The 55,006-nt window shown below is 69.3% G+C and carries 54 protein-coding genes (1 of these 54 cut by a window edge); 25 read left to right on the top strand and 29 right to left on the bottom strand.

Annotated elements, in window-relative coordinates; genetic code table 11:
- The 5 genes from VKQ35_RS04125 to VKQ35_RS04105 all read right to left on the bottom strand — a co-directional run.
- Positions 1-888, bottom strand: partial view of a hypothetical protein gene (locus tag VKQ35_RS04125; RefSeq protein ID WP_324358810.1) — the 5' portion only. Its footprint begins 822 nt before the window's first position; 888 of the gene's 1,710 nt are visible here — the first part of the coding sequence; the start codon lies at positions 886-888; its stop codon lies off the left edge, out of view.
- Entirely contained in the window at positions 885-2,369 is a 1,485-nt protein-coding gene (locus VKQ35_RS04120) for a S41 family peptidase (RefSeq protein ID WP_324358808.1), read from the bottom strand. Before VKQ35_RS04120 ends, VKQ35_RS04125 begins: the two co-directional genes overlap by 4 nt.
- Complete coding sequence (locus VKQ35_RS04115) at positions 2,366-3,337, bottom strand: ornithine cyclodeaminase family protein (protein WP_324358806.1); 972 nt, start codon at positions 3,335-3,337, stop codon at positions 2,366-2,368. Before VKQ35_RS04115 ends, VKQ35_RS04120 begins: the two co-directional genes overlap by 4 nt.
- Before the next feature lie 91 nt (positions 3,338-3,428).
- Positions 3,429-6,464 (bottom strand): TonB-dependent receptor domain-containing protein, encoded by a 3,036-nt coding sequence (locus tag VKQ35_RS04110; protein WP_324358804.1) that lies wholly within the window; start codon positions 6,462-6,464, stop codon positions 3,429-3,431.
- 229 nt (positions 6,465-6,693) lie between these two features.
- Positions 6,694-7,860, bottom strand: a complete 1,167-nt coding sequence (locus VKQ35_RS04105; RefSeq protein WP_324358802.1) for a pyridoxal phosphate-dependent aminotransferase — start codon at positions 7,858-7,860, stop codon at positions 6,694-6,696.
- Between the two features lie 161 nt (positions 7,861-8,021).
- Between VKQ35_RS04105 and VKQ35_RS04100 the strand changes: the two genes are divergently transcribed.
- On the top strand, positions 8,022-8,504 hold the full coding sequence (locus VKQ35_RS04100) for an Lrp/AsnC family transcriptional regulator (protein ID WP_324358800.1): 483 nt from the start codon (positions 8,022-8,024) through the stop codon (positions 8,502-8,504).
- Between the two features lie 136 nt (positions 8,505-8,640).
- On the top strand, positions 8,641-9,891 hold the full coding sequence (locus VKQ35_RS04095; RefSeq protein ID WP_324358798.1) for an aminotransferase class V-fold PLP-dependent enzyme: 1,251 nt from the start codon (positions 8,641-8,643) through the stop codon (positions 9,889-9,891).
- On the opposite strand, the gene VKQ35_RS04090 is transcribed toward VKQ35_RS04095, so the two are convergent.
- From VKQ35_RS04090 to VKQ35_RS04080, 3 genes are read right to left on the bottom strand one after another with little or no spacing between them, the layout of a single operon-like run.
- Positions 9,888-11,354 carry a S10 family peptidase gene (locus VKQ35_RS04090; protein ID WP_324358796.1) on the bottom strand — a complete coding sequence of 489 codons (1,467 nt, stop codon included), beginning with the start codon at positions 11,352-11,354 and terminating at the stop codon, positions 9,888-9,890. The genes VKQ35_RS04095 and VKQ35_RS04090 overlap by 4 nt on opposite strands.
- A gap of 4 nt (positions 11,355-11,358) precedes the next feature.
- Entirely contained in the window at positions 11,359-12,954 is a 1,596-nt protein-coding gene (locus VKQ35_RS04085; RefSeq protein ID WP_324358794.1) for a S10 family serine carboxypeptidase-like protein, read from the bottom strand.
- The gene (locus tag VKQ35_RS04080) at positions 12,951-14,441 is read right to left on the bottom strand and encodes a S10 family serine carboxypeptidase-like protein (protein WP_324358792.1); all 1,491 of its coding nucleotides are present in this window, start codon (positions 14,439-14,441) and stop codon (positions 12,951-12,953) included. The genes VKQ35_RS04085 and VKQ35_RS04080 overlap by 4 nt, the downstream gene beginning before the upstream one ends.
- Positions 14,442-14,702: 261 nt before the next feature.
- Between VKQ35_RS04080 and VKQ35_RS04075 the strand changes: the two genes are divergently transcribed.
- A complete protein-coding gene (locus VKQ35_RS04075) occupies positions 14,703-16,145 on the top strand; it encodes an MFS transporter (protein WP_324358790.1) in 1,443 nt (480 codons plus the stop codon).
- A gap of 47 nt (positions 16,146-16,192) precedes the next feature.
- Here the strand turns inward: VKQ35_RS04075 and VKQ35_RS04070 are convergent, their stop codons facing one another.
- From VKQ35_RS04070 to VKQ35_RS04060, 3 genes are all read right to left on the bottom strand, one after another.
- Entirely contained in the window at positions 16,193-16,588 is a 396-nt protein-coding gene (locus tag VKQ35_RS04070) for a hypothetical protein (protein WP_324358788.1), read from the bottom strand.
- Between the two features lie 62 nt (positions 16,589-16,650).
- Positions 16,651-17,115, bottom strand: a complete 465-nt coding sequence (locus VKQ35_RS04065) for a chemotaxis protein CheW (protein ID WP_324358786.1) — start codon at positions 17,113-17,115, stop codon at positions 16,651-16,653.
- Between the two features lie 2 nt (positions 17,116-17,117).
- Positions 17,118-19,052 carry a methyl-accepting chemotaxis protein gene (locus VKQ35_RS04060; protein ID WP_324358784.1) on the bottom strand — a complete coding sequence of 645 codons (1,935 nt, stop codon included), beginning with the start codon at positions 19,050-19,052 and terminating at the stop codon, positions 17,118-17,120.
- Between the two features lie 584 nt (positions 19,053-19,636).
- Between VKQ35_RS04060 and VKQ35_RS04055 the strand changes: the two genes are divergently transcribed.
- Together VKQ35_RS04055 and VKQ35_RS04050 are read left to right on the top strand one after the other, a co-directional pair.
- A complete protein-coding gene (locus VKQ35_RS04055) occupies positions 19,637-20,377 on the top strand; it encodes a response regulator transcription factor (protein ID WP_324358781.1) in 741 nt (246 codons plus the stop codon).
- A 1-nt stretch (position 20,378) separates the two neighbouring features.
- Positions 20,379-21,020, top strand: a complete 642-nt coding sequence (locus tag VKQ35_RS04050; RefSeq protein WP_324358779.1) for a response regulator transcription factor — start codon at positions 20,379-20,381, stop codon at positions 21,018-21,020.
- A 56-nt stretch (positions 21,021-21,076) separates the two neighbouring features.
- Here the strand turns inward: VKQ35_RS04050 and VKQ35_RS04045 are convergent, their stop codons facing one another.
- Together VKQ35_RS04045 and VKQ35_RS04040 are read right to left on the bottom strand one after the other, a co-directional pair.
- Complete coding sequence (locus tag VKQ35_RS04045) at positions 21,077-21,637, bottom strand: HNH endonuclease (RefSeq protein WP_324358777.1); 561 nt, start codon at positions 21,635-21,637, stop codon at positions 21,077-21,079.
- A gap of 584 nt (positions 21,638-22,221) precedes the next feature.
- The gene (locus VKQ35_RS04040) at positions 22,222-22,431 is read right to left on the bottom strand and encodes a hypothetical protein (RefSeq protein WP_324358775.1); all 210 of its coding nucleotides are present in this window, start codon (positions 22,429-22,431) and stop codon (positions 22,222-22,224) included.
- A 57-nt stretch (positions 22,432-22,488) separates the two neighbouring features.
- On the opposite strand from VKQ35_RS04040, the gene VKQ35_RS04035 reads away from it, so the two are divergent.
- Genes VKQ35_RS04035 through VKQ35_RS04025 form a run of 3 tightly spaced genes read left to right on the top strand, consistent with a single transcriptional unit; the run spans position 22,489 to position 24,887 of the window.
- Positions 22,489-23,118: a TetR/AcrR family transcriptional regulator gene (locus VKQ35_RS04035; protein ID WP_324358773.1), complete on the top strand. Its 630-nt coding sequence runs from the start codon at positions 22,489-22,491 to the stop codon at positions 23,116-23,118.
- Positions 23,119-23,130: 12 nt separating this feature from the next.
- On the top strand, positions 23,131-23,985 hold the full coding sequence (gene gluQRS, locus VKQ35_RS04030; protein ID WP_324358771.1) for a tRNA glutamyl-Q(34) synthetase GluQRS: 855 nt from the start codon (positions 23,131-23,133) through the stop codon (positions 23,983-23,985).
- Positions 23,982-24,887 (top strand): DMT family transporter, encoded by a 906-nt coding sequence (locus VKQ35_RS04025; protein WP_324358769.1) that lies wholly within the window; start codon positions 23,982-23,984, stop codon positions 24,885-24,887. Before gluQRS ends, VKQ35_RS04025 begins: the two co-directional genes overlap by 4 nt.
- Here VKQ35_RS04025 and VKQ35_RS04020 read toward each other — a convergent pair.
- The 6 genes from VKQ35_RS04020 to VKQ35_RS03995 form a co-directional block, all read right to left on the bottom strand.
- Positions 24,877-25,428: a YbhB/YbcL family Raf kinase inhibitor-like protein gene (locus VKQ35_RS04020; RefSeq protein WP_324358768.1), complete on the bottom strand. Its 552-nt coding sequence runs from the start codon at positions 25,426-25,428 to the stop codon at positions 24,877-24,879. The two genes, VKQ35_RS04025 and VKQ35_RS04020, sit on opposite strands and share 11 nt — an antisense overlap.
- Before the next feature lie 62 nt (positions 25,429-25,490).
- Positions 25,491-26,933 (bottom strand): protein adenylyltransferase SelO, encoded by a 1,443-nt coding sequence (locus VKQ35_RS04015; protein ID WP_324358767.1) that lies wholly within the window; start codon positions 26,931-26,933, stop codon positions 25,491-25,493.
- Positions 26,933-27,403 carry a helix-turn-helix domain-containing protein gene (locus VKQ35_RS04010; protein WP_324358766.1) on the bottom strand — a complete coding sequence of 157 codons (471 nt, stop codon included), beginning with the start codon at positions 27,401-27,403 and terminating at the stop codon, positions 26,933-26,935. Before VKQ35_RS04010 ends, VKQ35_RS04015 begins: the two co-directional genes overlap by 1 nt.
- 62 nt (positions 27,404-27,465) lie before the next feature.
- Complete coding sequence (locus VKQ35_RS04005; protein WP_324358765.1) at positions 27,466-27,966, bottom strand: hypothetical protein; 501 nt, start codon at positions 27,964-27,966, stop codon at positions 27,466-27,468.
- Entirely contained in the window at positions 27,959-28,759 is an 801-nt protein-coding gene (locus VKQ35_RS04000; RefSeq protein WP_324358764.1) for an SDR family NAD(P)-dependent oxidoreductase, read from the bottom strand. Before VKQ35_RS04000 ends, VKQ35_RS04005 begins: the two co-directional genes overlap by 8 nt.
- 2 nt (positions 28,760-28,761) lie before the next feature.
- Positions 28,762-29,325, bottom strand: coding sequence for a carboxymuconolactone decarboxylase family protein (locus tag VKQ35_RS03995; protein ID WP_324358763.1), 564 nt, complete (start codon positions 29,323-29,325; stop codon positions 28,762-28,764).
- Positions 29,326-29,389: 64 nt separating this feature from the next.
- Between VKQ35_RS03995 and nhaA the strand changes: the two genes are divergently transcribed.
- On the top strand, positions 29,390-30,598 hold the full coding sequence (gene nhaA / locus VKQ35_RS03990) for a Na+/H+ antiporter NhaA (protein WP_324358762.1): 1,209 nt from the start codon (positions 29,390-29,392) through the stop codon (positions 30,596-30,598).
- Here nhaA and VKQ35_RS03985 read toward each other — a convergent pair.
- Both VKQ35_RS03985 and VKQ35_RS03980 read right to left on the bottom strand, forming a co-directional pair.
- Positions 30,595-31,539 carry an alpha/beta hydrolase gene (locus VKQ35_RS03985; RefSeq protein WP_324358761.1) on the bottom strand — a complete coding sequence of 315 codons (945 nt, stop codon included), beginning with the start codon at positions 31,537-31,539 and terminating at the stop codon, positions 30,595-30,597. The genes nhaA and VKQ35_RS03985 overlap by 4 nt on opposite strands.
- Positions 31,540-31,710: 171 nt before the next feature.
- Entirely contained in the window at positions 31,711-33,150 is a 1,440-nt protein-coding gene (locus tag VKQ35_RS03980) for an aldehyde dehydrogenase family protein (RefSeq protein ID WP_324358760.1), read from the bottom strand.
- 328 nt (positions 33,151-33,478) lie between these two features.
- Between VKQ35_RS03980 and VKQ35_RS03975 the strand changes: the two genes are divergently transcribed.
- The 3 genes from VKQ35_RS03975 (at position 33,479) to VKQ35_RS03965 (ending at position 35,109) form a co-directional block, all read left to right on the top strand.
- Entirely contained in the window at positions 33,479-34,216 is a 738-nt protein-coding gene (locus VKQ35_RS03975; RefSeq protein ID WP_324358759.1) for an SDR family oxidoreductase, read from the top strand.
- Positions 34,216-34,581 (top strand): dihydroneopterin aldolase, encoded by a 366-nt coding sequence (folB, locus tag VKQ35_RS03970; RefSeq protein WP_324358758.1) that lies wholly within the window; start codon positions 34,216-34,218, stop codon positions 34,579-34,581. The genes VKQ35_RS03975 and folB overlap by 1 nt, the downstream gene beginning before the upstream one ends.
- 123 nt (positions 34,582-34,704) lie before the next feature.
- A complete protein-coding gene (locus VKQ35_RS03965) occupies positions 34,705-35,109 on the top strand; it encodes a hypothetical protein (RefSeq protein WP_324358757.1) in 405 nt (134 codons plus the stop codon).
- Positions 35,110-35,135: 26 nt separating this feature from the next.
- Here the strand turns inward: VKQ35_RS03965 and VKQ35_RS03960 are convergent, their stop codons facing one another.
- The gene (locus VKQ35_RS03960; protein WP_324358756.1) at positions 35,136-36,023 is read right to left on the bottom strand and encodes a branched-chain amino acid aminotransferase; all 888 of its coding nucleotides are present in this window, start codon (positions 36,021-36,023) and stop codon (positions 35,136-35,138) included.
- 92 nt (positions 36,024-36,115) lie between these two features.
- Here VKQ35_RS03960 and VKQ35_RS03955 point away from each other — a divergent pair, with 92 nt between their 5' ends.
- Genes VKQ35_RS03955 through VKQ35_RS03945 form a run of 3 tightly spaced genes read left to right on the top strand, consistent with a single transcriptional unit; the run spans position 36,116 to position 38,847 of the window.
- Positions 36,116-36,826: a response regulator transcription factor gene (locus VKQ35_RS03955; protein ID WP_324358755.1), complete on the top strand. Its 711-nt coding sequence runs from the start codon at positions 36,116-36,118 to the stop codon at positions 36,824-36,826.
- Positions 36,827-36,829: 3 nt separating this feature from the next.
- On the top strand, positions 36,830-38,170 hold the full coding sequence (locus tag VKQ35_RS03950; protein ID WP_324358754.1) for an ATP-binding protein: 1,341 nt from the start codon (positions 36,830-36,832) through the stop codon (positions 38,168-38,170).
- A 41-nt stretch (positions 38,171-38,211) separates the two neighbouring features.
- Entirely contained in the window at positions 38,212-38,847 is a 636-nt protein-coding gene (locus VKQ35_RS03945) for a class I SAM-dependent methyltransferase (protein ID WP_324358753.1), read from the top strand.
- On the opposite strand, the gene VKQ35_RS03940 is transcribed toward VKQ35_RS03945, so the two are convergent.
- The 4 genes from VKQ35_RS03940 to VKQ35_RS03925 form a co-directional block, all read right to left on the bottom strand.
- Positions 38,844-39,539 (bottom strand): hypothetical protein, encoded by a 696-nt coding sequence (locus VKQ35_RS03940; protein WP_324358752.1) that lies wholly within the window; start codon positions 39,537-39,539, stop codon positions 38,844-38,846. The genes VKQ35_RS03945 and VKQ35_RS03940 overlap by 4 nt on opposite strands.
- Complete coding sequence (gene proC, locus VKQ35_RS03935) at positions 39,539-40,333, bottom strand: pyrroline-5-carboxylate reductase (protein ID WP_324358916.1); 795 nt, start codon at positions 40,331-40,333, stop codon at positions 39,539-39,541. Before proC ends, VKQ35_RS03940 begins: the two co-directional genes overlap by 1 nt.
- 53 nt (positions 40,334-40,386) lie before the next feature.
- Positions 40,387-40,890: a YbjN domain-containing protein gene (locus VKQ35_RS03930; protein ID WP_324358751.1), complete on the bottom strand. Its 504-nt coding sequence runs from the start codon at positions 40,888-40,890 to the stop codon at positions 40,387-40,389.
- A 138-nt stretch (positions 40,891-41,028) separates the two neighbouring features.
- Positions 41,029-41,298, bottom strand: coding sequence for an accessory factor UbiK family protein (locus VKQ35_RS03925; protein ID WP_324358750.1), 270 nt, complete (start codon positions 41,296-41,298; stop codon positions 41,029-41,031).
- 122 nt (positions 41,299-41,420) lie between these two features.
- On the opposite strand from VKQ35_RS03925, the gene lgt reads away from it, so the two are divergent.
- The 8 genes from lgt to VKQ35_RS03885 all read left to right on the top strand — a co-directional run bounded on the left by lgt (position 41,421) and on the right by VKQ35_RS03885 (position 48,722).
- On the top strand, positions 41,421-42,290 hold the full coding sequence (gene lgt, locus VKQ35_RS03920; protein WP_324358914.1) for a prolipoprotein diacylglyceryl transferase: 870 nt from the start codon (positions 41,421-41,423) through the stop codon (positions 42,288-42,290).
- Positions 42,290-43,342 carry a class I SAM-dependent methyltransferase gene (locus VKQ35_RS03915; protein ID WP_324358749.1) on the top strand — a complete coding sequence of 351 codons (1,053 nt, stop codon included), beginning with the start codon at positions 42,290-42,292 and terminating at the stop codon, positions 43,340-43,342. The genes lgt and VKQ35_RS03915 overlap by 1 nt, the downstream gene beginning before the upstream one ends.
- A gap of 33 nt (positions 43,343-43,375) precedes the next feature.
- A complete protein-coding gene (pgeF, locus tag VKQ35_RS03910; protein ID WP_324358748.1) occupies positions 43,376-44,146 on the top strand; it encodes a peptidoglycan editing factor PgeF in 771 nt (256 codons plus the stop codon).
- Between the two features lie 221 nt (positions 44,147-44,367).
- Positions 44,368-45,303, top strand: coding sequence for a ribose-phosphate pyrophosphokinase (locus VKQ35_RS03905; RefSeq protein ID WP_324358747.1), 936 nt, complete (start codon positions 44,368-44,370; stop codon positions 45,301-45,303).
- Positions 45,304-45,419: 116 nt separating this feature from the next.
- Complete coding sequence (locus VKQ35_RS03900; protein ID WP_324358746.1) at positions 45,420-46,508, top strand: hypothetical protein; 1,089 nt, start codon at positions 45,420-45,422, stop codon at positions 46,506-46,508.
- A 148-nt stretch (positions 46,509-46,656) separates the two neighbouring features.
- Positions 46,657-47,316, top strand: coding sequence for a 50S ribosomal protein L25/general stress protein Ctc (locus VKQ35_RS03895; protein ID WP_324358745.1), 660 nt, complete (start codon positions 46,657-46,659; stop codon positions 47,314-47,316).
- 35 nt (positions 47,317-47,351) lie between these two features.
- Entirely contained in the window at positions 47,352-47,981 is a 630-nt protein-coding gene (gene pth, locus VKQ35_RS03890) for an aminoacyl-tRNA hydrolase (protein WP_324358744.1), read from the top strand.
- Positions 47,982-48,722 carry a tetratricopeptide repeat protein gene (locus tag VKQ35_RS03885; protein ID WP_324358743.1) on the top strand — a complete coding sequence of 247 codons (741 nt, stop codon included), beginning with the start codon at positions 47,982-47,984 and terminating at the stop codon, positions 48,720-48,722.
- Between the two features lie 420 nt (positions 48,723-49,142).
- Here the strand turns inward: VKQ35_RS03885 and VKQ35_RS03880 are convergent, their stop codons facing one another.
- The 3 genes from VKQ35_RS03880 to VKQ35_RS03870 all read right to left on the bottom strand — a co-directional run bounded on the left by VKQ35_RS03880 (position 49,143) and on the right by VKQ35_RS03870 (position 53,496).
- Positions 49,143-51,437, bottom strand: coding sequence for a xanthine dehydrogenase family protein molybdopterin-binding subunit (locus VKQ35_RS03880; RefSeq protein ID WP_324358742.1), 2,295 nt, complete (start codon positions 51,435-51,437; stop codon positions 49,143-49,145).
- Entirely contained in the window at positions 51,434-51,901 is a 468-nt protein-coding gene (locus VKQ35_RS03875; protein ID WP_324358741.1) for a (2Fe-2S)-binding protein, read from the bottom strand. The genes VKQ35_RS03880 and VKQ35_RS03875 overlap by 4 nt, the downstream gene beginning before the upstream one ends.
- A gap of 101 nt (positions 51,902-52,002) precedes the next feature.
- Positions 52,003-53,496, bottom strand: a complete 1,494-nt coding sequence (locus tag VKQ35_RS03870; protein WP_324358740.1) for an alpha/beta hydrolase domain-containing protein — start codon at positions 53,494-53,496, stop codon at positions 52,003-52,005.
- Between the two features lie 164 nt (positions 53,497-53,660).
- On the opposite strand from VKQ35_RS03870, the gene VKQ35_RS03865 reads away from it, so the two are divergent.
- Both VKQ35_RS03865 and VKQ35_RS03860 read left to right on the top strand, forming a co-directional pair.
- Positions 53,661-54,203, top strand: coding sequence for a YybH family protein (locus VKQ35_RS03865; RefSeq protein ID WP_324358739.1), 543 nt, complete (start codon positions 53,661-53,663; stop codon positions 54,201-54,203).
- A 317-nt stretch (positions 54,204-54,520) separates the two neighbouring features.
- The coding region (locus VKQ35_RS03860; protein WP_324358738.1) for a GTPase at positions 54,521-55,006 on the top strand (486 nt) is incomplete at its 3' end.

Genomic DNA, 55,006 nt, shown 5'->3' with positions numbered 1-55,006 from the left:
CGGGTCCCTGGCGCTCTCGCCCCAGGTCAGCAGGAAGGAGTTGGTCATCGCCGCGCCGCCGCCGGCGTTGATCGGATTGTAGCGCAGGATCACCCGATAGGGCGGCTCGGCCGGGTCCTGGAAGAAGCCGCTCATCCAGCCGTGCAGCCTGCCGGCCCAGACCATCAGCGGCCGGGGATCGAAGGGCGGCTCGCCCAGCCAGGCGGCGGAGAAGCCCGCGGGCTTCACCTGCGCGGGCTCCCGATGCATGGGCCCGGCCATGTAGAGCGCCGAGTGCAGCCGCGTCGCTGGTCCGGGCGGCAGGATGACCGCGCCGTCGCCATAGCTCGACATGGCGCCCGAGCCCTTGGGCAGGGCCGAAAGGTCCCAGCTGAGCACGATCGGATAGGCGCGCCGGCCCTCCGGCAGCAGGATGAAGGTGTTGCCGACGCCGCTGACCCCGCCGCCCTCGGTGCGCAGGCTGTAGGGCGGCCCGGACCCGCGCGGCGGCGGCGCATCGTCGACCGGGGCGCGGTAGTGGACGGTTAGATCGCCCTTCACCGCCCGGCCCGCCAGCCAGTGGCGCGAATAGGCGATGGCCACGGGGTCGTCCCTCACCGTCAGTGGGATCGGGCCGGCGGCGTCGCTGGCGGTCAGGCCGGCGAGCGTCGTGGCGATGGTGTCGGTGTTGGCGATGACCACCGGGAGCGTCAGCAGCGGCGCCCCGGCGGCGGCCTCGACGCCGGGGATCTTCAGCGTCACGTCCACGAAGCCGCGGCCGGCCTTCTCGTCCATGCGGCCGGGCGCGAGCCGCACCTCGAAGGCGCCCGGAGCCGGCTGAGGCGCCGGCGCGAAGGCGGTCAGGCTAAGCGCGGCGAGGGCCGCGGTGACGGACGCGAACCGTCTCATTTGGCCCTCGCCGGCAGCGTCTGGATCCAGGCCAGGACGGCGGCCGTGTCGGCGATGTCGCCGTCGTAGGCGATGTCCGGCTTCTGCGGGATGTTGTCGCCGCGCTCGCGGTCCTCGCGCACCAGACTGGGGACCGTGAGCTCGCCGTTGCCGCTGGGCAGGGGATAGGTGAGCGGCGTGCCGCTCCGGCTGTCGACCGCGGTCTCGCGCCCGACCTGCAGCACGCCCGGGAAGCGCTTCAGCTCGTCGACGAAGGCGATGCAGGCGCTGGCGCAGGCGTAGTCGGTGAGCACATAGACCCGCGCATGCACCGGACTGGGCGGCGCTGGCGCCAGCGCCGCGGCCGGCAGCGAGCCCATCTTCGCCGCATAGACCGTCGTGCCGTGCGCCGCCGGCCGCGCCTCGAAGCCGGTCAGGAGACCGTCCATGGCCCGGTCCGGTGGCGTGTTGAACGGGTCGGCGCGCTCGCGCGGCGGTGGCGCGGCCGCGCCGGGCTTGCCGGCCAGCTGGCCGCCGGGCTGGTCGACGAACACCGGCCGGATCTTCAGCCGCGCCGTGGCGTAATGGTCCGCGTAGGCCGGCCCATAGAAGGCCTCCAGGAAGCCGGTGAACCAGTTGTAGCTGCCGCCCGGATTGCCGCGCACGTCGAAGACCACGAAGGCCTTGTCGCGGAGGGTCGGCGCGGCGTCGATGATCGCGTGGAACTGCTGGGCCTCCTCCAGCGTGCCGGGGCCGAAGGTCGCCATGCGCACCCGGGCGCCGTTCTTGCCGAAGCTGCTGATCGCAGTCACCGGATCGCGCATCAGGTCGTGCGGCGCGTTCTTCACGGCGAGCTGGTCGGCGCCGATGGGCGTCCAGTTCAGCGCCACGTCCTTGCCGTCGATCCGGCAGGTCGCGGGCCGCGCATAGAGCGGGTTCCTGGCGTCCACGAAAAGGCTATGGGCGATGGCGTCGCGGGTGGTCTCCAGGCCCTTCTCGGCCCCGGCGGCGCGGCCGAGCTGCGGGGCCACCTGAGTGACCAGGTCTGCGATCGGCTTGCCGTCGCAGGCGGTGATGGCCGCGCCTGTTTTGACCGTCGGGGTCGCTGACTCCACCACCACATAGGCGCCGCTGCGATAGCGCACCAGGAACCTCGGCCAGGCGAGGCGCGCCGGTTCGACGTTCAGCCGCACGCCCAGGTGCGCGTCGCCGAAATTGCCCAGATAGCGCCGCATGACCGCCTGGTAGCCGGCGATGTCGCCGACCTTGTCCACGTCGGCGGCCGCCTGACTGTCGGCGTCGGCCAGCAGCTTATCCCAGGCCGGCCCGCCCGGCGTGCGCGCATAGATGTAGCGGCTCAGCAGCGTCTCATGCGCGAAGGCCAGATCCTGGCGCAGCATCTGGCGCCAGGGGTTCGGCGCGGCGTCCGCGGCGCGGGCGGCGGCGGGCGATCCCAGGGCGAAGACGGCGCTGAGCGCGAGGGCGGCGAGGCGCTGGGTCATAGGCGGGTCTCTTGCGATTGGCCGTACAGCCAGGCGGTCGCCGCCAGGTCCTGTACGGCGTGGCCCAGGGATTTGTAGACGGTGATCTGGTCGACTGACGTGCGACCCGGCGCCGTGCCCGCGTAGACCTCGCCGATCTCGGCGGCGATGACACTCTCGTCGGCCAGGCCCGCTGCCCTGGCCCGCAGATACTCGCCGCCGTGCGCCAGGACGTGCTCGCGGTGATCGGCGAAGAGACGGCCGCGGGTCACCACATCGGCGTCCGCCTCCGCCTGCCCCGGGCCGGACGAACCCACCAGGTTCACGTGCGTCCCCGGCGTGAGCCAGGCGCCCTTGAGGATCGGGTCTGTCGCGCCGGTGACCGTGCAGACGATGGCCGCGCCGGCGACCGCGCGCTCGGCGTCGGCCACGGCCTCGACCGGCAGTCCGGTCTCCAGCGACGCCAGCTCGGCGAAGGCTGCGGCCCGCATGGCGTCGCGGCCCCAGACCCGCACGGACCTGAGCGGCCGCACGCGGGCCAGCGCCGTGATATGGCCCAGGGCCTGACGTCCCAGCCCCAGCACGGCCAGGCTGTCGGCGTCTTCCCGGGCCAGCGTCTGCGTCGCCGCCGCGCTGGCGGCCGGTGTGCGGATCGCGGTCACCTCGCCGGCGTCCGCGACGCAGATGGGGGCGCCGCTGTCGCCGTCGAACAGCACGACCAGGCCCTCATGCGCCTTGCGCCCCGCGCCGTCGTGGAAAACGCTCACCAGCTTGGCGCCGAACGCCGCCCGGTCGCCCAACGCCGCCGGCATGATCGCGAAGGTGCGCCCCTCGCCCAGGCCGATAAAGCTGCGCAGGTTCTGCCGCACGCGGCCGTCGGAGAGCGCGATCATCGCCTCTCGCACCGCCTCGCGCGTCGCGTCCGGATCCAGCCGCCGGCGGACCTCGGCGGCGTCGAACACGATCAGGCGGCCCACCGCGCTCGGCATCCCGCGACTCCGAAAAAAGACGAGGACGGCGCCCGGTTGGGGTCGGCCGCCGCCCTCTTGCCGGACCGTTCCTCCGGCCCGGCGAGTAAGCCTAGTAGCGCGCCTTCAGGCCCACGAAGTAGGTCCGCCCGAGGATGTCGCCGTAGCTGAGCGTCGGGTAGGACGGCTGTTCGTCGGTCAGGTTGTTCACGCCCGCGCGGACCTGGAAGTTCCGGAAATCGTAGGTCGCCGACACCGAGTGGCGCAGGTTCGAGTCGATGAACGGGTGGGCGTTGTTGGCCGCCGTCGCGCCCTGCACCGCATAGGCCGGCGGCAGGTAGAAGGCTTCGTAGGTGAACCGCCACGGGCCGTGGATGTAGCGCGCGTCGAAGCGCACCTGCCAGCGCGGCTCGGCGACGGTTCCGACGATCTGGGTCGTGGCGCCCTGCACGGTCTGACGCAGGATCTCGTTGTGGGTCGCCTCGGCCCCCAGTTCCACATGGCCGTCGGTGTCGGAACTGATCAACCAGGCGGTCGGGAACCGGTAGTTGATGTCCATCGTCTCGCCTTGGTACTTCAGCGAGGCGGCGTTGAAGGTGGTGCTTTGCGCGGTGGCGATGTTGCCCACCGCGTCACGGGTGAAGAAGCCGCACGTCGAGCCGTTGGCGCCGACCGCATCGAAACAGGATTGGCTGAAGTTGGTCGGCGTAAAGCCGGTCAGCCCGTTCTGCAGGTCGATGTTGATGTAGTCCGCAGTGATGACCAGCTGTCCGGGGACGAAGGCCGGCTGGAAGACGAAGCCGTAGGTCGTGGTGTCGGAAATCTCGTTCTGCAGCTTGCCGTTGCCGCCCGAGGTGACCGACGCGGTGGAGAAGTTGAACGCGGTGTCCTGGAAGGTGGCCAGGCGCGTCGCGGCGCTGGAGCCGACGGGCGCGGCCCCGGCGCTGCCGGTGCCGAAGAGCGGGTTGGCGGTGAACAGCGCCAGGCAGTTCGCGGCCCGCACCGACGGGTTTGGACCGGCGTTGATGATGCGGCTGTCACAGGGGTCCTGGATGCCGCCGGCCAGCGTCGTCGTCGACGGCGCGAACAGCTGATAGAGGGTCGGCGCGCGGAAGTTGCGGCTGCGGGAGGCGCGCAGCGTGAAGCCTTCGACCACCTCCCAATGCAGGCCAAGGCCCCAGACGTCCTCTGTGCCGGCGATCGAGTTGTCGACGTAGCGGTACTGGCCGTTGACCTCGAGGTTCCGGAAGCCTGGGACATTCATGTCCTTGCCGATCACCGGGACCACCAGCTCGCCGGAGACTTCGTTGGTGTAGTAGCGTCCCGAGGTGGGGACGACCGGGCTGCCGGTGCCCGTCAGGCCCTGCAGCTCGGCCGCGTCCGGGCGAAACACCTGGGACTCTTCGCGGTGTTCGTAGGTGACGCTGAACTTGCTGTCGCCGCCCGGCAGCTTCACGACGTCGCCGTTGAGCACCGCCAGGAAGTCGTTGGTCTGGTTCTCGAAGCTGTAGCCCACGGGATCGGACACATAGCGGCCGGCGCCGACGCTCGCCGAATTGATCCCGAAGGGGTTCACCGGGGCGCAGTTCGGGTCGACCACGGTCACGGCATTGATCGAGCAGACGATCTGGCCCGCGGCGTTGGTGGTGGCGCTGATCGCGTTCTTGAACTTGGCGTTGTCGACCGCCCAGCCCTGCTGCTTCTGGTCGACCTGACCGTAGGTGTAGTTCAGGCTGTAGGTGAAATCGCGGTCGAGGCGGTTGAAGTCGCCATCCACCGCCAGCAGCACCCGATAGCTGTCGGTGGTCGTGAAGAAGTGGTTGGTCGGCAGGAGGTCGACGAAGTCCTTCGACAGGAACAGCGGCGCGCCGCCTCCGAAGCTCGGCTGGGCGGCGGCGATCGAGGCGACCTCGGCCGCAGAGAGGAACGGGTTCGCCTTGGTGAAGACGATGTAGCCGGAGCCGGAGGCAGGCGTGTTCAGGATCGTCTGGCTGAACCCCTGGCTGCCGGCCATGTCGTCGCCCTTGGTGCGGCCGTAGAGGATCGACCCGGACAGCTTCATGTGGTCGTCGACGTCGTAGTGGGCGAGCAGGTTGCCGTTGTAGCGCTCGACGCCGGTGTAGAGGGCGAAGAGCTGGTTCAGCGGGAAACCGTCGCCGCCCGTCGCGAACGGCGGCGTCAGCAGATTGCCGTGGTTGGCCGGGTTGAGTCCCGGGTTGAAGGCGACGATGGACGTGCCGTCCGGCGAGAATTGCTGGGGCGTGCCGGCGACCCGCAGGAAACAGTTGGCGCCGCCGCAGATCGGCACCGGCGCCGGGGTCGTGAAGATCACGCCGGCGGTATTGAACTCCCAGAACCGCGAATTGAGAATCTCCGTCGTGCCGCTGGTGCTGCGCGACAGGGAGGAGATCGGCCGCGAATTGGTGCCGAGCGGATCGGTCTTGGACCATTCCACGTCCAGCGCGATGTTGCCCTTGCCGTCCTGGAAGTTCGTGCCGCCGGTGGCGCGCAGGCTGTACTGCGGATAGTCGCCTCGCGAGGATTGCCCGGCCTGAGCGTCCATCTCCAGGCCCTGGAAGTTCTGCTTGAGGACGTAGTTGACCACGCCGGCGATGGCGTCGGAGCCATAGACCGCCGCGCCGCCCGCCTGGACCACCTCGACGCGGTCGATCAGGCCCACGGGGATCAGGTTGGTGTCGACACCCGAGCCCGCGCCCGCGGTGCTGGAGGTGATCGGGGTCGCGGAGCTGACGAACCGGCGGCCGTCGACCAGGGTGAGCGTGCGCCCGGCGCCCAGGTTGAACAGGTTGGGGAAGGTCTGCCCCGGGCCCGAGGCGGTGCCGCTGCCGTTGGCCTCCGGGATCGCGGTGGTGATCGAGGTCAGGTCGTTCAGCGCCTGGCCGGCGGTGACGAAACCGCGGTCGGTCAGGTCCTGCGCTGTCACGACCTCAACCGGCGCCGGCGTGTCGGTGGCGGCCTGCTTGATGCGCGAGCCGGTGACCACGACCTCCGACACGTCGTTGGGTTTCGCCGCCGCGGCGGACGAGGATTGGGCCGCCGCCGGCAGGGCCGCGATAGCGCCGCCGATCGCGGCGCCCGCGAAGATCGTCGAGGCGAGAAGCCGACGCCGATTGGAAACCGATTTCATCCTATCCCCCAGTTCTGCCCCCGGAGCCTTGCGACTCCTGTGACGCCGCGGCTCACGCAGAGCCTTCGCATCGTCGAAAACCCTAGTCGCAGCACGCCGGTTTTTCTTTTCGTTCTTCAAACTGTCATCGGACCGTCAAACATTCCCTATGCGCGCCTGACCCAAGCTCTGCATTGACCATGCGCCGACCCCCTGAACGACGTCTGAATCGCCGTGCGGCGGGCCATCTTCAGCACCGCCCCGGATAGGCTTTCAGCGCCGTGCGCAGCCGCGAAAAGCCGCGGTCCAGCGCGTCGACACGCCCGCTGCCGAAACCGATCCGAACATGTCCGGCCTGGCCGAAGAACTCGCCGGCCGGCAGCACCACCCCGTGCTCGCTCCACAGCCAGCCGGTGAGCGCGCGGGTGTCGTCCACGCCGACGATGCGCGGGAAATACATGCAGCCGAAGTTGGGAAGCTCGCCCTCGATCAGGCCATCGGCCCGCATCAGCGCGACATGCTCTTCCACCACCGGCCGCGCGCCGGCCAGGACGTTGCGCCAGTGGGCGTCGAACACCTCGCGCTGCTCCAGCACCAGGGCTGCGACCGCATGCGCCAGCTTGGAGACGCCAAGGTCGCCCTGCGGGCTCGCCGCGTGGATCGCGGCGACCATCTGCGGCGAAGCCACCGCCCAACCGCACTTCAGCGCGAACAGCCCCTGCACCTTGGTCAGGCTGCCGACACTGATGAACTGCGGGCCGAGCTGGGCGGCATAGACATCCTGGCCGGTGAAGTCGGCATAGACTTCGTCCATCAGGATCGGCACGCCGGCGCGCGCCGCCACCGCGCCCAGGGCCTGCAGCTCCGCCACATCCAGCACCGCGCCCGACGGATTGTGCACCTGGGTGAGCACGATCAGCCGCGTATTGGGCGTGATCAGCCGCGCCAGTTCGGCCGGGTCGACGCGGTAGTCCGGCGCCCGGCGCGGCAGGTCGGCGACCGTGGCCCCGGCGTCGCGCGCCAAGGCCGGCAACAGGTCGAAACGCGGATGCTCGATCAGCACCTCGTCGCCCGGCCCGACCAGCGCCTTGAGCACCAGCGCCAGCGCGGCGGTCGCCCCGGTCGTGCCGATCACCTGCTCCGGCGGAACCCCGTGCCGCGCCGCGACGTGGCCGACCACGAAGCGGTTGCCCTCTGCGAAGACGCTTTCATAGCGGTCTGTGATGCCGCCGGCGAAGGCGTCGCGGACCACCCCGATCAGCAGTTCGGTGGGCTCGCGCATCGTGGATTCGAATAGGGCGGCGGCCTCAGGCCAGTCGCTGGCCGCCTTCATGGCGGTCCGCACCCAGCGCGAATAGCTGTCGCCAGCCTCGCCCCTGGCCGGGTGGCCACCCGCCGCCGCGTGCGGAAAATTCAAGCGCCGCCCCCACAGAACCAAAACCATCCCGTCCCTGCGCAGGCGCCGGGATCCTGAAAGCAATCCTATCCGCGGACCATGGTTTTTCTTGCCTTTGTGCTGCTTGTCGACCTCCGATGGCGCATCCGCTATGCAGCATCCACGTCGCATGGACATAAGATATGCCAGTCACGCTCGACGCCATCGACATCAAGATCCTCGACCTCATGCAGCGCGACGCCTCGCTGTCGACGGCCGAGCTGGCCGAGCGCGTGGGCCTGTCGCAATCGCCCTGCTGGCGGCGCATTCAGCGGCTGCGCGAGGAAGGCTACATCAAGGCGGTGGTGGCCATCGTCGACCCGCAGATGCTGGGTTTCCGCATGCAGATCTTCGCTCAGGTGAAGATGACCACGCTCAGCGAGGAAGAGCGCGCGGCCTTCCATAAGGCGATCAACAACATCCCCGAGATCCTCGAATGCTGGACCGTGTTCGGGGAGATGGACGCCATGCTGAAGGTCTTGGCGCCGGACGTGACCTGGTATCAGGACTTCATCTTCAATGTGATCCTGAAGCTGCCCGGCGTGATCGACGTGCGCTCCATCGTGACGCTCGCCGAATCCAAGAGCACCACAGCGATCCCGTTGCGCGCACGCCAATTCCGCTGACGCCGCGCATAGGCGATGCACAGCGAAGCCCGTCCGCCGCATAGGCGTGCCCGCGCGCCGCGTGCGCCTCGGCAACTAAGCAAGGATAATTCGGCGGCGCAGGCCTAGCATCGCGCGTCGACAGATGGGGACGTCCATGAGCTTCACCCGCCGCGCGCTGGTCACGGCCGCCGCCGCCGCGCCGGCCATCGCCGCCGCCGCCCAGGCCACGGCCCAGGCGTCCGCCCCCACGCTGCCGGCGAAGTCGCTGTTCGCGAAGATGCCCTACGCCTATCTGGACTCCGGCTCGACGCACCCGATGCCGCTCGGCGCGCAGAAGGCGCTCACCGACTACCTCGCCTACAAGACCCGCGCGGCCGATGCCCCGCATGTCGACCCGGACGCCGCCGAACGGCGGGTCATGGAGCGTTTCGGCCGCCTCGTCGGCGCCGATCCCAGCGAGCTTTGCTTCATCCAGTCGACCACCATGGGCGAGAACCTGGTGCTGAAGGCCATGGGCTACCCGCAGACGGGCGGACGCATCGTCACCGACGCCGCCCACTTCTTCGGCTCCTTCTACACCTATGGCGAACTCGCCAAGCTCGGCGTCGACGTGGCCACCATCCCCTTCGCCAAGGACGGCGCCATCGACTATGGCGCCTTCGCCGCCGCGGTGAATTCCAAGACCAAGCTGGTGGCGGTCAGCGCCGTCTCCACCGCCAACGGCTTCCAGCATGACCTGAAGAAGGTGTGCGACATCGCCCACGCACACGGCGCCATGGTCTATGTCGACATGGTCCACGCCTGCGGCTCGACGCCCATCGACCTGCGGGCCGCCGGCGTCGATTTCGCGGCGTCGTCTTCCTACAAGTGGCTGATGGGCGATTTCGGCCTGGGCTTCCTCTATGTGCGCAAAGAGGTGCAGGACAAGTTCCCCAGGCCCTGGTGGGGCTATCACCAGGTGGGCGGCCGCTTCATCACCCACGTCTATCCCTATGACGATCCGGCGCCGACCGACGCCACCTACGGCTACGATCCGGGCGCCACCGGGCGCTTCGGCATGGGCACCACCTCGTGGACCGGCGCGATCCAGCTCGACTATTCGCTGGGCCTGATCGAGGCCCTGACGGTCCCGGCGATCCAGGCCTACCGCCAGCCGATGATGGACGCCGTCCAGACCGAGCTGCGCCGCCGCGGCTACGAGCCCATGACGCCCCAGCACACGCGCACCCCGCTGGTCGCCTTCGCGCTGAAGGACGCGCGCAGGAAGCTGCCGCCCCTGCTCGACAAGGCCAATGTGAAGATCACCGTCTCGCAGCACCGCTTCCGAGCCTCGATGTCGGTGTTCAACGACATGAACGACGTCGACCGCCTGCTCGCCGCCCTGCCCGCCAGCCCGCCGGCCTAGCGCCGTCCCGCCAGCACGAAGTCCCGCACCGCCGCGTTGAACCGCCTCAGGTTGGCCTCGCCGGTATAGACCCCGTGCGGGCCCGGGAAATAGTTGGCGGTGAGTTGGGCGGTCGGCACGCCCACCTGATCGAGCGTGTAGTGCGCGCCATAGGCCGGCGTCGTCAGGTCGTAGTAGCCGCCCGCCCAGAACAGCCGCATCTTCGGGTCCGCCCGCATGGCCGCGGCCAGATCCTCGAAGTCGTTGGTCCGCCGCTCATAGTTCCACTGGCTGTTCACCGTGAAATTGACGCCGATGTAGGTGTCGCTGCTCGGGAACTTCAGGTCGTTGGTGAGATAGGCGCCAACCGCCGGGCTCGGCACCGGGCCGATCTTGTCCGGCGTCAGCGGCGCCGCGCCGGGCGGGCCCTTGGGCTGCACGCCCAGCGCCGGGTCGTCGATGCCGCCGTCGGCGTTGGGCAGCAGCGGCCCGGTCACCGTCACGTCCAGCAGGCCGGTCCGAAGGCTTTTGTCCTTCAGCAGGTTGAACATGTACTCGTTCTTGGAGATCCGCAGGTCGTCCTTCTCGATCAGCGCCACGGGCAGGCCGATCAGCGACGACATCCTCACTGCGATCCTGTGCTTCTCTGCCGCCGGCAGGCTGCCGCCCTTGATCAGCGCCGTGACATAGTCGGTGCGGGCGAACTCCAGCGCCTCGTTGAACAGCTGCTCGACGGTGCGGCCCTTGCGGTCGATCTTCTGGTGATACCAGGCGCCCGCCGCCATGGTCGGCAGCGCCGCCACATAGGGCATCTCGCGGCCGCCGACATTGGCCGCCAGCGCCACCAGCATCACCCCGTCAAAGGGCAGATCCTTGCCGTTCTTGACGATGGCGGCGGCGCGGTTGGTGCCGTAGCTCTCGCCCAGCATGTAGCGCGGCGAGGCCTCGCGGTGATGCTCCTTCAGCCAGTCGGCGATGACGCCCTTCACCTCCAGGGCGTCGCCGGTGACACTGTAGTAGGGCCGCCCGTCGTGGCCCGGCAGGGGCCGCGAAAAGCCGGTGCCGACCGGATCGATGAACACCAGGTCGACGGCGTCCAGCGGGCTCGACGCGTTTTCGTGAAAGGCCTCGGCGGAGCGGTTGTTGAGGCCCGCGTCGCCCCGGATCATCGGGCCCAGCGCCTGGGTGTGGGTCGGCGAGGACGAGGCGCCCGGCCCGCCATTAAAGGCGAACAGCACCGGCCGCTTGGCGGGATCGGCGACCCCGTCGCGGACGTAGGCGATGGTGATCACCGAGGCTGTCGCCGCCCCGCTCGTGTCGTGCAGGAAGTGCTCCGCGACGGTGGCGGTGTAGTTCACCGTCTGGCCGTTGAAGTGGCCGACATGCTGGGTGACGGCGACGCGCGGCGTCGGGTCGGCGGCGAGGGCCTGTGTCGCGGCGACAGCGGCCAAGACGGCGGCGGCGAGGATCGGGCGAAGCTTCATCGGATCACCGGGCGGCTGTGGCGTCGTGCACGAACTGGGCGAAGTCGTGGGAGAGCTGCAGGCGGGTCGCGTCGTCGGTGTAGACCATGTGGCCGGCGGCGTAGCAGCGGTTGCGGATACGGGGCTTAAGGCTCGCGTCGGACCGCGCCACGGCCTCGTCCAGGCCCGCGCAGTCGCCGTCGTAGAGTCCGCGCACATTGAAGACCAGCAGGTGCGGCTGGGCGTCCATCGCCTGGCGCAGCGGCGGCGCCTGTGGCGGCCCCGGCGGGCCCTCGGCCTTGGACGCCCGATAGCGGTTCCACATCAGCGTCATCCAGTCGTCGCCCAGCCCGCCGCCGTTGATGACCAGCGGCGTCGGGTGGAAGGCCTCGCCGAACGGGCCGCGGTAGAGCAGGTCCGAGCGGTAGCCGAGCGTGTCGCGGATGTAGCGGATCATCGGGACCGAGGTCCCTTCCATGATGTCCAGCATCGGCGCGAGGCTCGGGTCGTGGGTCGGCAGCCAGGGCTGGGCGCCGGCCCGCTTGGGCAGCACCATGCGCGCGTCGTAGCGTCCAAGTTCCTCGCCCCGGTCGTCCAGCAGGTGGTCGGTGAACACCCCCTTGTCGATCAGCAGGGTCTTGGCCTCGACGTACTTGGGATCGAGGCCGGTGTAGCGCTTCAGACCCGCGAGCACCGCCGTGCGGGTCTCGGCGCTGACGGCGTCGGGGTTTTCCAGGGCCGGCGCATAGGTCTTGCGCGCCCAGCCCACCGCCTCGTCGATCGCGCCCTGCTGGCTCTTGTCCTGCAGGTCGGCGGGCAGCCGTTTGTGATACCAGGCCGTCGCCGTGAACATCGACAGCTCCAGCGCCTGATTGAGCGCTCGCGGCACGCTCTGGCCGACGTCGTAGAAGCCGGAGATCAGCATCACGCCCGCCACCGGCGTGCGCCGCCGCGCCAGGTCGCCCGCGACCTCCATGGCCCGCGTGGTGCCGTAGCTCTCGCCGGCCAGGATCAGCGGCTGGTCGAAGGCGTCGTAGCGGGTGCGGTAGAGCCGGATCGCCTCGGCCGCCGCCTCCCCGTCGCCGTGCTGGCTGTAGAGGACATCGCGGTACGCCTCGCTGGTCGCGCGGCTGTAGCCGGTGCCGGGCGGGTCGACGAAGACCAGGTCCGAATAGGCGAGCCAGGTGTCCGGCCGGTCGACGATCTGGGTCGGCGGACCCTTCCATTGCGGATAGGTCGGCGGCGTCTTGAAGCCCTTCGGCCCAAAGCCCACCAGATGCACCTGCGACGAGCTCGAGCCCGGCCCGCCGTTCCAGACGAAGGTCAGCGGCCTGGGCGGCGCGCCCGGCGCGCGCTCGGCCACATAGGCCATGATGAAGATCCGGCCCATCAGGGCGCCGGTGTCGTTGTCGTAGAGCGGCAGGAGGCCGGTGCGGACGGCGTAGCGCAGCGGCTTGCCGGCGATCGTCACCTGCCCGTGGGTGACCACCATCTGGTCCGGCGGCGTGACAAAGGCGCTGACCGCAGGCGGAGCCGAACCCGCATGCGGCGCCGGCGCGGCGGCGAGGCTGAGGCAGCCCAGCGCGGCGACGGCGGCGGCTCGAAGGCGGCGGCCGGTCATGGCTTCGGCGCGCTCGAGGCCTTGATGAAGTCCGTCAGGTCCTTCGACAGCTGCAGGCGAGTGGTCTGCACCTTGTACATCATGTGCCCGCCCTCGTAGCAGTGGTCGGCGAAGCGGGCCGACAGCGCCGGCTCCAGCTTGCCGGTCATCTTCTCGTTGCCCTCGCACATGTTCAGGCTGTCGTAGCGGCCGGCGGCGACGAAGACCTTGATGTTGGGGTCAGCGCGCATGGCGTTCTGCAGCCAGGGCTGCGAGGCGGGCGGCCCGCCCCCGGCGTTCATGTGCGCCATCATCTCCGGCGTGATGGTGGTGTGGTTGTAGTCCCAGCGGCTGCCGGTCGAGCGCGCCGCGGGGCCCGGCATGGGCATATAGCCCTGCTCGATGTCGACGTAGTTCAGGTCGGTCCGGTAGCCGAGCTCGCCGCGCAGATAGTCGGCGATCGCCGCCTTGTAGCCGGGCGCCTCGCGCTCCGGCCCGAAGATGCGCATGTCGTAGGTGTTCAGCGTCTTGGCCTTGTCGCCGCCGAAGAAGCCCTGGAGGTAGGCGCGGTTGCTCATCACCAGGGTCTTGCGGTCGATGGAGGACGCCGGAACGCCGGTGAAGCGCGCCAGGTCGTTGGCGACCTTGTCCTTCTCGGCGTCGGAGAGCTGATTCACATGGCCCAGCGCCGGCATGTAGGTGTTGGCCACCCACTCATCGACCGCCTTCAGCGTGGCGGCGCGGTCGGCCATCAGATCGGGCGGCAGGCGCTTGTAGTAGAAGGCCGAGGCCGTGCGCGCCGGGATATAATAGGCGTCCTGGAACTCGAACGGCATCAGCGAACCAGGCACGCCGCCGGAGAGCAGGATCGCGCCGGCGACCTTGATGCCGCGCTTTTCGAGAAGCTCGGTCGCGCCGTTCACCCGCCAGGTGCCGTAGCTCTCGCCGAACAGGAACAGCGGCTGCTTCTCGGCGGCGAACTTCACCCGCCAGGCGCGGATGAACTCGGCGGTCTGGGCGAAGTCGCCCAGCGTCGAGAGGAACTCCTTGTCGAACTCCGGCTTCTCCGGCCGGCTGAAGCCGGTCTCGATCGGGTCCATGAACACCAGGTCCGACGTGTAGAGCAGGCTCTCGGCGTTATCGACGAACTTGGCCCCCTCGATCCGGCGCGGACCCAGGAGTTCGGTCTGCACCAACACGGCTGGGCCCGTCGGCCCGCCGTTCCAGGCGAAGGTCAGCGGCCTGGGCGGCGCGCCCGGCTTCTGTTTCACGACATAGGCGGTGAAGAAGACGTGGCCCCGCACCTCGCCGGTCTCGGCGTTGCGGATCGGGATGCGCCCGGCGCGCGCCTCGTAAGACAGGACCCCGCGCGGCGTGGTGATCTTGTGCTGGGTGATCACCACCGGCTCGTCGCCGGCGACCAGCGGCGGCAGGACCGCGGCCCGGGCCGCGCTCGCCACAGCGGCCGCCGCCAACACACCCATCGCCGTCGCCGCCCAGCGCGCCATGCCATCGTCCCCCGAAGTCTTCACGCCAGGCACAATAGCCCGCCCTCGGAGCATTTTCTTCGCGAACATTCGAAGTCCCTGCCCGGGCGCGCATAGTTCATGCAGCCGAGCGTGGCGACGAGCAGCGCCTAAGCCTCAAGCCCGATGGCCGACCATCACGGCCAGCTCATCGCCCGGACGGCCGCGAAGCTCTTCGGTTGAACTGGGCCTCAGAAGGCCGATATCTCTGTAGATGCGACGGCGGTCAGCCACGGAGTAAGGATGTCTTCCGGACCGCCAAGCTGTGAGGCCGGCTTCGCGGCTGTCGAAGCATCGGGCGATCATCCCCGGCATCCGCGGCTGGTGCTGATCGCCTGCATCCTGGCCTCCAGCCTGGGCTTTGTGGATGGCTCGGTGGTCAACGTCGGGCTGCCGGCGATCGGGCGGGGCCTGGGCGGCGACGCGGCTGGGCTGCAATGGGTGATCAACGCCTATCTGCTGCCCCTGAGCGCCCTCCTGCTGCTCGGCGGCGGATTGGGCGACCGCTTCGGATCGCGCCGGATTCTGGTGATCGGCGTCGCCCTGTTCGCCCTGGGTTCCGCCGGCTGCGCGGCCGCGCCGGGACTCGCCTGGCTGCTGGCGGGACGCGCGGTCCAGGGCGTCGGGGCGGCGCTTTTCCTCCCCAACAGCCTGGCGATCCTCGGTTCGACTTTCGAAGGCGCGGCGCGCGGCCGCGCGATCGGTGTCTGGGCGGCGGTGTCGGCGATCTCCGCCGCCGTCGGCCCCGTGCTCGGCGGAGCGCTCATCGACCTCTGGTCATGGCGCGCGATCTTCCTGATCAACCTGCCGCTCGCCGCGGGGGCCATCGCGCTCACCCTCGCCGTGGTCGCCGCCCCGCCACGCCGCGCGGAGACAGGCCGCCTGGACCTGTTGGGCGCGATTCTCGCCACCGCCGCCCTGGGCCTGAGCGTCTGGGGCCTTACCGTCGGGGCCGAGCCCAGGGGATGGACGTCGGCCAGCATCGGCGCCGTCGCCGCCGCGGCGCTGATCGCCGCCGCCTTCGTCTGGGTCGAGGGGCGTCAGGGCGATCGGGCGTTGACCCCGCTGGCGCTGTTCGCCTCGCGGCAGTTGGTCGGCCTGAACCTGATGACCTTGCTGCTCTACGGCGCGCTCAGCGGCTTCCTGTTGCTGGTGCCCTATGTGCTGATCGTCGGCGCCGGGTACCGGGCCACCGCCGCTGGCGCGGCCCTGCTGCCCTTTCCGCTGGTGATGACGGTCGGCGGGCCGGTCATGGGAACGCTCGCAGGCCGCTTCGGGGCGCGGCTGCTGCTGACCGTCGGCTCGGCGATCGTCGGCGTGGGGCTCCTGCTGGCGCTGCGGATCGAGGGGGACGCCAGCTACTGGTCGGCGGTGCTGCCGAGCGTCCTGCTGGTGGCGGCGGGCATGACGGGCGCGGCGGCGCCGCTGACCACCGCCGTGCTTTCGGCGGTCGATCGGCGGCACACGGGATCGGCCTCGGGACTGAACAGCGCGGTGTCGCGCACCGGCGGCCTGGTGGCGACCGCCTTGCTGGGCGCGGTGCTGGCCAGCCGGGGCGCCGCCCTGATCGCCCACCTGCATCAGGCAGCGCTGGTCGGGGCCGGCCTGGCGATGATGGCGGCGCTTTGCGCCTGGTGGGGACTCGCGGGCGATGCGCGCCGCGCTCAAGCGCCCGCGGGCAGGTAACGGCGCGCGAGCAGATCCATTCCCCTAGTGAACCCCGCCGGGCGGCCTCAAACGGGTTTCGCCGAGGGTCGCCGGGCGTTAGGGCCATTGAAATCGCCCTCGACGACGATTCCGCGTTCGCTCGGAAGAGCATCAGCCTTGCGGATCATCAGGCGCTCGACGTCCTGCGCCATACGATTGCGCAGGCCGGTCTCAGTCCGCAGTCTTTCGCGGACTTCCGTGACGATCGAATGCACCGCGGCAGAGCCCCGCCGATCTTCGGTCGCGATCGCGTGCAACGCCTCCTCCAGCGCCCGGTCGATGGCGTGATGCATTTGCGGCCCGGTCGCGCTCACCCCTTGCAACAGGGCGTTGCTGAGGGCCACGACGCTGCCCAGGTCGATTTCGAGGGCCGCAAGCCGAAGTTGCAGGTTGGTGTCGTTGGCGCGGTTCGGAGCGTTCATGAACAGATCTCACGAGACAAGAATGGAGGGAAAGCTTTTGGGGGAACCCTTCGGGGAGGCGGTCACGCCGCCTCCAGATCGGACTGCGGCACGATGTGGTCGAGGCCAAGGAGGCTGATCATGCGCCCCTCGCCGGGCAATAAGCCGCGGACGAAGGACTTGGCGGCGTCTGACGCGACATCCGGCGTCGGCTGGATCGCGTCGTCGGTCACCGTGAGGATATCCGACACGCCGTCGACCAGCAGGCCGATCACCCGGCCGCCGAGTTCCACCACGATGATCACGTGCTTGGCCGTCGGATCGGTCGTGTCGAAACCGAGCCGAAAGGCCAGGTCGACGATCGGCAGAACCGCGCCGCGCAGGTTGATCACGCCGCAGACGAAGTTCGGCGAGCCGGGCAGCGCCGTGGCGGGCGTCCAGCCGCGGATTTCACGCACCGCCATGATGTCGACGCAGAAGTCCTGGGCGGCCAGCCGGAAGGAGATCAGTTCGCGCGGCGAACCCTGATGGAGGGCAGGCGGACCCATCCTCAGAACTCCGACCATTCGTCTTCCGCGATCGCCGCCCCGCCGACGCTGGCGGCGACCTTGCGGGCTATGGCCCGCGCCGGCGACGGCGCGGCCCGGTCGCGCGCCTCGGCCGGCCGCGGGGCGGATCGCGCCGGCGCCTTGGCGGCAGCCACCTTGAACCGCGAAATCAACCCGGAGAGCTCGCTGGTCTCGCTTTTGAGCGCGTGCGTGGCGGCCGTCTGTTCCTCGACCATGGCGGCGTTCTGCTGCACCACCTGGTCCATCTGGTTGACCGCGGTGTTGACCTGCTGAAGCCCGGTCGACTGCTCCTGGGCGGAGGCCGCGATGTCCAGGACCAGGGTGTCGATCTTGGCCACCTGGGTGACGATCGATTGCAAGGCCCGGCCGGTGTCGCCGACCAGGGCGACGCCCTGGACCACCTGATGCGAGGAGGCCGAGATCAGAGTCTTGATCTCCTTGGCCGCCTCCGCCGAGCGCTGCGCCAAGGCCCGCACTTCGGAGGCGACGACCGCGAAGCCCTTACCGGCGTCGCCGGCGCGGGCGGCCTCGACGCCGGCGTTCAGCGCCAGCAGGTTGGTCTGGAAGGCGATCTCGTCGATCACCCCGATGATCTGGCTGATCTGGCCGGAGGACTGCTCGATTTCGCCCATGGCCTGAACCGCCTCGGCCACCACCGCGCCGGAGTGCTCCGCCTCGGCCTTGGCCGCGGTGACCACTTCGCTCGCATCCCTGGCGCCCGAGGCGGTCTTGCGCACCGTCGCGGTGATCTCATCGAGCGCCGCGGCCGTTTCCTCAAGGCTGGCCGCCTGTTGTTCGGTCCGCCGCGACAGATCGTCGGAGGCCTGGGAAATCTCTTCCGCGCCCGACCGGATTCCGTCGGTGTTGGCCGAGACGACCCGCATCGTCTCCTCGAGCTTGTCCATGGCGCTGTTGAAGTCGGAGCGGAGCTGTTCGTACTCCGCCGCGAAGGCGGCGTTCAGCCGGTACACAAGGTCGCCTTCGGACAGCCTGGCCAGCCCGGTCGCGAGGGATTCGACGACGGTCGCCTGCTGCTTGGCCGCGGCTTCGCGCTCCGCCTCGTTGCGGGCGCGCTCCTCCTCGGTCCGGCGGCGCTGATCTGCGGCCTCGGCTTCCAGCCGCTGCTTTTCGATCGCCGCGTCTTTGAACACCTGCACGGTCTTGGCCATCGAGCCGACCTCGTCGCGCCGGTCCTCGCCGGCGACCGCAACCGTCAGATCGCCTTTGGCCAGGCTCTCCATGGTCTCGTTGAGGCCCTTCAAGGGGCGGGCGACCCAGGTGCGGATGGCGAAAAAGGCGAAGCCGACGACCAGGACGAGGCCGCCCAGGATCACGCCGAAGGTCAACATGATCGTGCGGTTGGTGGTGGCGGTCAGGTCGTCGCTGGCCTTGTTCGCGGCCTTGGTCATGGCGTCGATCTTGGCCGCGAAGGCCGGTTCGAGCGGCCCGAACTTGGGCGCGCACTGCTGTGCATAGACCGGCAGGGTCTTGATCACGTCGGCGGGGGCCGTGGCCGCCTTGCCCAGGCGCATCGACTCCGCGCAGTCGTTGTCGATGACCGAAAGGCTCTGGGCCTTCAATGCCTGGATGTCAGGGGCGTCGGACGGGGAGGCCTTTGCGGCCTGATCCATGAAGTCGACCAGGCTCTTGCGAGATTCGGCGATCGCGGCTTCCGCCTTGCGGTCGGTCTCGTCGCTGGTGGCGATCATCAGATCGCCGATGCTCGCGCGAGCCGATTGTGCGGCGCGACTGCCGCGCGCCAGGAGCGGGGTCGCTGCGTCGGCGTCGATTATGGCGCTGTAGCCGGCGTCGATCTTCTTGAGCTGACTCGTCGCGTAGAACGCCACGCCAAGGACAAAGAGTCCGAAGAGGGCGAGCACCGCGAGGAATTTTCCAATGATCGGGATGTTTTTCACGTCTAACTCCGCGTTCCTGACGAACTTGCGGCAGACCTTCCCGCCCCAAGTTGATAAAACGATGATGATCATTCAAATGTCTTCGCCAATCTATTGATCGCCCCATTAATGCTAAGTAACTGAAGGGCCATGAATTTGTCCAAATGAGACTAATTGGAACTATATACTTTGATCAGATGGGCTTAATACTTCTGAATCGGCCGTTGGGCCGTTGGGCCACTTGACCCTAGCCAATTGGCCAGGGCGGCCGAGACCGGACGCGGCGCGGCGGTGTGGTCAGAGCTGGGCCGCGGACGTCACGATCCCGTCACGCAACGACGGCTGTCGAGGCTCCGCGTATTCAGTCGTTGAATTCACGCGTGCAGAACATGCACTGGCCCTAAAGATTATCGCGGCCCATAGAGGATTGGATGCTCAGTCGAAAAGAGAAGAAAGGGCTTCCAAATTTGTAATATTGCTTCCAGCCGACTGCCAGTATCGGGCGTCACAACGTTGCTCGGTCCCCAAATCGCGAGTCCGTTCGCTGAACTTGTTAGATTAGCGGCTAGGAATTCGGCGCGCCCATCGGAGGTCGTGGGCTAAGGATGCGGGCGCTCCTCGCCGCGCAGCATGCTCTGGCGCGGGCGGCGCTGGCAGATCTGCTGCGAAACATGTTCCCAGGCGCCGAGCTCTGGGTGATGGAATCCCAGGAGGCCGCGGCTGCGGCCGTCCGCCGGCGCGCCGTCGATCTGATCGTCACCGACTGGGTCTGCCATTCGGCGGCCCCGCAATACGATCTGGCTTGCCTGGTCGATGGGGCCGCGCCCGGCCGCGTCATCGTCTTCGGCGAATGCGGCCTGGCGGCGAGCGTGCGGCAGGCGATCGCGGCGGGCGCCCATGGCTATATTCCGGCGTCCAGCGGTCTCGAAGTGATCGCTGCCGCGATCAGCCTGGTCGCCGCAGGCGGAGCCTATTTTCCATCGGAGTTCGCCCCCGAGGCCCTTGCGGGCGGCGCAGGCGGTCGGGACATGGCCTCCCCATCCGACACGGGAGAGCGCTTCACGCCGCTGACGGCGCGCGAGCGGGAGGTCCTGACCGCCCTGGTCGACGGACTACGCAACAAGGCTATAGCCCAGCGCCTGGGGATCAGTCCGCGCACTGTCGAGGTGCATCGGGCGCACCTCATGCGCAAGACCGGGGTCGGGACCCTCTCGGGGCTCATCCGCCTGGCGCTGGCTTCGAACGTGGCCGAAATGGGAGGGCCGACCCCATTGGAAGGGGGGGAAGGCGCCAATTCCGTAAGGTTGTCGCCGCGCCGTTTCTCAACTTCGGGCGCAGCGCACTAGGATGCAGTTGCTACTCGTCAGCGAGCACCCCCTGGTTCGGACCGCGCTGGAAAACGTGCTGCGGAACACCTTTCCGACCGCCGAGCTGTCGGTGGCGGAATCCCATCAGGACGCCTCCGCCGCGGTGCGCCGCCAGCCCGTCGACCTGATCGTCGCCGATCTCGTCTACCATCGGCCCGCGGCGCAACAGGCGCTGTCGGACATGGTGGGCAGCGCCGCGCCGGGGCGGGTCGTCGTCTTCGGCGCATGCGGTCCTGGAGTCGGGGTCAGGCAAGCGATCGCCGCGGGCGTCCACGGCTATATCCCGGCCACCACCCGTCCTGAGTTGATCGCCGCAGCGATCGGCCTTGTCGCAGCGGGCGGCGCCTACTTCCCGCAGGCCCCGCTCAATGGCCGGTCGCCCATGTCCAACGGCCGCGAATTGGCCGCGCAACTCTCAAGGCGCCAGACCGACGTGTTTCAGGCTCTGAGAGAGGGGAAGAGCAACAAGCTGATCGCCCGCGAACTGGCGATCTCGGTCGCCACCGTCAAACAACACGTCCAGGCGATCCTCAAGCTCACCGGCGCCCGCAACCGCACGGAGGCCGCAGCCCTGCTTTCCCGGCAACCCGCCGCGTCAGGTCCGAACCAAGAGCCCGGCTGACGGTCATGGCCCCATCGTCACCGCGACGATGTGCGCCGAAGCACACACGGGCGCCGCTAAGCCTCCAGCTCGATGTCCCAGTAAAGGTAGTCGAGCCAGCTTTCGTGCAGGTGGTGCGGCGGGAAGCGGCGGCCATGCTGCTGCAGCTCGAAGGCCGAGGGCCGGTGCGGCGTGTGCAGCGGGTGCATGTGCGCCTCGCGCGGCGTGCGCCCGCCCTTGGTCAGGTTGCAGCGCGCACACGCGGTGACGATGTTCTCCCATGTGGTGCGCCCGCCGCGCGAGCGCGGGATCACGTGGTCGAAGGTCAGGTCCTCGCCCGCGCGGCAGTACTGGCAGGTGAAGGCGTCGCGCAGGAACAGGTTGAACCGGGTGAAGGCCGGCGGCCGGTCCTGAGTCACATACTGCTTCAGCGAGACGACGCTGGGCAGCTTCATCTCGAAGGATGGCGAATGCACCACCTGGTCGTAGGTGGAGACTACGTCGACGCGGTCGAGGAAGACGGCCTTGATGACGTCCTGCCAGGGCCAGAGCGAGAGTGGATAGTAGCTGAGCGGCCTGAAATCGGCGTTCAGGACGAGCGCGGGCCAACCGGACGGCGGGCGGCTAAGCACCTGCATGGGCGGCCTCCCGATCCAGGAGACGTGGGGTGCGCTGAGCGCCTATTTCGAACGCTGATGAACTGAAGACTTAAGCCCCTGTTCGCGACGCGTGGATGCGGCGAGCGGCCCTTCAGCTAAGTCGGGCGGTCCCCGCTGATGGGACCCTTATAGGAAAGATTCGGAGACATCTCCATGACGCAGAATTGGCCCGGAGATTAGAGGCGCCGGGCCTCGCCACACGTCTGAGCGCGGGCGAGGCTTATCGGCAAGGCATCCTTTGGCTTAGGCGCCGACGGCGGCGGTGGCGCCGGCGAGGCTGAGGCCGAGGACAACGATCGCGAAGGAGGCGACGACGTCGAGGATGCGGTTCATTTGGATCGACATGACTTAGTTCCTTTTTTTAGCGGCTCCCGGTTTCCCGATCGCCCCCAGTCCCATTTGGACACTGCTTAGATAGCACTAATCTAAGCGTTGCCTAGATGTCGAATTGTGCAGTGCAGCTATGCAAAAATGCATGCATCCGATCGGCGCCGCGGCGGCGACGAAAAAGGGCTCCCGTGCGCGGGAGCCCTTTCCGGCCGGCATTGACGGCTGGGGGAGGATCAGATGCCGGCGACGGTGGCCATCGACGATCCCACCACCAGCACGAGGGCCGGGAGGATCAACGCCGGGGCGATCTTGTCGAAGAAGCGGGCGAGAGACATGGGACACACACCTTTTAAGTTGGAGCCGCCGCCCATCCCCGAATTCATCGGTTGAAACAGATGGGCGTACAGCGCATTGGTTATCTGAGCAGCGTCAAGATAGCGCATATCTGAGCGGTGTCAAGATATCTTTACGGCGCCCAGATCGCGTATTACAGTCAGGTAATGAGAGACTCTCAAGCCGCCGAAGCCCGCCCCTATCACCACGGCGATCTGAGCCGCGCCCTGGTCGACGCCGCGCGGCGTCTCCTGGAAGCTGAAGGGCCGAGCGCGCTCTCGCTCCGCGCCGTGGCCCGCGAGGCCGGCGTCAGTCCGGCCGCCCCCTATCACCACTTCAAGGACAAGGGCGAACTGCTGGAGGCAGTGGCCCACGAGGGCTGGGACCTGCTGGACGCGGCGCTGGCCAAGGCCAAGGCGGCGGCGAGCGCGCCCCGCGAAGCCATGAGCAACCTGGGCGTCGCCTATGTCTGTTTCGCCCGCGAGAACCCGGCGCTCTATCGGGTGATGTACGACACCGCCCGCGACCGGGCCGACCTCCCCGACAAGATGCAGGAGGGCGACGACAGCGCCTACTGCAAGGTCCGCGACACCATGATCGAGGGCGGCGCCGACCCCAACGACACCCACGAGATCGAGCTGGCCACCACGGCGGCCTGGTGCTCGGCCCACGGCCTGGCCGAGATGGCCGGCTTCAAGCAGTTCGAGCACATCAAGGCGGCCTGCGGCGGCGAAGTCCCGTTCCTGCGCGCAATCTTCGCCCACATGGGCCTGTTTCACCCGGGCGGCGCGGACTAAACGCTAGGGGCCGTGTCCCCACCCGATTTCGTCACCCGCTTCGCACCCTCGCCCACCGGCTACCTGCACCGGGGGCATGCCTTTTCCGCCCTCACCGCCTTCCACGCCGCCCGCGACGCCGGCGGCCGCTTCTGCCTGCGCATCGAAGACATCGACGCCACCCGCTGCCGCCCGGAATATGAGACGGCGATCTACGAGGACCTGGCCTGGCTCGGCCTTGCCTGGGAGCAGCCGGTCCGCCGCCAGTCGCAGCACATGGCCGACTATGGCGCGGCGCTGCGTGACCTTTCCGAACGCGGCCTGATCTATCGCTGCTTCCGCACCCGCCGCGAGGTCGCCGAAGCCATCGAGCGCGCGCCGCATGGCGCGATGGAAGCCTTCCGCGGCGCGCCCCTGCCGCCCGACGAAGAGGCCCGCCGCGTCGAGGCCGGCGAGGCCTATGCCTGGCGCCTGTCGCTGGACGCCGCCGACCGGGCCCTGGGTGGATTCGCCCACCTGACCTTCGACGAGCGCGGCGAGGGTCCAGGCGGCGAGCGCGGGACGATCCAGGCCCGCCCCGAGCTGGGCGGCGACGTGGTGCTGGCGCGCAAGGATGTCGGGGTCGCCTATCATCTGGCAGTGGTGGTGGACGACGCCCTGCAGGGGGTCACCGAAGTGATCCGCGGCCGCGACCTCTTCGAGGCGACCCACGTCCAGCGCCTGCTGCAGGCCCTGCTGGCGCTCCCGACCCCCGGCTATCGCCACCACCGCCTGCTCGCCGGCCCCGACGGCAAGCGCTACGCCAAGCGCGACCGCGCCCAGACGCTGCGCGAACTGCGGGCATCCGGTATGACGGCGGACGAGCTTCGCGGGGACCTGGGCTTTTGACCGACACGGCGATCCATAGCGACAGCGCCCACCGCTGGCAGGCGGTGGGCGCGCTGGTCTTCGGGGCCTGCGTCATCGGCTTTTCCGGCATCCTGGTCCGGCTGACCGGCACGGGGCCCGCCGCCGCCGGCCTCTGGCGCCTGGTCTTCGCGCTCCCGCTGCTGGCGGTGATGACGCGGCGCGCCAGCGGGCCGCTCGGCCGGCCCTCGCCCATCGCGCTCACCTGCGGCCTGTTCTTCGCGCTCGACCTGGGCTTTTGGCACTACGGGCTGAAGTACACCTCCGTCGGCGCCTCGACGGTGCTCTCGAACCTCGCGCCGGTAGTGGTCACCGCCTTCGCCTGGATCTTCCTGAAGCAGCGGCCGCGCGCCCTCTTCCTGCTGGCCATGACGGTGGCGGTGGCTGGCGCCTGGATGATGGGGATCGGCCGCGGCGCCGGCGCACCCGTGCTCAACGCCCCGCTCGGCAACCTGCTCTCGCTCGCCACCGCCTTCTGGTACGCCCTCTATTTCCTGGCCATCGCGCAGGGCCGCAGGACCGAGGCGGCGAGCCGGCTGATGTTCTGGTCGGGTGTGGTGGGCGCGCCGCTGCTGCTGGTCTCAGCCCTGTTGCTGGGCGAGCAGATCCTGCCGACGACGCTGGCCGGCCTCGCCGCCTGCGTGGGCCTGGGCCTGGTGCACACCGCCGGCCAGGGCTCCATCGCCTGGGCGATGGGACGCTTGCCGACCTCGCTCGCCTCGGTCGTGGTGCTGGTGCAGCCGGTGGTGGCGACCTACGCCGGCTTCCTGCTGTTCGGCGAGGCGCTGGGGCCGTTGCAGACCCTGGGCGCGGCGGTGGCGCTGAGCGGCGTGGTCCTGGCCCAGTGGGCCTCGCGCCCGAAACCCGCCAGCGTCAGCCCTTAGGCGCCTGGAAGGTCCCCACCAGCTCGCCCTTGGCCACCACGTGGCCCCTGGCCGCCGCCAGCCATTGGTCGCGCGTCGCCCCGGCCGGCAGGTCGATCATCCGATCCAGCGCGAAGACCTGGAAATGATAGTGGTGCGGCGGATCGCCGGCGGGCGGATGCGGGCCCGTGTAGCCCCTGCCCTTGTGGCTGTTGGCGCCCTGGACCCCGGTGTTCGAGCCCTCCGGCAGCAGGGTGACATCGGGCGGAATGTTCCAGACCACCCAGTGCGACACGGGCTGGGCCGCAGGCGCGTCCGGATCGTCCACCAGCACGGCGTAGGACTTGGCCTTGGTCGAAAGGCTCCAGGAGAGCTGCGGCGAGATGCTCTGGCCAAAGGCGCTGTACTGCGCCGGGATCGGCTGGACGGCCTTGAAGGCCGAGGAGGTCACGGTGAGGCGGGCGTCTGTCTGGGTTTCCGGCCGCTCGAACGACACCATGCCGGACGCCAGGGCCGGCGTGGCGACGAACACGGCGGCGGCCGCGATCCGGGCGATGTTCATAGGCTTGGGTCCGCAAGCTGACGATGAGCCTCAGAACTCGGAGCGCGCGCTCAAGGTTGCGCTCAGGTCCCCTGCGCGGGCAGGCCCCAGGCGCGCCGCGCGGCCTCGATGCCGGCCAGCTTGGCGTGGAAAGCCGACCAGTCATCGTCCGCCGCGATTGGCGCCCACAGCGCCTCGATCTGGTCGTAGAGCAGCTCCTCCGGCTCCGGCTGGGCGAAATAGGGGTGGCTCAGGCGCTCGGGGCGCTCGGGCTTGAACCCGGCCAGCATCCGCCGGAACTCGGCGAAGCCCTGTTGCGCATAGAGGTCGCCGCGCGGACCGCTCAGAGCGCGATCCCCGCCGCCGCAGAACCAGTCGAAGAAGAACGGCTCCCAGCGCAGCCGCTCACCGCCCTCGGCGAAGGCCCGGAACGCCGCCTGGACGAGCGCGGCGTCGGCCTCCGTTCCCAGCGCCTGCATCCCCAGACGGTCCAGCATCGCGGTCGTCAGCTCCGCGCGGTAGGCGGCGGAAAAGCCGTTCAGAGCGTCCACCAGCGCGTCGCTCTCCGCGACCAGGCTGAGCGCGCCGGCCAGCTGCTGCAGGTTCCAGAACACCGCCTCGGGCTGGCGGCCGAAGGCGTAGAGCCCGGCATGGTCGAAATAGGCGGCGGTGAAGTTGGGGTCGTTGTGCGGCAGGAACCGATAGGGCCCGTAGTCGAAGCTCTCGCCGGTCAGGTTCATGTTGTCGGTGTTGAGCACCCCGTGCACGAAGCCGGCCGCCATCCAGCGCGCGGTCAGCCGCGCCGCGCGGCCCACCATCGCCTGCAGGAGTGCGACCGGCCGGTCGTTCGCGCCGGCCAATTCCGGATAGTAGGTCTCGACCACGTGGTCGGTGAGCTGGGTCAGCCGGTCGGGGCGCTCGAAGAAGGCGTGGCGCTGGAAGCTGCCGAAGCGGATGTGGCTCCACGAGAGCCGCACCAGCACCGCCGAGCGGGTGGGGCTGGGCTCATCGCCGCGCTTCAGGTCCTCGCCGGTCTCGATCAGCGAGAACGACCGCGAGGTCGGAACCCCCAGCGCCTCCAGCATCGCCGTCGCCAGCACTTCGCGCACCCCGCCCTTCAGCGTCAGCCGGCCATCGGCGGTCCGCGACCACGGCGTCTTGCCCGAGCCCTTGGTCCCGAGATCGAGCAGCCGATCGGTCGTCTTTCCAGGTAAGGGGGCCTCGCGCATCTGGGCGAAGGTGAAGCCGCGCCCGTCGCCGAGCTCGGGGTTGTAGGTGCGGAACTGGTGGCCGTGATAGCGCTGCGCCAGCGGCGGATCGATGTTGCCGGGCAGCGGCTCGAAACGCCCGAAATGGGCGATCCATTCGTCGTCGGTGAGCGTGTCGAGGCCGACGCTCGCCGCGGCCCGGTCGTTGCGGAACCGCAGGATGGTCTTGGGGAAGACCTCGGCCTGGACGGCGTCGGCGAACTCTGGGCCCAGCGCGGGATATTGCGGATCGGGCCGATAGGCGCTCGAGACAGGCACTAGCCGATCCGCCGGGCGCCGGGACCGAGCGCGATCCGCACGTCCTCCATGCTGAGCGCGGCGGCCTTCGGGTCGGCGGTCAGCACCACCTGCGCCGGCCGCCCGCTCTTCGGCTCCGTCACCCGGATCGCCGGTCCGCCGGCGCTGGGCGCCCAGCGCTCCCGCCATTGGCCGAGCGCCAGCAGCGCCGGGACCACGTCCCAGCCCATGTCGGTCAGATGGTATTCCGCCCGCGGCCGCTGGCCGGGCTCGGCATAGGCACGGCGTTCCAACAGGCCCGCGGCGGTCAGCTTCTTCAGCCGGTCGCTCAGCACGCCGCGCCCGCAGCCCAGCGCGCGGGCGAAATCGTCGAACCGGCGCAGGCCGTAGATGGCTTCGCGCAGAATCTTCAGCGTCCAACCGTCGCCCACCGCCTCGATGGCGCCCAGGATCGCGCAGCCGTCGAGGTCATATTGGAAGCGGGGATGCATTTCGGGCCCTTCAGCGCATGTCTAGATTTGTTTCTAGAACTCAGCTGTCGGGCGCGAAAGCGCTAGAACGGCGCAGCGGCGGCAATGAGAGCTACCGGCAACGCAACAAGGCTTATCTTCAGGCAGGCTCGAGCCAGATCGCGGTTGGAGCGCTGCAAAGTCAGCTGCGGGAACTTGTCGCTGCCACGTTCGGACACCTCCCGTAGCAGCGGCACCAAGCCGACGGCAGAGTTCACCAAAATCCCAGCAACGCAAAAGAGCGGCACAGCTAGCGCCAAGGCCGCGAATGAGAAGTAGGCCGTGACGTTGTGCTGATAGAAGTCCTGGAAGCTCTTCGCCGGGTGGGCTGCCGTATGGACGAACCACAGGCCGTAGCGCCAAGTCCAACACCACATCGCCAGCCAAAGGCCGATCACCAGCATCATCTCGATCGGCTTCCACCAAGAGCGATTGGCCTCGGCACGTGCGCGCCAACCTGGCCGCAGCACATCCATCCCAGCTTCGACGAACGCGCCACCCGGCTGGTCAAATTCGATCTTCTTCGGCCTTCGGCGCCTATCCAATGCGGACTCCCATCGCCCCATCCACCGGCAGAATCGCACCGGAGATGAAGCGCGCGTCGTCCGAGGCCAGGAACAGGGCGGCGTGGGCGGTGTCCCAGCCGTCGCCCATCTTGCCCTTCAGCGGCACCCGCGCGTCGCGCTCGGCGCGCACCTCGGCGGTGGATCGGCCGGTGGCGGACGCGATGCCGCCCACCGCCATGGGGGTGTCCATGTAGCCCATCTCGATGGCGTTGCAGCGCACGCCGTAGCGGGCGTTGGACTGCGCCACCGAGGTGGTCAGCCGGTTCACCCCGGCCTTGGAGACCTCGTAGGCGAGTTGGATGCCCCCGGCGCGCGCGGCGAGGGAGGAGATGTTGACGATCGAGCCGCCCTCCTGCTCGCGCATCACCGGCAGCGCCGCCTTGATGGTCAGCCACATGCCCTTGAGGTTGACGCTCAGGATGCGGTCGAAGGCCGCCTCTTCCAGCCGGTGCGCCGGGGCGTCGCCGCCGCCGATGCCGACGTTGTTGATCAGGATGTCGAGCCGGCCGAACCGGGCCTTGGCCTCTTCGACGATCTTCGCGCAATCGGCGGCCTTGACGATGTCGGCGGCGAGCGACGAGGCCGTCCCGCCTTCTTCGGCGATCAGCACCGCGGTCTCCTCGGCGCGCTCGGCCACCCGGTCGACGCAGAGCACGCTCGCCCCTTCGCGGGCGAACAGCAGCGCCATGGCGCGTCCGTTGCCGATGGTCTCGCCCGGCGTCTGGCCGGCGCCGACGACGACCGCGATCTTGCCCTCCAGGCGACCGGCCATGGTCAGAAGCCTTTCAGGTCGGGATCGAGGGTCTGGCCCTCGTCGAGCTGCACGCCGAAGGTGTTCAGGATCATCGAGACCTGGGTGTACTGGCCGGTGGTGAAGACCACGTCCATGCGCTGCTTGTCGCTGAAGTGCTTGCCTAGTTCGGCCCAGGTCGCGTCACCGACGAACTGGTCGGCGTGCAGCTCGTCGGTGGCCTTGATCAGCGCCGCGTCCGCGGCGCTCCAGCCGGCGCCCGCGCCTTGTTTGATCCGTTCGATCTCGTCCGCCGTCAGGCCCTCGCGCAGGCCGATCCGGTGGTGCTGGGTCCACTCGTAGCCGGACTTGCACAGGTAGCCGGTGCGCAGGATCACGATCTCCCGCTCGCGGGCCGGCAGGTCGTTGCGCCTGGACAGCACATAGCCGCCCCAGGCGTTGAACCGGGTCAGGGCCTTGGGCGCGCGCGCCAAGGTGCGGAAGATATTGAGCACCGGGCCGGGCCGGAAATCCTTCAGCGCCTCTTCCTGTTCGGGCGAGAGTTCGGCGTCGCTCAGCGGCGAAAACCGGGGCTTCGTCAGTCGCATCTCGTCCCTCCGTCACCGCTTTTGGGCGCCCGTGTCCGGATACCTTAGCGGTGGGCGCGAGGCCATGCTAACCGAAGCCATGGCCAAGCGTATGACGCTGGATTTCCTGAAGACGGAGAGCGCCTCGGGCGCGATCCTGGCGGCGGCCGCGCTGGCCGCCATCGCGCTCGCCAACTCGCCCTGGGCGCACCTCTATTTCGGCTTTATCGCCGAGCCCTTCACCGTCCAGCTGGGCGCCTTCACCGAGACCCTGCCGGTGGTCGACTGGGTGAAGGACGGGCTGATGGCCGTGTTCTTCTTCGTGGTCGGCCTGGAGATCAAATACGAGATCGTCCGCGGCGAGCTCGCCAATCCGCGCCGCCTGGCCCTGCCGATCATCGCCGCGCTCGGCGGCATGCTGGGCCCGGCGCTGGTCTATCTCGCGATCAACATGACCGGCTTTTCGGGCGTGCGGCCGGAGGGCTGGCCCGTGCCGGTCGCCACCGACATCGCCTTCGCCATCGCTGCCCTGGCCGTCGCGGGGCCGAAGCTGCCGCCGAACCTGCGGGTCTTCCTGCTGACCCTGGCCATCGTCGACGACCTGGGGGCGGTCGGCCTGATCGGGGCGCTGTTCACCCATCACTTCCGCATCTTCGAGCTGGCCGGCGCGCTCGTCGGCCTGGCCGGCATGGGCCTCTTGGGCAGCTGGCGGCGTGCGCCCTATCTGCTCTACGCCCTGGGCTTCGTGATCGTCTGGGGCTTCATGCTGAAGTCGGGGATTTCCACCTCGCTCGCGGGCGTCGCCGCGGCCGCGACCATCCCGCTGGAGCCGCGCAAGCCCGGCCGGCCCGGCGTGCTGGAGGACTTCATGGAGGGCCTGCACCCCTATGTCGCCTTCCTGATCCTGCCGCTCTTCGCCTTCGTCGCCGCCGGGTTCTCGATCCGCGGCATCGGCCTGCCGGAGATCTTCGGGCCCGTCGCGCTGGGCGTCGCCGCCGGCCTGTTCTTCGGCAAGCAGATCGGGGTGTTCGGCGCCTCGGCCCTGGTCATCGGCCTCAAGCTCGCCAGGCGCCCGACCGGCGCCAAGTGGATCGAGCTCTATGGCCTCTCGATGCTGTGCGGCATCGGCTTCACCATGAGCCTGTTCATCGGCCAGCTGGCCTTCCCGCTCGGCGACGCCGCCGCCCAGGCCGAGGTGCGGATCGGGGTGGTCGTGGGCTCGCTCGCCTCGACGCTGGCCGGCATGGCCGTGCTCGCCTGGGCCCAGCGGAAACGCGTCAGCGACGAGGACTAGCCGATCGCCGCCTTCAGCGCCGCGGCGGTCTCCTTGGCCGCTTCCACGACCGCCGGCGAGACGTCGGCCATGATGTAGAAGTCGTGCGGCAGGCTGGGATATTCCACGTGCCGCGCCGCGACCCCGGCGGCCTTCAACCGCTCGGCATAGGCCGCGCCTTCGTCCTTGAGGCAATCGTGGCCGGCGGTGACGACGAGCGCCGGCGCCGCGCCCTCCAGGTCCTCCGCGTCGCCCGGCGCCATCCGGTGCATCTGCGGGTGTCCGACCGCCGCCACCAGCTTCTCGAACCAGCGCATGGCCTCGAAGCTGAGGATCGGCCCGTCGAGCGTCTTGCGGGACTCCGTCTTCCAGTCCGGCGTCGTGGCGGGATAAAGCAGCAGCTGGAACGCCAGTTGACGCGCGGCGTCGTCCTTCAGGTCCAGCGCCACCGACGCCGCGAGATTGCCGCCCGCCGAGTCTCCGCCGACCGCGATGCGCTTCGCGTCCACCCCGATCTCGCCGGCATGATCGAAGGCCCAGGTCACCGCGGCCAAGGCATCGTCATGCCCCTTCGGGAACGGGTTTTCCGGCGCCAGCCGATAGTGCGTCGCCATCACCCGGCAGCCGGCCCAGGCCGCCATCCGCCGGCAGTGGCCGTCGTGGGTGTCGAGGTCGCCGATCACCCATCCGCCGCCGTGGTAGTAGACTAGGAGACCGCTGGGCGTCGCCACGCCGGCCGGCGCGTAGAGGCGCACAGGAATGTCGCCGTGGGGCCCAGGAATCGCGAAATCCCGCGTCTCCACGTCCTTGGGCGCGTTCTGGTCCTGGCTCTGCCGCTGCATGACATAGCCCGCGCGGACCATGTCCGGCGGCAGCTGGTCCAGCGGCGGCAAGGGCTGTTCAGCCGCCTGCTTGGCCTGGGCCTCGACGAGAGCCTGGAATGCGGGGTCGAGCGCGGACATGGGACACCTTTCATCCCTCCTCTCTAGGGGAGGGTGGACGAGGCGAAGCCTCGGACGGGTGAGGGTTTACGAGCCAAATCTCCGACTTCGGAGCTTGAACGCGACTCCCCCACCCTGGCCGCTGCGCGGCCATCCCTCCCCTGAAGAGGAGGGATGAGCGCTGAGCGATCCTTACTCCGCGGCCTGCTTCGGCTGGTAGCCGAGGATGGCCTTCACCTCGAGGAACTCGTGGAAGGCGAAGTCGCCCCACTCGCGCCCGTTGCCGCTCATCTTGTACCCGCCGAACGGCGCCATCAGGTCGCCGCCGCCGCCGTTGATCGAGACCTGGCCGGCGCGCAGCTTGCGGGCTACGCCGCGGGCCTTCTCGATGTCGCCCGCCTGGACGTAGGCGGCCAGGCCGTACTCGGTGTCGTTGCCGATATCGACCGCCTGATCGAGGCTGTCGTAGCCCAGGATCGAGAGCACCGGGCCGAAGATCTCCTCGCGCGCGATGGTCATGTCGTTGGTCACGTTGGCGAAGACCGTGGGCTTCACATAGTAGCCCTTGTCCAGGCCCTCGGGCCGGCCCGTGCCGCCGATCACCAGGGTCGCGCCCTCGTCGATGCCGGACTGGATCAGCTTCTGGATCTTCTCGAACTGGGTCTTGTTGACCACGGGCCCCAACTGGCTGTTCCCGTTCGGGTCGCCGACCGTCACGCCGGCGGCCGCCTCGCGGGCCACCGTGATCGCCTCGTCCATGCGGGTCTTCGGCACCAGCATGCGCGAGGGCGCGTTACAGGACTGCCCGGAGTTCGGCATCATCGAGGCGACGCCGCGGCCGACGCCCTTCGCGAACGCGTCGTCGTCCAGCACGATGTTCGGGCTCTTGCCGCCCAGTTCCTGCGCCACGCGCTTGACGGTCGGGGCCGCGGCCTTGGCGACCTCGATGCCGGCCCGGGTCGAGCCGGTGAAGGAGACCATGTCCACGTCAGGGTGGCTGGACATCGCCGCGCCGACCGTCGGCCCGTCGCCGTGCACCAGGTTGAACACGCCGGCCGGCACGCCCGCCGCATGCATGATCTCGGCGAAGATCTGGCCGGAGAACGGCGCCACTTCCGAGGGCTTCAGCACCATGGTGCAGCCCGTCGCGATGGCCGGGGCGACCTTGCAGACGATCTGGTTCAGCGGCCAGTTCCAGGGCGTGATGAACGAGCAGACGCCGATCGGCTCCTTGACGATCATCGTCGGGCCGCGGTCGTCCTCGAACTTGAAGGTCTTGAGGATCTCGATGGCGGTCGAGAGGTGCCCCATGCCGATCGGCACCTGGGCCCGCTGCGCCAGCGAGGACGGCGCGCCCATCTCCTCGGTGACCGCGGTCGCCAGGTCGCCAAAGCGGTTCTGGTATTCGGCCAGGATGCGGCCCAGCACTTCCAGGCGCTCTTCGCGGCTGGTCTGCGACCACGAGGCGAAGGCCTTGCGGGCGGCCTTGACGGCCTTGTCCACGTCGGCGGCCGAGCCCAGCGCGATCTTGCCGGCGACCTCTTCGGTGGCCGGGTTCTCGACGTCGAGCGTCTTCAGTTCGACGGGCTCGACCCACTTACCGTCGATGTAGAATTTGAGGTACTCGCGCATGACGTCCTCCCGGGATCGTTCGGTTCTGGCGGATGGCCGGCCGGGAGGTCCCCGTCTGGCTTCGCCGCCCATTTTAGTGATCGGCGGTAAGTGGGGAAGACAGATTCCCTAAAAGCCCCAGAATGACCTTAGTCGATGACCCAATCGGCGCTCGACCGGCCATCCGAAGAGCGCGCCGGCGCAGGCCCGAGCTTGCGGCGCAGCCTCGCCGCCGATAAAGCCCGGGAAGACCTTTCATACGGAGCCAAACCATGGCCCTCGTCGCCATCGCCGTCGTCGTCGTTCTGTTCGGGGCGCTGAACTTCCTGGACTTCAAGCGGTTCGACTAATGGGGGAACGCGGCGCGGCCCTGATCACCGGCGGCGCGCGCCGCATCGGCCGCGCCCTGGCCGCCGCCGCCGCGGACGCGGGCTTCGACGTCGCCATCCACGTCCGGGCCATGGACGACGAGGCTGAGGCCACCGCCGCCGAGGTGCGGGCGCGGGGCCGCAAGTCGACCATCCTCGCCTGCGACCTTCGCAAGGAGTCGGCCACCGTCGCCCTGGTCGGCGAGGCTGAGGCGGAGCTCGGACCGGTCACCCTGCTGGTCAACTGCGCCAGTGTCTTCGACGAGGACACCTTCGCCGACATGAACCGGGCCTCCTGGGACGCCCACATGGAGACCAACCTGCGCGCGCCCCTGGTGCTGGCCCAGGTGTTCGCGCGCCGCCTGCCCGCCGACCGCGAGGGCCTGATCGTCAACATCCTCGACCAGCGGGTGCTGAACCTGGGCCCCGAGTTCTTCTCCTATTCGCTCTCCAAGGCCGCGCTGTGGGACGCGACCCGGATGCTGGCCCAGGCGCTCAGCCCGCGCATCCGCGTCAACGGCATCGGCCCGGGCCCCAGCCTGCCGTCGGTGCACCAGGACCAGGCGGCCTTCGACGCCGAGGTCGCCGCCACCTTGCTCAAGCGGCCCTCCAGCCCGGCGGAGATCGCGCATGCCCTGCGCTACCTGATCGACGCCACCGCCGTGACCGGCCAGATGATCGCCGTCGACGCCGGCCAGCACCTGGCCAGGCGACCCTGATGACCACCCGCAGCGTCATGACCCGCGTCTTCGTCACCGGCCTGAAGGTCCAGGCGGAGATCGGCGTCTACAAGCACGAGATCGGCCGCAAGCAGCCGCTGGTGGTCGATGTGGAGCTGGACGTGCCCACCGCCCGCGCCGACCGGCTCTCCGAAACCCTCAACTACGAGACCATCCTGGCGGCGGCGCGCGAGATCGCCGGCGGCGGCCACATCGAGCTGGTCGAGACCTTCGCCGAGCGCCTGGCCCAGGCCTGCCTCGCCGATCCGCGGGTCACCCGCGCCCGAGTGCGGGTCGAGAAACCCCTGGCGCTGGCGCCCGACGCGGTGGCCGCCGGCGTCGAGATCACAGTCGTCTCCGACTGAATTACAAAAGCTTATTGTTGTGGGAACGCCGTTCGGCGCCAACATATGACCTGACCCTGGTGAGTTCAGGTCGGGGACCTGGATCCGGAATTGGGGTCACCTGCAAGGGGCCAAGCACCTCTGATGACCTACCAATACGACCGCGATCCCGGCGTCATCTACGAAGACCGCGCCATGCCAGCGGTGGTCTACGCCCTCTACATCCTGGGCCTGTTCCACGGCCTGACGCTGATCATCGGCCTGATCATGGCCTATGTGCTGCGCAGCAGCGCCGGCCCGGCCAACGCCAGCCACTACACCTATCAGATCCGCACCTTCTGGACGGCGCTCGTCGGCTTCCTGATCGGCTGCGCGCTGGTGGGGGTGGGCATCCCTCTGAGCTTCATCCTGATCGGCATCCCGATCGCCTGGGCCGGCGGCGTGATCTGCTTCCTGGCCTGGCTGTGGGCGATGATCCGCTGCATCGTCGGCGCGGTGCGCCTCGCCGAGGGCCGGCCGATCGCCCAACCCTACGGCTGGGCGGTCTAGCCAAACGCCTTGGGTCTGGTGAGCGCCTAGGCGCTCACCAGCTCGCGCCGGACCATCTTGGAATAGTCGTCTGCCAGGCTCAGCGAGATATTGCCGGGCGTGAACGTATATTCCCCGATCTGCGCCACCGGCGTCACCTCGGCGGCGCTGCCGGTGACGAAGCACTCGGTGAAATCGATCAGCTCCTCGGGCCGGATGTGCCGCTCGATCACCTCGAAACCCTTGGACCTGGCCAGCTTGATCACCGATTGCCGCGTGATGCCGTTCAGGAAGCAGTCCGGCGTCGGTGTATGGATGACCCCGTCCCGGATGAAGAACACGTTCGAGCCGGTGCTCTCCGCCACGTAGCCGCGGTAGTCGAGCATCATGGCGTCGGTGAAGCCGTCCTTCTCCGCGGCGTGCTTGGAGATGGTGCAGATCATGTAGAGGCCGGCGGCCTTGGCGTGCACCGGCTCGGTCTCCGGCGAGGGGCGCTTGTACTTGGCCCAGCACATGCGGATGCCCTTGGCCTTCTCGGCTGGCGAGAAATAGCTCGGCCAGTCCCAGCAGGCGACCGCCACGTGGATCTTGGTGTTCTGGGCGGAGACCCCGATCATCTCGGAGCCCCGCCAGGCGATCGGCCGCACATAGGCGTCGGTCAGGCCGTTCTTGGCGCAGGTGTCCTTGCAGGCCTGGTCGATCTGGGCCACCGTGAACGGGATTTCGAAGTCCATGATCTCCGCGGACTTGAACAGACGCTCGGTATGCGCCGTCAGCTCGAAGATCTCGCCCCCGTACATCCGCTCACCCTCGAACACGGCCGAGGCGTAGTGCAGGCCGTGCGTCAGTACGTGCACCGTCGCCTCGCGCCAGGGCACGAACTGGCCGTCCAGCCAGATCCAACCATCGCGGTCGTCGAAGGGAACGATAGACATGAGAGGGTGACCTCCTTTCCTGAACCTCCTCTAGAACCCTCCCGGCGCAGCCCCGTCAAACAAAATGGACTGGGCCCCCTAGGAGCTTGGCTATGAACGCGCCTGCCACCGCGCCGGTCCGCGCCCGCCATCTGCTGATCGTCGACGACGACGACCGCATCCGCGAGCTGCTCAAGGAATACCTGGCCCGCGCGGGGTTTCGGGTGACCGCGGCGTCCGGCGGCGCGCCGGCCCGCAAGCTGATCGGGACGCTCGACTTCGACCTGGCGGTGTTCGACGTGATGATGCCGGGCGAGGACGGCTTTTCGCTCACCCGGTGGCTGCGCGAGCAGAAGGGGCCGGCCGGCCGCACGCCGGTCCTGATGCTCACCGCCATGGGCGAGTCCGCCAGCCGCATCGAAGGCCTCAAGCTGGGCGCCGACGACTATCTGGCCAAACCCTTTGAGCCGGAGGAGCTGCTGCTGCGCATCGAGGCGATCCTGCGCCGCGCCTCCGACCGCCCCGCACAGGGCGGGCCGCTGATCATGGGCCGCTGCAGCTTCGACCCCGACCGTGGCGAGCTCACCATCGACGGCGAACCCGCCAAGCTCACCGAGGCCGAGGTCGCCCTGCTGCGCCAGCTCGCGCGCACGCCGCACGAGCCGGTGGAGCGTCTGGAACTCGCCCGCGACACGGTCGATCCCTCCGGCCGCGCCGTCGACGTGCAGGTGACCCGGCTTCGGCGTAAGATCGAGGCCGACCCCAAGGCGCCGCGCTACCTGCAGACCGTGCGCGGCATCGGCTACCGATTGGCTCCGGACTAGCGAATGGCGAGACGCCCACGCGTGATCGGCCGCTGGATCAAGCGGCAGATGCCGAAGACCCTGTTCGGCCGCTCGCTGCTGATCATCGTCCTGCCGGTGGCGATCATGCAGATCGCCGTCACCTACGTGTTCTTCAACGCCCACTGGGAGACGGTGACCAGCCGCCTCTCCGAGGGCCTGGCCGGCGATGTCGCCTGGGCGGTCGAGAGCTATCAGGACGACCCGAGCCCCGCCTCCTTCGCCAGGATCTCCAAGCGGGCCGAGGACTCCATGGGCCTGTCGGTGGCCCTGCAGCCCGGCCGCGCGCTGCCCGACCGCACCCACCACGCGCTCTTCGTCCCCATCGACCAGTCGATGCAGCAGGCGCTGTCGCAGCGCCTCGACCAGCCGTTCTGGTTCGACACCACCCGCTACCCGGCCTACGTCGACATCCGGGTGGCGGTGCGTGGCGGGGTGATGCGGATCCTGGCGCCCCGCGACCGCGCCTTCGCGACCCAGGGCCACATCTTCGTCCTCTGGATGACCGTGGCGACCGTGCTCTTGACCGCCATCGCCATCCTGTTCATCCGCAACCAGGTGAAGGCCATCGAGCGCCTGGCCAACGCCGCCGAGGCCTTCGGGCGCGGCGGCGACGTGGTCGCTTTCAAGCCGCAGGGCGCGCGCGAGGTGCGCCGCGCGGCGTCGGCCTTCCTCGACATGCGCGGCCGCATCCAGCGCCACATCGACCAGCGCACGACCCTGCTCGCCTCGGTCAGCCATGACCTCAGAACCCCGCTCACCCGCCTGAAGCTGGCGCTGGCGCTCAACGAGCCCTCCAAGCGCAACGAGGCCATGAAGGCCGACCTCGCCGAGATGGAGCACATGATCGACGAGTACCTGGCCTTCGCCCGCGGCGAGGGCGGGGAAGCCGCCGAGACCGTCCATCTGCGCGCCCTGCTCGAACAGGTCAGCGAAGGCGCGCTCAGGGCCGGAGCCCAGGTCGCCGTCGCCGCCGACCCTGAGCTCACCGCCTCGGTCCGGCCCAACGCCCTGAAACGCGCGCTCTCCAACCTGATCATGAACGCGGCTGTCCATGGCGAGCACGTCGAGGTGGCCGCCCAGGTCCGCGCCCAGGGCGGCGTCGAGATCTTCGTCGACGACGACGGGCCCGGCATCCCCGAGGACCGCTACGAGGAGGCCTTCAAGGCGTTCGGGCGGCTCGACGAGGCCCGCAACCAGAACTCCAAGGGCGTGGGCTTAGGGCTGGCCATCGCCCGCGACGTCGCCCGCGGCCACGGCGGCGACATCACGCTCTCCCGCTCGCCGCTCGGCGGCCTGCGCGCGGCGGTGCGCCTCCCCGGTTAACCGCGGCGCATCCGTTTGCCGGCCCCGCGGCGACTAGGGGCATGAGCGATACGATGGAACCGGTCATGCATCAGGCGGCGAAACCGCGCGGCGCCTTTGGCGTCGTCATGGGCTGGCTGATGGGCAGCCTGAACGCCGCCCAGAACCGCGCGACGGTGGACGCGCTGGACCCGCCGCCCGGCGCGGCCGTGCTGGAGGTCGGCTTCGGCCCCGGCCACGCGCTCGAGATGCTGGCCATGAGCCGCCCGCTCGGCCTGGTCGCCGGGATCGACCACTCGCCGCTGATGGTGGCCCGCGCCAAACGCCGGCTGAACGGCCGCCGGGGCGACGCCGCGCTCGACCTGCGCCTGGGCGACGCCGGCGACCTGCCGTTCCCGGACGAGCGGTTCGACGTGGTCTTCGCGGTCAATTCCTTCCACCTGTGGCCGGACCGGGAGCGCGCGCTCGCCGAGATGGCCGGCGTGCTGAAGCCCGGCGGCGACCTCCTGCTCTCAATCCGCGATTTCCGCGCGGATGGCCGTCTCGAGCCGGCGGGCAAGGGCGCGGCCACCGCCAAGGCCGCGGTCGAGATGCTCAAGGCGCTGGGCCTGCAGGTCCGCCAGCGCGAGATCGTCCACTCCCCGCGCCGCGCCACCCTGCTGGTCCGCGGCCGCAAGGTCGGACGCGCCGAAGACTAGAGGGCCTTCACCGCCGCATGCGCACAGAGGCCGTCCACCGGGCAGGCCGCGCAGATCGGCTCGCCGCGCTTGCAGGTCGTCTTGCCGAGTTCGCGCAGCAGCTGATGCGCTTCGATGAGCCAGGCGCCGTCGGGTCGCCCGCCCTCGACCAGCACGGCGATGGCCGCCTTGTAGGACCGATCGTAAGACGCCTGCTCCTGGAAGAACCCCAGCCGCGCCAGAGCCCGCACAGCGTTGGACTCCAGCGCCGGCCGAGGCGCGATGCCGGCGAACAGCAGGATCTTGTCGGCGCCAGGGTCGGCGATCACCGGAAAGGTCTTCAAAAGCGCGCGGGCCTTGGCGAGCGGCAGGGCGCGCAGCGCTGCGTCCAGGTCGCCGGCGGCCTGGGTCCGCACGATCCGCGCGATCGTCCGCCAGCGCTCGACGCGGGTCTCCGGCCGCATGCCGCCGCGCTTGGCGAGCGGCAGGAGTTCGTTGTCGCTCGCCGCCGCGATAGCCGCCGGATCGAGGCCGATGGCCGCCTCGAAGCCATCGAACAGTTCGCGCCGCCTGGGGTCGTCGACCAGGTAGCCGATGTTTTCCCAGAGGATCATCCGGAACGGCTCGGTCGGGACCGGACCCGGCGTCAGATGGCGCTTGAGCGCCGCCACCACGCCGACGACCTCAACCGCCGGGCGCGCCGTCCGGCTCACTAGCCGCCGAGCTCCTTCGAGCGCCGCAGCGCGTGCGCCACCGCTTCGCGCATCAGCGACGGCAGGCCGTGCTCGCCCAGCAGCACGTTCAGCGCCGCCTCGGTGGTGCCGTTGGGCGAGGTCACCTGGCGGCGCAGCTCCGCCGGCTCCTCGCCGCTCTGCGCCAGCAGGGCCGCGGCCCCGATGATCGTCGCCCGCGCCAGGCGGCTGGCGTCGGCCGGCGCGAGCCCCGTCGCGGCCCCCGCCGCCTCCAGGCTCTCGATGAAGGCATAGAGATAGGCTGGGCCGGAGCCGGAGACCGCGGTCGCCGCGTGCATCTGGTTCTCGTCGAGGATGTCGACGACGGTCCCTAAGGGCTCGAACAGCGCATGCGCGCGGCTCATGGCGGCCGGGTCGTCGGCATAGAGGCTGGCGGTCCCGCGGTTGATCGCCGACGCCGTGGTCGGGATCACCCGCGCCACCACCCGGCCGCCGAACTCCTGGGCCAGATCGCGCGTGCCGACGCCCGCCACCACCGAGACCACCACCGCGTCTTCCGAGAGCCACGAGGCGTACATGGCCGCGGCTTCCCGCCAGATCTGCGGCTTGACGCAGACCATCACGGTGCGGGCCCTGGCGAACTCGCCCCTGTCGGGATTGAGCGCCGCGCCCGCGGCCTGCGCCGCCAGCGCCGCCTTGCCGGGCCGGGGGTCGACGATCATCAGATCGCTTGCGGCGAAGGCTTTCGCCTTCAGCCAGCCCTCGACGATCGCCCCGCCCATATTGCCGGCGCCGAGGAAGAGGATGGGCGTGATCATGGGGCGACCCTAAAGGGCCGCACCCAATCTCTCAAATCAGATCGAAGCCCTCAGGCCTCGCCGACGGTCTCGAACATGCAGGCGGCGATGGCCTCGGCCGGGGACTTGGAGCCCTTCGCCAGGAAATCGAAGGCCGGGTAGAAGCGGTCGGCGCCTTCCACGGCCACGTCGATCATGGCGGCGGCCTGGGCCAGGCTCGGCTGCTCGCCGGTCATCAGCGCCATGCCGTGCCGGAAGATCACCTCGCCGTCTTCCCAGAGTTCGAAATGGCCCAGCCACACGCGCGGATTGACCTGGGCGATCAGCTCCTGGGCGCCGGCGCGCAGTTCCGTGGGGATGGTCAGGTCCATGCTGAGGCACAGCTGCAGGCAGTCGCCTTCCGGCCGCCAGGCGAACCAGAGTTCGTAATCCTTCCAGTCGCCGGCCAGGGAGAAGGCGAGATCGCCATCCTCGGTGCGGTCGAAGGGGAGGTTTTCCGCCGCGAGCACATGCTCAACGACATCGAGCGGATCGGCGCCAAGCTGGACGCTGTCGTCAGACGGGCTGGTGTCCATAACGATCCTTTCGCAGCGGGCGGGGAGCAGACGGCCGCCCCCGAATCGCCTGCGATACTGAAACTAAGCTGCTTCGGGCGAAGACCGTCATGCGGTTCTTCCGCCCAGCCGCCCACATTCTTGTGTGCAGGTGGGTTTTCAGGCCTTGGCGCCTGACTTCGGCTTGGCCGCTGACCCCTTGGCGGTCGGTTTTGCGCCGCGCAGGGCCTCGACCTCGGCGCGCAGCGCCGCGACCTCGGCCTTCAGCGCCTCGAAATCGTCGCGGCGGATCAGGTCGAACTCGGCGGCCATCCGGTCGGCCTGGGCGCGGAACGCCGCCTTGGCCTCCTCGCCGGCCGCCTGGGCCAGGCCCATGGCCGCGGTCGACAGCTTGGCCATTTCGTCGAGGAAGGGATTCTGTGTCTGCATCTCGTACTCTGAACGGCGGGCAAGGGGTCCGCCGAAGGCCCCTTATATGGGCCTGGAGGGGTGAAAGCGAAGGGCTTCTCCTCTAAAGCGTGAGGCAACCTTAACGCTGGAGCGGTCCGCTGCTGCATTTCCCCGACATCAATCCGGTGCTGGTCCAGATCGGGCCCTTCGCGATCCGGTGGTACGCGCTGGCCTATGTGGCGACGATCCTGCTGGGCTGGCGCTATGTGGTCGGCATGGTCCGCAACGGCAAGCTCTGGACCCATCGCCCGCCGACCGCCACGCCCGACCAGATCGACGACCTGATCCTGTGGCTGACCTTCGGCGTCATCGTCGGCGGCCGGCTGGGGGACGTGCTGTTCTACCGCACCAACCTGATCTGGACCGATCCGGTCGAGATCCTGAAGACCTGGCACGGGGGCATGAGCTTCCACGGCGGCGCGATCGGCGTCTTCCTGGCGGGCCTCGCCTTCGCGCGCTTCAAGAAGCTCGACGCGCTGCGCCTGGGCGACCTGATCGTCGCGGCCGAGCCGATCGGCGGCTTCCTGGTGCGCCTGGCCAACTTCATCAACGGCGAGCTGTGGGGCCGCCCGACCACGGTTCCCTGGGGCATGGTCTTCCCCGACGCCGGCCCCCTGCCGCGCCACCCGAGCCAGCTCTATGAGGCCGCCCTCGAGGGCGTCCTGATGTTCTGCGTCCTGCGCTGGGCGACGCATGGCAAGAAGTGGCTGAACCGCCGCGGCGTGGTGATGGGGACCTTCCTCGTCGGCTACGGCCTGATCCGCATCGCCCTGGAAAACGTCCGCGCGCCGGACAGCTGGATGCCGGTCTTCCCGCTCGGCCTGACCATGGGGATGATGCTGTCGACGCCCATGGTGCTGATCGGCGCCTGGCTGATCTGGCGCGGCCTCAAGGAACCCCTGCCGCCGGCCATCGCGCTGGAAGAAGCCCACCTGGCGCCTGCGGCCCTGAAAGCGCCAGGCGGCGGCTGATGAGCCTGCGTGACCGGCTGAGCGCCCTGATCGCGGCCGGCGGCCCGATCAGCGTCGCCCAGTACATGACCGCCTGCCTGCACGACCCGGACTTCGGCTACTACGCCATGCGTCCGGCCATCGGCGAGACCGGCGACTTCATCACCGCCCCCATGGTCAGCCAGATGTTCGGCGAGCTGATCGGCGTCTGGGCCGCCGCCAGTTGGGAGTTGATGGGCCGGCCGGCCGAGCTGCGCCTGATCGAGCTGGGCCCAGGCGACGGGACCCTGATGGGCGACATCCTGAAGACCGTCCGCCATGCCGAAGGCTTCCTGGAGGCCGCCGACGTCTGGCTGGTGGAGACCTCGCCGCCGCTGCGCGCCCTGCAGGCCGACGGGCTCGGGGAGCGCGTGCGCTGGGCCGCGAGCCTGGCCGAGGTCCCCGGCGGCGCGCCGACGATCCTGATCGCCAACGAACTGCTCGACTGCCTGCCGGCCCGCCAGTTCGTGCGCACCGCCATCGGCTGGTCCGAGCAGGTGGTCGGCCTCGACGCCGACGGCGAGCTGGCGTTCGGCCTGACCTCCACGCCGGCCGGCGCCCTGCTCCCCGACGCCCAGCCCGGCCAGGTCTTCGAGCAGTCCGCGCCCCAGGCCGCGCTCGGCGCCCAGCTCGGCGCCCGCATCGCCGCCGACGGCGGCGCGGCGCTCCTGATCGACTACGGCCGCGCCGAACCCGGCTTCGGCGACACCCTGCAGGCGCTGCGCCGCCACGAAAAGGTCGATCCGCTGGATCGGCCAGGGGAGGCCGACCTCACCGTCCACGCCGACTTCCCGGCGGTGATGGCCGCCGCCCGCGCCGAGGGCGTCGACGCCGCGATCCTCACCCAGGCCGACTTCCTCGCCCGCATGGGGATCGGCGCGCGCGCCGAGGCCCTGGTCCGCGCCTCCCCCGGGCGAACGGGGCGGATCGGCCGCCAGCTCACCCGCCTGATCGCCGCCGACGAAATGGGTGAACTCTTCAAGGTCTGCGCCATTCATTCCCCCGGCTGGACGCCGCCGGCCTTTGAAGACTAGGCCTCCGGGGACTCAAGCTATGGATGGGACGCCATGACCGCGCTGAGCGTCCTCACCTCCAAACGCCTCGACGTGCCGGGCGTCCGCCACGCCTTCTTCACCCGCAGGGGCGGCGTCTCGCAGGGGATCTACGCCAGCCTGAACGTCGGCCTGGGTTCCAACGACGACCCCGACGCGGTGATCGAGAACCGCCGCCGCTGCGCCGCCCACCTTGGCGCCGAAGAGATCGTCACCGCCTATCAGGTGCATTCCGCCACCGCGCTCGTCGCCGACGGCCCCTGGCCGGCGGGGCCGCCGCAGGCGGACGGCGTGGTGGCCGCGACGCCGGGCGTCGTCTGCGGCGCGCTCGCCGCCGACTGCGCGCCGGTGCTGTTCACCGATCCGCAGGCCCGCGTCGTCGCCGCCTGCCACGCCGGCTGGAAGGGCGCGCTGACCGGCGTCGTCGAGGCGACCGTGGCGCGGATGGAAAGCCTGGGCGCCGACCGCAATCGCCTCCGCGCGGCGGTGGGCCCCTGCATCGGGCCCAGGTCCTACGAGGTCGGCGTCGAGTTCCTCGAGCGCTTCCTGCACTTCGATCCGGCCTATGGCGACTTCTTCAAACCGGGCGCTTCGCCGGAGAAGCGGATGTTCGACCTGCCGGCCTTCGTGCTGGCCCGCCTGACCGCCGCCGGCGTCGAGGGCGCCGAGTGGATCGGCCACGACACCTGTGCGGAGGCGGACGATTTCTTCTCCAACCGACGCGCCTTCAAGACCGGCGAACCGGACTATGGAAGATTGCTCTCAGCAATTGTTCTCACGTCCTGAATTTCCCTCCTCTTTAGGGGAGGGTGGCGAGCGCAGCGAGACGGGTGGGGGAGTCGCGCTCAACCGCGAGGTCAGCACGCCGGCCCACATTTCCCCACCCGACCTCGGCTTCGCCTCGGCCACCCTCCCCTAAAGAGGAGGGACGTCGTCCAACGCTAGACTCGCCGCCAGCCCCTGCTACAAGCCCGGCCATAATCGCTTTTCGTCTCGCGGGGCTTACGATGAAGCTGCTGGCCGGCAACTCCAATCGCACGCTGGCGGAAGCTGTCGCCTCGCACCTCGACCTGCCGCTCACCAAGGCCCAGGTCAAACGCTTCGCCGACAACGAGGTCTGGGTGACCATCGACGAGAACGTCCGCGGCGAGGACGTCTTCGTGATCCAGTCCACCAGCTACCCGGCCAACGACAATCTGATGGAGCTGTTGATCTGCATCGACGCGCTGAAACGCGCCTCGGCCAAGCGGATCACCGCGGTGATGCCCTACTTCGGCTACGCCCGGCAGGACCGCAAGACCGGCGGCCGCACGCCGATCTCGGCCAAGCTGGTCGCCAACCTGATCACCCGCGCCGGCGCCGACCGGGTGCTGACCATGGACCTGCACTCCGGCCAGATTCAGGGCTTCTTCGACATCCCCACCGACAACCTGCTGTCCGCGCCGATCCTGGCCGCCGACATCAAGGACAACCACAAGAAGACCAGCGAGCTGATGATCGTCTCGCCCGACGTCGGCGGCGTGGTCCGGGCGTTGGCCGTGGCGACCCGCCTGAACGCCGAGCTCTCCATCGTCGACAAGCGCCGCACCGGCCCCGGCAAGAGCGAGGTCGCCAACATCATCGGCGACGTCAAGGACCGCCGCTGCATCCTGTTCGACGACATGATCGACGGCGGCGGCACGCTCACCAACGCCGCCCAGGCCCTGATCGACAATGGCGCGGCCGAGGTCTCGGCCTATGTCACCCACGGGGTGCTGTCGGGCGCGGCGGTGGAGCGGGTCAACGCCTCGATCCTCAAGGAGCTGGTGATGACCGACAGCATCTCGCCGCCGGACCGGGCCACCGAAGGCGGCAAGATCCGCTATGTCAGCTGCGACAAGCTGATCGGCGAGGCGATCCGCCGCATCGCCAATGAGGAAAGCGTGTCGAAACTGTTCGACTGAGAAGGGTTGTTCGTGCGGCCACGCTTGCTCAGCAAGCGTTTACTGTGCGAGTCCACTCTCGTCGGGGGACGAATCTTTAAGTTGAGACGCCACGCGTCCCTGGGGAAGGCTTCCCGATGACCTCCGTAACGCCCAACCGCCGCCGGCCGTTCGCCATCGCGCTGACCAGCGCGGCTCTGTCCCTGACCACGCTGCTGGCCGCCTGTTCGAGCGCGCCGCCGCCGGCCCCGCCGCCTGCGCCGCCGCCCGCGCCCGTCGCCGCCGTCGTCCCGCCGGTCAGCCTGTCGCCCCGCGTCATCGAGCAGGCCGCCGCCTACCGCGCCTATGTGGCGCATGCGAGCGGCATCTCGACCAACTTCGCCAACGGCGCCGACGTCGCCCAGAGCCTGAAGACCGGCGAGGCCTACGAGCCCGGCGCCCTGCTGCGCGGCGCCATCGCCTATGGCGCGGTCGTCGCCCTGCAGGATCCGGCCTATGTGGCCGGCGTCCGCAAATACGTCGGCGACCCCGAGCAGCGCCGCACCGTCGCCTATGAGATCATGAAGGACCCGGCCTACGCCGTGGGCTTCGCCGGCTCCGCCAGCGCCGCGGGCCTGGTGATCGCCGCCCTGGGCGAAGACGGCAAAAAGGTCCTCGATCAGGGCCGCAATGTCCACAAGGCCGCCTACGACGTGCAGCACCAGGCCTGGTCGAAGAGCGACGTGCCCGGCCGCGACGGCCGTCTCGCGCTCGCCAAGGAGCTTTCCTCCCAGGCGGGCCTGGGCGAAATCGCCGAGACCCAGCGCCTGCAGACCGCCGTCGCCGGCCCCGGCCAGATGGGCCTCACCCCGCAGTCCGCCGAGCCGCCCTATACCTCCGAGGTGATCCACAGCCTGGCGGTCGCGGCCCTCGCCGCGCTCGGCTACGCCGATGACCGCAGCCTCGGCCAGGTGATGCCGATCCTGGCCGAGCCCGACGGCGCGCTCTGCCTGAACATGGCCAAGCTCAATCTCTACCAGTGCCTGGCGGTGGCCAGACCGCACTACGAGGACGTCTTCTGCCTGGGCCAGCATGCGCTGGAGGACACCGGCCAATGCCTGATGAAGGGCGTTGGCGTCGCCGAGCCGGTCGACAGCCGGCGCCAGGCCGCCGACGCCGCGGCCCTGGAAGAGGCCCAGGCCAACAGCAGCGCGCGCGCCAAGGCGAAGAAGCGTTCCAAGAACTAAGGCCCCAATCTGAGCTCACGAATTCAGCCGTCCGACCGTTGCGCGGACACGGGCTTTTGTGTATCTACGCGCACCTTTCGGCCCAACTGGGCCCACACTCCCTCGCCGCGCGCGCGTCGCGCGGCGGTTTCGTTTCTGAGGCATGGCCATGGCCGATATCGTTCTGAACGTTGAAGTGCGCGAGCAAACCGGCACCGGCAACGCCCGCAACACCCGCCGCGAAGGCCTGGTCCCCGGCATCCTCTACGGCGGCGACAAGGATCCCGTCGCCATCTCCGTGAAGATGAACGAGTTCAAGAAGGCGCTCTATACGGGCAAGCTCCTGGGCCACCTCGTCACGCTGAAGTACGGCGCCGAGAGCCAGCCGGTGATCGCCAAGGCCGTCGACATGCACCCGGTCACCGACGTGCCGACGCACTTCGACCTCTACCGCGTCGACGCCCACCAGAAGATCAAGATCGGCGTGGCCGTCCACTTCGCCCACCAGGAAGAGTCGCCGGGCCTCAAGCGCGGCGGCACGCTCAACGTCGTGCTGCACGAAGTGCTGGTCTCCTGCCTTGCCGACCACATCCCGGAAGAGATCGTCGTCGACCTGACCGGCCTGGAAATCGGCGCCTCGGTGCGGGTGTCCGACCTGAAGCTGCCGGAAGGCGTGGAAGCGGCCGTCGACGCCAACGCCACCGTGGCGACCGTCGCCAGCGCGTCCTCCATGGCCGACGCGGACGAAGCCGCCGACGCGGCGACCGCCGAAGGCGCCGTGGCTGAAGCCGCCGCCGAGGCCGCGGCTGAAGAGGGCGGCGAGGAGTAGTCCCGCCGCTCCGGTTTCGATCGGAGCGTTTGCGCATGCTGCTGATCGCGGGCCTGGGCAATCCCGGACCGACCTACGCCAAGACGCGCCACAACATCGGCTTCATGGCCGTGGACGAGATCGCGCGCCGCTGGGCCTTCGGCCCCTGGCGCTCGCGCTTCCAGGGCTTCGCCGCCGAGGGCGCGATCCCGACGCCCGAGGGACCGGTCAAGACCCTGATCCTCAAGCCCCAGACCTTCTACAACGAGAGCGGCCGCGCGGTCGGCGAGGCGCTGAAGTTCTTCAAGATCGAGCCTGAAAACCTGATCGTCTTCTACGACGAGATCGATCTCGCGCCCGGCCGCTTCCGCATGAAGGCCGGCGGCGGCGCGGCGGGCAACAACGGCGTGCGCTCGATCGCCGCCCAGATCGGCCCCTACTTCCGCCGCGCCCGCCTGGGCACCGGCCATCCGGGCGAGAAGGAGCTGGTGCACGGCCACGTGCTCTCCGGCTTCCACAAGGCCGACCTCAAGTGGGTCGAGCCGCTGATCCAGGCGCTGGCCGATTCCGCGCCCCTGCTGGCGGCCGGCGAGGACGAGAAGTACCAGACCGAGGTCATGCGCCTCGCGCCGGCGGAAAAGGTCGATCCGCGCAAGGCGGCCCGAGGCCAGGAGAGCGGACACTAGATGCTGATCTCCGGTTTCCTCGTCTCCCTGGTCGTCGCCGTGCTGCTCTGCTGGCATGCGGTGAAGACCGGCCGCGACAGCTTCTGGCTGTGGATCATCCTGATGTTCCAGCCGATCGGCGGGGCGGTCTATTTCTTCCTCAACGTAGTCCCCGACATCTTCGGCGGGACGACCGCCCAGAAGGTCAGCCGCGCCGCACGCGAGACGCTGGACCCCAACCGCGAGTACCGCGAGGCCAAGCTGGCCCACGCCGAGACGCCGACGGTGCGCAACCAGAGCCGCCTCGCCCACGCCGCCGCGCACCTGGGCCACTACGCCGAGGCCGAGGCGCTCTATGCGGCCGCGGCCCAAGGCGTCCACGCCGACGACCCCGCCCTGCTGCTCGGCCGCGCCAAGGCTCTCTTGGAACTCGGCCGCGCCGCCGAGGCGCTGACCACGCTGGAAAAGCTCGGCGAGGACGCCGCCCACGGCCGCACCCCGCCCGCCGCGCTGGCCATGGCCCGCGCCTACGACGCGCTCGGCCGCACCGACGAAGCCGACCGCGCGTTCCAGTGGGCCAGCGAGCGCATGCCGGGCTTCGAGGCGCTGGCCCGCTACGCCGCCTTCATGGCCCACGCCGGCCGCAAGGATGAAGCCCGCGACGTCGTCCGCGAACTCGACCAGCGCATGACCAAGCTCAAAGGTCAATTCCGCAAGGAAGCCCAGACCTGGCGCGACCTGGCGGCCAGCGCGCTGCGGTAAGGCTTGACTAGAAGCCGACCGCGACGAGCAGAGCTGCCCCGAGCAGAAGCCAGATCCCGCCCATCAAGTAACGGCGCCGGCGCCAAACGTCGCGCCGCCTGAGGGCAAAACCGGAGAAACCGCAGAGTAGAATCAGCAAGAGCAATTCGACCGCGTCACGACTCATCTCGTAGCGACTTTCTTATCTGACGGCGCGTCGCCCCGACGCCACCACGCCTTAAACCTCATGGTTAGATGCGAGCCTTGGGGTCTCGGCTTGTCAAGGACGGCCCCTTGGGGCCGCCGCAGGGCGGCGCGCGTTCCGCGCGTCCTTGAGAAGCCGAGACCCCAAGGCAGACTGGCCGACATGAGATTTAAGCTGCAGACTGCCGATGAGCGGTCGAGCCCTTGGGTCTTCCCGCGCCAGCTAACCTCCGCCCCCTAGACCTTCGTCTTCATCGCCGCCAGCACCGCCTTGGGCCGGATCGGCAGGTCGCGGACCCGGGCGCCGCAGGCGGCGAAGATGGCGTTGGCGATGGCTGGGCCCACCACCGTCGTCGCCGGCTCGCCCAGGCCCACCGGAACCTCGGCGCTGTCGACGAAGACGATCTCGATCTCCGGCACGTCGGCCATCCGCAGCGGGGTGTAGGCGCCCAGGTTGGTGTCCTTCACCTGGCCGTCCTTGAACTCGGTGCCCTCGAACAGCGCCAGGCTCATGCCCCAGAGCGCCGAGCCCTCCACCTGCGCCCGCGCCCCGTCCGGGCTGACGATGGTCCCGGCGTCCATCACCAGGGTGAGCTTTTCGACCTTCACCTTGCCGGTGGCCGGGTCGACGTGGACGCGCGCCGCACACGCCGTCCAGGTCGGCATGTCGCGCTCCTGGCCGAATGTGGTCGCCATGCCAAGGCCGGTATTGGCCGGCAGCGGCTTGCCCCAGCCCGAAACCTCGGCCAGGCGCGCCACGACCGCATGCTGCCGCTTGGCGCCGCCCATGGCGCTCGGCCCATCCGCCACGCCGGAATTGCGGCCGCTGGCGTCGAGCAAGGCCAGGCGGAAGGCGACCGGGTCCTTGCCCACCGAATGGGCCGCCTCGTCCATGAAGCTTTCCACGGCGAAGTTGGTCCAGCCCGGCCCCACGGACCTGAGCCACCCCGGCCGGAAGGTCTTGTTGGCCAGGTCGTTGGAGACCGCCCGCACCCGCTGGGCGCCGACGTTGTACCAGTGGTTCGCCCCGTTGATCGCGAAGGGATCGTAGGCGACGCCGTTCTCGCCCTTGGGCATGAAGAAGGGCGCCATCACCTCGGTGGGCCAGCCGGCCGAGGCGGCGTGGTCCATGGCGAGGACCTTGCCGCCGTCGCCGAACGCCATCTTCACCACCTGCACGGAAGGCGAGCGCGGGCTGTCGAACCGGCAGTCGTCGGGCCGCGTGCAGACCATCTTCACGGGCTTCCCGCCGATGGCCTTGGAGGCCAGCGCCGCACCCACCGCATAGTCGCCGTTCAGCCGCCGCCCGAACCCGCCGCCCAGCAGGTAGGAGCGCATGACGATCTTGTCCTCCGGCCGCCCCAGCGCCTTGGCCAGCCACGGCAGCACCAGCGACTGCCACTGGTTGCCGGTGTGGATCTCGAACACCCCGTCCTTCTCGAAGGCCAGCGCGTTGATCGGCTCCATCTGGAAGTGCAGCGCGGTCGAGGTGGTGTAGGTCGCCTCCAGCTTCTTCTTGGCCGACGCGAACGCCGCGTCGACCCCCTTGTCCGCGACCACCAGCGAACCCGCCTTCGGGTCGGCGATCAGGGCCGCGGCATGGGCCTGGATATCGGCTTCCGAGACCGTCGCGCTGGGGCCGCTCTTCCAGGTGACCTTCACCAGGTCCGCGGCGCGGTTGGCGGCCACGAAGCTAGTCCCATAGACCATCACCCAACCCGGCACGGTGGCCGACGGGTCCTCCAGCGCGATGGCGCGAAGATAACCCGGCACCGCCTTGGCCGCGCTGTCGTCGATGGAGACCACGCTGGAGTCGTTGCGGGTCGGGGGCAGCTTGGGCCGCGCGTAGACCATGCCGTCGACCACGGCGTCCAGGCCGTAGACCGCCGTGCCGTTGGTCTTGGCCGGAATGTCGCGGGCCGCCGCCGGCTTGCCGATCAGGCGCCGCTCCGACGCCGGCTTGATCGGCAGCTTGCCGAGCTCCTCGGGCGTGAAGCTGCGCTTCAGTTCCCCCTTGGCGACGATCTCGCCGTAGCTGATCGACTTGCCGCCGCCGCTGACCACGCTGCCCCGCGCCGAGCACGACGCCGCGGGCACGCCCATCAGCCGTGCGCCCTCGTCGATCAGCGCGATGCGGCCGGCCGCGCCCGCCTGGCTCATCAGCGGGAAGGACTGCCACACCGACCAGCTGCCGCCGGTGACCATCAGGCCCCACTTGGGATCGGAATCCACGTGGTCGAACCGCACCTTCGACCAGTCGGCCTCCAGCTCCTCGGCGACGATCCGCGCGATCGCCGTGCCCACGTGCTGGCCCAGCTCGCAGCGGATGACGTTCACGGTGACCACGCCCTGTGGATCGATGCTGTACCAGATCGTGGGCGCGTAGCCGGTCGCCGCCTGCGCCTCGCCCACGCCGCCGGCGAAGCTGAACATCAGGCCGGCGCCCGCGGCGGCGATCAGGAAGCTGCGGCGCGAGGTTGCAAGCGCCTCAAGGGATTCGGCCGGGCCCACCGGCTGGACGATCCGGTTCATGCGCGCGCTCCCTGCATGCGGGTGGCGGCCAGCTTGATGGCCTTCTTGATCCGCACATAGGCCATGCAGCGGCAGAGGTTGCCGTTCATCGCCGCGTCGATCTGGGCGTCGGTCGGATTTGGCGTGGTCTTCAGGAGCGAGGCCGCCTGCATGATCTGGCCCGACTGGCAGTAGCCGCACTGCGGGACCTGCAGCTCGATCCAGGCCGCCTGCAACGGGTGCGCGCCCTTGGGGTCCAGCGCCTCGATGGTGGTCACCGACTTGCCGGCTGCGGCCGCCAGCGGCGTCACGCAGGAGCGGGTCGCCTTGCCATCGATATGCACGGTGCAGGCGCCGCACTGGGCCACCCCGCAGCCGAACTTGGTCCCTTTCAGTCCGATCTCGTCCCGGATCACCCAGAGCAGCGGCGCGTCGTCTGGCGACTTCGGCGTCACCGACCGGCCGTTGAGTTGAAAGGTCGCCATGGCCCGCCCCTTTTCGTTGCTCAGCGACGAGCCAGCACCCGCCGAGCGAGGCGTGCAACCGTTTATTTCGACTGGAATCTCTGCTTCCGAACGGGCGCCCCTCAGGCGCCCGGCCAACCCGCCGCGGCGAGCTCGCGGATTTCCGCCTGGTCGGCCGGCAGGATGAAGCCCGCCTTCACCGCGCCGCTCAGCGACGCGTCGAACTTCTTCAGATAGTCCGTCTTGCCGCCCGGATAGAGCTTGGCGAGCGTCGCGGCGTCGAAGGGCTGGGTCGAGCCCACCAGGAAGCCGTAGGGTCCGCCGGAGTTGCCGAAACCCGAGAGCTTGGCGGTCGGCGCATCGACCCAGGGCGTGCGGATGCCGCCGCGCGCGTTGCCCGAGCCGTCCAGCGCCAGCGCCGGCGGGACGCCCTCCTTGTCCGGCGGGTTCAACTCCAGCCGCGCGGCCTTGGGCGGCGCCTTGCCGTCCGCCACCCAGCGGTCGAGGGCCGCCAGCGCGGCTTCGGCCACATAGTGGTGCTGCGGCCCCGAATTGATCGGCTTGGCCATCTTGGCGCCGAACAGGGCGTCGTTCGGCTTCCAGTAGGGGGCGAGCTCGGCGGCGCTGGCGTGGCCGTCGTCGTGGCCGCCGACGAAGAACATGTAGTTGTCCACGTGGCTCGTCCCCGGCATCTCCCAGATGCGCAGCTTGTCGTTGTCCGGCTGCTGCGCCGCCCAATAGCCGGACAGGCCGCTGCCGATCAGATCGGTCTCGGAAATCAGCGTCATCACCGGCACGCGCAGGTTCGGCCGGTACTTCACGCCCCTCAGCCCGGGGGTGTTCGGCCCCGCCCGCATCGACGCGGTCTCCGGCGGCGGCGCGCCCCCGAACCGGGAGTGGACGTAGAAGCCGTCGTAGACCTTGGCGATCGGATCGACCGCGTCGATGTAGGTGGTCATGAACACCGCCGACTGGCTCTCGCCCGTCGCCAGCACGTGTTTGGCCTTGAGCGGCCCCAGCACCGCGCCCGACTTCACCGCCTCGCCGGCCTGCGAGAAGATATCGAAGGAGAAGTTGTCGCCGGGGTGCGCCAGGGTCCCGTAGCGGGCGGGATTGGCCTTCTTCAGCGGCATGCCACCGCCGCCCAGGCTGGCGCCGCCCTCCACGCCCACCTTCTGGGCGGAGACCCCCACATAGGCCATGCCGGCGCGCAGCATCTGGCGGTGGCTGTAGGTCCAGTCGGGGCCGGCGTCGAGGCCGCCAGTGACGTTCAGCCACTCCACCGCCACCGTGCCCTTGAAGGCCTTGGGATCGGCGGGGCGGATCACGACGACGCGGGTGGCGTAGGGCGCGGTCTCGGCGGGCTTGGCCGCCCAGGCGCCGTCGGCCGTCGGCTCTGCGGTCAGCTTGTAGGAGGTCGCCGTCCCGGAGATGAGGAACTCCTCTTCCACGTAACCCAGGCTCTTCAGGTCGAAGGCGCCCGCGCTGAAGAAAGGTGATCCCGCGGCGGGCGGCGCCTTCACCTGCGGCATGGCCGCCGCGCTCGCGGATCGCGCCAGTCCCAGGCCCAGCGCCATCAGTCCAGCGGCCGCCCAAACGCTCTTGCCCCTGCCCATCGTGTCCCCGCCTGTTGTTTGCGGTGAGCCTAGACCGCCAATGCGCCGCTGAACATCCGCGGGCTCGGAGCGGCGGCCGTCAAAAATATGCACTTGATAACGGCGATACGCGGTCCACCATCTCATCCCGCCCAACTGGCGGAACATCAAAAGGGGGACAGGTCATGCGTGAGCTGAAGATTCTGACGGGCGCCGTGGCGATCTCGCTGGCGCTGAGCGGCGCGGCCCTGGCGGCCGAAGCCCCCGCGCCGGCGGCGGCCGCCGCGCCCGCGGCCGGGCCTAGTGACAAGGCCCAGATCCAGGCCCTGGAGCGCGGCTTCGCCGCCGCCTTCAACGCCAAGGACGTCAGGAAGATCATGTCCTACTACACCCACGAGGGGCTGTTCGTGTTCGACGTCGTCCCGCCCCGCCAGTACGTCGGCTGGGCCGCCTACAAGAAGGACTGGGACGACCTGTTCGCCGGCTTCCCGGGGCCGGTGAGCTTTGCGCTCAGCGACCTCAGCATCACCGTCGCCGGCGACGTCGCCTACGGCCACAGCATCCAGGACTCCCACTTCACCGCCAAGGACGGCGGCAAGACCGAACTGGTCGTCCGGGTGACCGACGTCTACCGCAAGGTCGGCGGCAAGTGGCTCATCGTGCAGGAGCACGTCTCCGTGCCCGTCGACCTCGACACCATGAAGCCGGACCCGCTGTCCAAGCCGTAGGCTCCGCCCCCTCTCGTTCGTCATCCCCTGGGCTTGTCCGGGGGATCCATGATCACCGAGGCGCTGGGTGCGCACTGCGGCGCTGCGCCATCTGCGGCGCGCGCGGAGATCATGGGTGGCCCGGACAAGGGCCATGACGATCAGAGAAAGTGGAGGGGAGTGATAGCCGGCAATCTTCAGATTGCCGGATAGCCCTGAACTTAAGGCGCGGTCCGTCCGGGCCGCTGGGGTCTGGCTGAGCCCGCCTCCCCTGTCGCAAACGCCGCGCGCGTGCTAGGTCGCCCGACCGCTAGCCTCTCCACGATCCGAAAGACCCCATGGCCCTGAAAGTCGCCATCGTCGGCCTGCCCAACGTGGGCAAGTCGACCCTGTTCAACGCGCTCACCCAGACCGCGGCGGCCCAGGCCGCGAACTATCCGTTCTGCACCATCGAGCCCAACACCGGCGACGTGGCGGTGCCCGAGCCGCGCCTGGCCGCACTGGCCGAGATCGCCGGCTCCAAGGAGATCATCCCGGCGCGGATCAACTTCGTCGATATCGCGGGCCTGGTGCGCGGCGCGTCCAAGGGCGAGGGCCTGGGCAATCAGTTCCTGGCCAATATCCGCGACTGCGATGCGGTGGCCTTCGTCGCCCGCTGCTTCGTCGACGACGACATCACCCACGTCGAGGGCCGCATCGACCCCATTTCCGACCTCGACATCATCGAGACCGAGCTGATGCTGGCCGACCTCGAGAGCCTCGAGAAGCGGGTCGTGAACCTCGATAAGCGCGCCAAGACTGGCGACAAGGAGGCCGCCCAGACC

The sequence above is a fragment of the Phenylobacterium sp. genome (assembly GCF_035309685.1).
In the GTDB taxonomy this organism is placed as follows: Bacteria; Pseudomonadota; Alphaproteobacteria; order Caulobacterales; family Caulobacteraceae; genus Phenylobacterium.
The sequence above is the reverse complement of the archived record's forward strand: the minus strand, read 5'-3'. Positions and strand labels throughout refer to the sequence as shown.

What these genes read in the sequence shown, in the direction of transcription:
- VKQ35_RS04120 (WP_324358808.1), bottom strand. Translation starts at nt 2,369, where the DNA reads ATGACCCAGCGCCTCGCCGCCCTCGCGCTCAGCGCCGTCTTCGCCCTG.
- VKQ35_RS04115 (WP_324358806.1), bottom strand. Translation starts at nt 3,337, where the DNA reads ATGCCGAGCGCGGTGGGCCGCCTGATCGTGTTCGACGCCGCCGAGGTC.
- VKQ35_RS04110 (WP_324358804.1), bottom strand. Translation starts at nt 6,464, where the DNA reads ATGAAATCGGTTTCCAATCGGCGTCGGCTTCTCGCCTCGACGATCTTC.
- VKQ35_RS04100 (WP_324358800.1), top strand. Translation starts at nt 8,022, where the DNA reads ATGCCAGTCACGCTCGACGCCATCGACATCAAGATCCTCGACCTCATG.
- VKQ35_RS04095 (WP_324358798.1), top strand. Translation starts at nt 8,641, where the DNA reads ATGAGCTTCACCCGCCGCGCGCTGGTCACGGCCGCCGCCGCCGCGCCG.
- VKQ35_RS04090 (WP_324358796.1), bottom strand. Translation starts at nt 11,354, where the DNA reads ATGAAGCTTCGCCCGATCCTCGCCGCCGCCGTCTTGGCCGCTGTCGCC.
- VKQ35_RS04085 (WP_324358794.1), bottom strand. Translation starts at nt 12,954, where the DNA reads ATGACCGGCCGCCGCCTTCGAGCCGCCGCCGTCGCCGCGCTGGGCTGC.
- VKQ35_RS04080 (WP_324358792.1), bottom strand. Translation starts at nt 14,441, where the DNA reads ATGGCGCGCTGGGCGGCGACGGCGATGGGTGTGTTGGCGGCGGCCGCT.
- VKQ35_RS04075 (WP_324358790.1), top strand. Translation starts at nt 14,703, where the DNA reads ATGTCTTCCGGACCGCCAAGCTGTGAGGCCGGCTTCGCGGCTGTCGAA.
- VKQ35_RS04070 (WP_324358788.1), bottom strand. Translation starts at nt 16,588, where the DNA reads ATGAACGCTCCGAACCGCGCCAACGACACCAACCTGCAACTTCGGCTT.
- VKQ35_RS04065 (WP_324358786.1), bottom strand. Translation starts at nt 17,115, where the DNA reads ATGGGTCCGCCTGCCCTCCATCAGGGTTCGCCGCGCGAACTGATCTCC.
- VKQ35_RS04055 (WP_324358781.1), top strand. Translation starts at nt 19,637, where the DNA reads ATGCGGGCGCTCCTCGCCGCGCAGCATGCTCTGGCGCGGGCGGCGCTG.
- VKQ35_RS04050 (WP_324358779.1), top strand. Translation starts at nt 20,379, where the DNA reads ATGCAGTTGCTACTCGTCAGCGAGCACCCCCTGGTTCGGACCGCGCTG.
- VKQ35_RS04045 (WP_324358777.1), bottom strand. Translation starts at nt 21,637, where the DNA reads ATGCAGGTGCTTAGCCGCCCGCCGTCCGGTTGGCCCGCGCTCGTCCTG.
- VKQ35_RS04040 (WP_324358775.1), bottom strand. Translation starts at nt 22,431, where the DNA reads ATGCGCTATCTTGACGCTGCTCAGATAACCAATGCGCTGTACGCCCAT.
- VKQ35_RS04035 (WP_324358773.1), top strand. Translation starts at nt 22,489, where the DNA reads ATGAGAGACTCTCAAGCCGCCGAAGCCCGCCCCTATCACCACGGCGAT.
- VKQ35_RS04020 (WP_324358768.1), bottom strand. Translation starts at nt 25,428, where the DNA reads ATGAACATCGCCCGGATCGCGGCCGCCGCCGTGTTCGTCGCCACGCCG.
- VKQ35_RS04010 (WP_324358766.1), bottom strand. Translation starts at nt 27,403, where the DNA reads ATGCATCCCCGCTTCCAATATGACCTCGACGGCTGCGCGATCCTGGGC.
- VKQ35_RS04000 (WP_324358764.1), bottom strand. Translation starts at nt 28,759, where the DNA reads ATGGCCGGTCGCCTGGAGGGCAAGATCGCGGTCGTCGTCGGCGCCGGC.
- VKQ35_RS03995 (WP_324358763.1), bottom strand. Translation starts at nt 29,325, where the DNA reads ATGCGACTGACGAAGCCCCGGTTTTCGCCGCTGAGCGACGCCGAACTC.
- nhaA (WP_324358762.1), top strand. Translation starts at nt 29,390, where the DNA reads ATGCTAACCGAAGCCATGGCCAAGCGTATGACGCTGGATTTCCTGAAG.
- VKQ35_RS03985 (WP_324358761.1), bottom strand. Translation starts at nt 31,539, where the DNA reads ATGTCCGCGCTCGACCCCGCATTCCAGGCTCTCGTCGAGGCCCAGGCC.
- VKQ35_RS03980 (WP_324358760.1), bottom strand. Translation starts at nt 33,150, where the DNA reads ATGCGCGAGTACCTCAAATTCTACATCGACGGTAAGTGGGTCGAGCCC.
- VKQ35_RS03975 (WP_324358759.1), top strand. Translation starts at nt 33,479, where the DNA reads ATGGGGGAACGCGGCGCGGCCCTGATCACCGGCGGCGCGCGCCGCATC.
- folB (WP_324358758.1), top strand. Translation starts at nt 34,216, where the DNA reads ATGACCACCCGCAGCGTCATGACCCGCGTCTTCGTCACCGGCCTGAAG.
- VKQ35_RS03965 (WP_324358757.1), top strand. Translation starts at nt 34,705, where the DNA reads ATGACCTACCAATACGACCGCGATCCCGGCGTCATCTACGAAGACCGC.
- VKQ35_RS03960 (WP_324358756.1), bottom strand. Translation starts at nt 36,023, where the DNA reads ATGTCTATCGTTCCCTTCGACGACCGCGATGGTTGGATCTGGCTGGAC.
- VKQ35_RS03955 (WP_324358755.1), top strand. Translation starts at nt 36,116, where the DNA reads ATGAACGCGCCTGCCACCGCGCCGGTCCGCGCCCGCCATCTGCTGATC.
- VKQ35_RS03950 (WP_324358754.1), top strand. Translation starts at nt 36,830, where the DNA reads ATGGCGAGACGCCCACGCGTGATCGGCCGCTGGATCAAGCGGCAGATG.
- VKQ35_RS03945 (WP_324358753.1), top strand. Translation starts at nt 38,212, where the DNA reads ATGAGCGATACGATGGAACCGGTCATGCATCAGGCGGCGAAACCGCGC.
- VKQ35_RS03930 (WP_324358751.1), bottom strand. Translation starts at nt 40,890, where the DNA reads ATGGACACCAGCCCGTCTGACGACAGCGTCCAGCTTGGCGCCGATCCG.
- VKQ35_RS03925 (WP_324358750.1), bottom strand. Translation starts at nt 41,298, where the DNA reads ATGCAGACACAGAATCCCTTCCTCGACGAAATGGCCAAGCTGTCGACC.
- VKQ35_RS03915 (WP_324358749.1), top strand. Translation starts at nt 42,290, where the DNA reads ATGAGCCTGCGTGACCGGCTGAGCGCCCTGATCGCGGCCGGCGGCCCG.
- pgeF (WP_324358748.1), top strand. Translation starts at nt 43,376, where the DNA reads ATGACCGCGCTGAGCGTCCTCACCTCCAAACGCCTCGACGTGCCGGGC.
- VKQ35_RS03905 (WP_324358747.1), top strand. Translation starts at nt 44,368, where the DNA reads ATGAAGCTGCTGGCCGGCAACTCCAATCGCACGCTGGCGGAAGCTGTC.
- VKQ35_RS03900 (WP_324358746.1), top strand. Translation starts at nt 45,420, where the DNA reads ATGACCTCCGTAACGCCCAACCGCCGCCGGCCGTTCGCCATCGCGCTG.
- VKQ35_RS03895 (WP_324358745.1), top strand. Translation starts at nt 46,657, where the DNA reads ATGGCCGATATCGTTCTGAACGTTGAAGTGCGCGAGCAAACCGGCACC.
- pth (WP_324358744.1), top strand. Translation starts at nt 47,352, where the DNA reads ATGCTGCTGATCGCGGGCCTGGGCAATCCCGGACCGACCTACGCCAAG.
- VKQ35_RS03885 (WP_324358743.1), top strand. Translation starts at nt 47,982, where the DNA reads ATGCTGATCTCCGGTTTCCTCGTCTCCCTGGTCGTCGCCGTGCTGCTC.
- VKQ35_RS03880 (WP_324358742.1), bottom strand. Translation starts at nt 51,437, where the DNA reads ATGAACCGGATCGTCCAGCCGGTGGGCCCGGCCGAATCCCTTGAGGCG.
- VKQ35_RS03875 (WP_324358741.1), bottom strand. Translation starts at nt 51,901, where the DNA reads ATGGCGACCTTTCAACTCAACGGCCGGTCGGTGACGCCGAAGTCGCCA.
- VKQ35_RS03870 (WP_324358740.1), bottom strand. Translation starts at nt 53,496, where the DNA reads ATGGGCAGGGGCAAGAGCGTTTGGGCGGCCGCTGGACTGATGGCGCTG.
- VKQ35_RS03865 (WP_324358739.1), top strand. Translation starts at nt 53,661, where the DNA reads ATGCGTGAGCTGAAGATTCTGACGGGCGCCGTGGCGATCTCGCTGGCG.